33 protein-coding genes are annotated in these 42,824 nt (G+C 60.2%); 13 read left to right on the plus strand and 20 right to left on the minus strand.

The genetic code is table 11. The features are described 5' to 3' along the window. Window positions 1-244 precede the first annotated feature (244 nt). Window positions 245-1,183 (minus strand): GlxA family transcriptional regulator, encoded by a 939-nt coding sequence (locus tag E4P01_RS23415; protein WP_032880454.1) that lies wholly within the window; start codon window positions 1,181-1,183, stop codon window positions 245-247. Window positions 1,184-1,356: 173 nt separating this feature from the next. Here E4P01_RS23415 and E4P01_RS23420 point away from each other — a divergent pair, with 173 nt between their 5' ends. From E4P01_RS23420 to E4P01_RS23430, 3 genes are all read left to right on the plus strand, one after another. After that, complete coding sequence (locus E4P01_RS23420; protein ID WP_216091763.1) at window positions 1,357-1,986, plus strand: TetR/AcrR family transcriptional regulator; 630 nt, start codon at window positions 1,357-1,359, stop codon at window positions 1,984-1,986. After that, entirely contained in the window at window positions 1,983-2,660 is a 678-nt protein-coding gene (locus E4P01_RS23425; protein ID WP_078821754.1) for a type 1 glutamine amidotransferase domain-containing protein, read from the plus strand. The genes E4P01_RS23420 and E4P01_RS23425 overlap by 4 nt, the downstream gene beginning before the upstream one ends. Before the next feature lie 78 nt (window positions 2,661-2,738). After that, entirely contained in the window at window positions 2,739-3,869 is a 1,131-nt protein-coding gene (locus E4P01_RS23430; protein ID WP_216091762.1) for an alkene reductase, read from the plus strand. Window positions 3,870-3,940: 71 nt separating this feature from the next. On the opposite strand, the gene E4P01_RS23435 is transcribed toward E4P01_RS23430, so the two are convergent. The 4 genes from E4P01_RS23435 to E4P01_RS23450 form a co-directional block, all read right to left on the minus strand. Further along, window positions 3,941-4,939 (minus strand): NAD(P)H-quinone oxidoreductase, encoded by a 999-nt coding sequence (locus E4P01_RS23435; protein ID WP_248130144.1) that lies wholly within the window; start codon window positions 4,937-4,939, stop codon window positions 3,941-3,943. Window positions 4,940-5,162: 223 nt separating this feature from the next. Further along, entirely contained in the window at window positions 5,163-5,981 is an 819-nt protein-coding gene (locus tag E4P01_RS23440) for an alpha/beta hydrolase (protein WP_005789458.1), read from the minus strand. Window positions 5,982-6,078: 97 nt separating this feature from the next. After that, window positions 6,079-7,470, minus strand: coding sequence for an alginate export family protein (locus tag E4P01_RS23445; RefSeq protein ID WP_103735482.1), 1,392 nt, complete (start codon window positions 7,468-7,470; stop codon window positions 6,079-6,081). Next, on the minus strand, window positions 7,467-8,363 hold the full coding sequence (locus E4P01_RS23450) for a hypothetical protein (RefSeq protein ID WP_032880472.1): 897 nt from the start codon (window positions 8,361-8,363) through the stop codon (window positions 7,467-7,469). The genes E4P01_RS23445 and E4P01_RS23450 overlap by 4 nt, the downstream gene beginning before the upstream one ends. A 326-nt stretch (window positions 8,364-8,689) precedes the next feature. On the opposite strand from E4P01_RS23450, the gene E4P01_RS23455 reads away from it, so the two are divergent. Further along, the gene (locus E4P01_RS23455; RefSeq protein ID WP_078821750.1) at window positions 8,690-9,577 is read left to right on the plus strand and encodes a GNAT family acetyltransferase; all 888 of its coding nucleotides are present in this window, start codon (window positions 8,690-8,692) and stop codon (window positions 9,575-9,577) included. Between the two features lie 40 nt (window positions 9,578-9,617). On the opposite strand, the gene E4P01_RS23460 is transcribed toward E4P01_RS23455, so the two are convergent. The 6 genes from E4P01_RS23460 to E4P01_RS23485 form a co-directional block, all read right to left on the minus strand. Beyond that, on the minus strand, window positions 9,618-9,896 hold the full coding sequence (locus tag E4P01_RS23460) for a hypothetical protein (RefSeq protein WP_050549410.1): 279 nt from the start codon (window positions 9,894-9,896) through the stop codon (window positions 9,618-9,620). A gap of 172 nt (window positions 9,897-10,068) precedes the next feature. Next, window positions 10,069-11,088, minus strand: coding sequence for a branched-chain amino acid aminotransferase (locus E4P01_RS23465; protein ID WP_005789450.1), 1,020 nt, complete (start codon window positions 11,086-11,088; stop codon window positions 10,069-10,071). A gap of 204 nt (window positions 11,089-11,292) precedes the next feature. Next, complete coding sequence (gene lpdA, locus E4P01_RS23470; RefSeq protein WP_032880474.1) at window positions 11,293-12,672, minus strand: dihydrolipoyl dehydrogenase; 1,380 nt, start codon at window positions 12,670-12,672, stop codon at window positions 11,293-11,295. A 4-nt stretch (window positions 12,673-12,676) separates the two neighbouring features. After that, entirely contained in the window at window positions 12,677-13,939 is a 1,263-nt protein-coding gene (locus tag E4P01_RS23475) for a dihydrolipoamide acetyltransferase family protein (protein ID WP_216091761.1), read from the minus strand. Beyond that, window positions 13,940-14,998: an alpha-ketoacid dehydrogenase subunit beta gene (locus E4P01_RS23480; RefSeq protein WP_005789444.1), complete on the minus strand. Its 1,059-nt coding sequence runs from the start codon at window positions 14,996-14,998 to the stop codon at window positions 13,940-13,942. Window position 14,999: 1 nt separating this feature from the next. Next, on the minus strand, window positions 15,000-16,235 hold the full coding sequence (locus E4P01_RS23485; protein WP_005789442.1) for a 3-methyl-2-oxobutanoate dehydrogenase (2-methylpropanoyl-transferring) subunit alpha: 1,236 nt from the start codon (window positions 16,233-16,235) through the stop codon (window positions 15,000-15,002). Window positions 16,236-16,430: 195 nt separating this feature from the next. On the opposite strand from E4P01_RS23485, the gene bkdR reads away from it, so the two are divergent. Continuing rightward, a complete protein-coding gene (gene bkdR, locus E4P01_RS23490) occupies window positions 16,431-16,919 on the plus strand; it encodes a Bkd operon transcriptional regulator BkdR (protein ID WP_005789440.1) in 489 nt (162 codons plus the stop codon). A gap of 118 nt (window positions 16,920-17,037) precedes the next feature. On the opposite strand, the gene E4P01_RS23495 is transcribed toward bkdR, so the two are convergent. Continuing rightward, window positions 17,038-17,901 carry an MBL fold metallo-hydrolase gene (locus E4P01_RS23495; protein ID WP_032880479.1) on the minus strand — a complete coding sequence of 288 codons (864 nt, stop codon included), beginning with the start codon at window positions 17,899-17,901 and terminating at the stop codon, window positions 17,038-17,040. 94 nt (window positions 17,902-17,995) lie between these two features. On the opposite strand from E4P01_RS23495, the gene E4P01_RS23500 reads away from it, so the two are divergent. The 7 genes from E4P01_RS23500 (at window position 17,996) to E4P01_RS23530 (ending at window position 33,560) form a co-directional block, all read left to right on the plus strand. After that, complete coding sequence (locus tag E4P01_RS23500) at window positions 17,996-18,331, plus strand: metalloregulator ArsR/SmtB family transcription factor (protein WP_005789341.1); 336 nt, start codon at window positions 17,996-17,998, stop codon at window positions 18,329-18,331. Between the two features lie 51 nt (window positions 18,332-18,382). Further along, on the plus strand, window positions 18,383-19,627 hold the full coding sequence (locus tag E4P01_RS23505; RefSeq protein WP_216091760.1) for an FAD/NAD(P)-binding oxidoreductase: 1,245 nt from the start codon (window positions 18,383-18,385) through the stop codon (window positions 19,625-19,627). Then, the gene (locus E4P01_RS23510) at window positions 19,628-20,434 is read left to right on the plus strand and encodes a sulfite exporter TauE/SafE family protein (RefSeq protein ID WP_005789338.1); all 807 of its coding nucleotides are present in this window, start codon (window positions 19,628-19,630) and stop codon (window positions 20,432-20,434) included. Between the two features lie 309 nt (window positions 20,435-20,743). Then, window positions 20,744-25,843, plus strand: a complete 5,100-nt coding sequence (locus E4P01_RS23515) for an SET domain-containing protein-lysine N-methyltransferase (protein WP_248130145.1) — start codon at window positions 20,744-20,746, stop codon at window positions 25,841-25,843. A 96-nt stretch (window positions 25,844-25,939) separates the two neighbouring features. Further along, window positions 25,940-30,613, plus strand: a complete 4,674-nt coding sequence (locus tag E4P01_RS23520) for an SET domain-containing protein-lysine N-methyltransferase (RefSeq protein WP_216091758.1) — start codon at window positions 25,940-25,942, stop codon at window positions 30,611-30,613. Between the two features lie 161 nt (window positions 30,614-30,774). Continuing rightward, a complete protein-coding gene (locus E4P01_RS23525; RefSeq protein ID WP_005789335.1) occupies window positions 30,775-32,418 on the plus strand; it encodes an MFS transporter in 1,644 nt (547 codons plus the stop codon). Continuing rightward, window positions 32,415-33,560, plus strand: a complete 1,146-nt coding sequence (locus E4P01_RS23530; RefSeq protein ID WP_005789334.1) for an HlyD family secretion protein — start codon at window positions 32,415-32,417, stop codon at window positions 33,558-33,560. Before E4P01_RS23525 ends, E4P01_RS23530 begins: the two co-directional genes overlap by 4 nt. A gap of 614 nt (window positions 33,561-34,174) precedes the next feature. Here the strand turns inward: E4P01_RS23530 and E4P01_RS23535 are convergent. From E4P01_RS23535 to copC, 8 genes are all read right to left on the minus strand, one after another. Beyond that, complete coding sequence (locus E4P01_RS23535; protein WP_216091757.1) at window positions 34,175-35,455, minus strand: TRAP transporter large permease; 1,281 nt, start codon at window positions 35,453-35,455, stop codon at window positions 34,175-34,177. Between the two features lies 1 nt (window position 35,456). After that, window positions 35,457-35,984, minus strand: a complete 528-nt coding sequence (locus tag E4P01_RS23540; RefSeq protein WP_005789330.1) for a TRAP transporter small permease — start codon at window positions 35,982-35,984, stop codon at window positions 35,457-35,459. A gap of 63 nt (window positions 35,985-36,047) precedes the next feature. Beyond that, a complete protein-coding gene (locus E4P01_RS23545) occupies window positions 36,048-37,010 on the minus strand; it encodes a TRAP transporter substrate-binding protein (RefSeq protein WP_103735473.1) in 963 nt (320 codons plus the stop codon). A gap of 51 nt (window positions 37,011-37,061) precedes the next feature. Further along, window positions 37,062-37,937 (minus strand): SMP-30/gluconolactonase/LRE family protein, encoded by an 876-nt coding sequence (locus E4P01_RS23550; protein WP_216091756.1) that lies wholly within the window; start codon window positions 37,935-37,937, stop codon window positions 37,062-37,064. A 30-nt stretch (window positions 37,938-37,967) separates the two neighbouring features. Then, window positions 37,968-38,786, minus strand: coding sequence for an NAD(P)-dependent oxidoreductase (locus E4P01_RS23555; RefSeq protein ID WP_032880497.1), 819 nt, complete (start codon window positions 38,784-38,786; stop codon window positions 37,968-37,970). 170 nt (window positions 38,787-38,956) lie between these two features. Next, window positions 38,957-40,219: an OprD family porin gene (locus E4P01_RS23560; protein WP_216091755.1), complete on the minus strand. Its 1,263-nt coding sequence runs from the start codon at window positions 40,217-40,219 to the stop codon at window positions 38,957-38,959. 261 nt (window positions 40,220-40,480) lie between these two features. Next, a complete protein-coding gene (gene copD / locus E4P01_RS23565) occupies window positions 40,481-41,338 on the minus strand; it encodes a copper homeostasis membrane protein CopD (protein ID WP_078821740.1) in 858 nt (285 codons plus the stop codon). Between the two features lie 3 nt (window positions 41,339-41,341). Then, a complete protein-coding gene (gene copC / locus E4P01_RS23570) occupies window positions 41,342-41,707 on the minus strand; it encodes a copper homeostasis periplasmic binding protein CopC (protein WP_032880503.1) in 366 nt (121 codons plus the stop codon). 116 nt (window positions 41,708-41,823) lie between these two features. On the opposite strand from copC, the gene E4P01_RS23575 reads away from it, so the two are divergent. Then, window positions 41,824-42,444 (plus strand): TetR/AcrR family transcriptional regulator, encoded by a 621-nt coding sequence (locus E4P01_RS23575; RefSeq protein ID WP_005789320.1) that lies wholly within the window; start codon window positions 41,824-41,826, stop codon window positions 42,442-42,444. Window positions 42,445-42,824: the final 380 nt, after the last annotated feature.

Raw genomic sequence — 42,824 nt, forward strand, 5'->3', positions numbered from 1 at the left:
GGCGGCTAAACCGGCATCCCTGCCGGTTTACCCCCCAAATCCCTGTCGAATTACGGCCAGCGTGGTTTGACGGGGCGCCTCAGATCAAAAGCAGATCAAGATCAAGGTCAAGAGCGGCTCGCTTCGCATTGTGGTTACGGGGGCAAGATCAAGAGCGGCTCGCTTCGCATCGTGGTTACTGTTGGCGAATGCAAAGTTGTGTAGATACCTATGGTAATCGGGGGCAAGCCCCTCCCACACGGGCCTAGCCTGGATTGAACAGCACCTGCTGCATCGCCTGGGGCGGCTGCCCGAATGCACGGAGGAACGCCTGGCGCATGCGTTCGCGATCACCAAACCCGGTTTCGCGGGCCACTACTTCCACCGGGTGACGGCTGGTTTCCATCATCGCCCGCGCCGCTTCCACCCGCAGGGCTTCGATGGCCTTGGCCGGGGTTTGCCCGGTTTCTTCGCGAAACACTCGGCTGAACTGGCGCGGGCTGAGCCGGGCGACTTCGGCCAAGGCTTCTACCGATAAATCATGGGTTAGGTTTTCACGCGCATAGGCCAGGGCCAGTTGCACGCGGTCGGATTTGGGGTCCAGTTCCAGCAAGGTTGAGAGTTGCGATTGCTCGCTGCCGCGGCGCTGGGCTATCACCAGCTTGCGTGCGATGCGGCGCGCAAGGTCGCTGCCCAGGTCGTTCTCCACCATCGCCAGTGCCAGGTCGACCCCGGCGCTCATGCCGGCACCGGTCCACACCTGGCCGTCCACCACGAATAACTTGTCTTCTTCCAGGCGAATATCCGGGTAGCGCTTGCGAAACGCCGGCGCGTGGATCCAGTGGGTGGTGGTGCGTTTGCCGGCGAGCAGGCCCGCTTCTGCCAGCACAAAGATGCCCATGCATAACGAGGCCACCCGGCGCGACTGTGCTGATGCTGCCTTGACCAGTTCCAGCAGGTTGGCCTCCGGCAGGCGAAACTCCAGGTAGCCGCTGACGATCAGAGTGTCATAACCCTCTGGGCGGATGGCGTTGGTATTGACTGAAAAGCCCTGGGAGGTCATCACCGCGCCGCCGCTTTCCGATACCAGGTGAAACTCATAGGCCGGCTCGCCGCGCAGCAGGTTGGCGCACTCGAACACCGAGCCCAGGCTAAGGCTCAACGACTGGAAATTCGGGTAAACCATCAGCGCAACGCTGTGCATTGCATCTCTCCAAGGGGCAGGGGAGAGGGGATTGTCGGCGTGTACCAGGCAAACGGCAACCGACTTTGGCGCATGTCCGGAATCCTTGCGGATATGACATTGTGAGTGGTTGCCTCGCTGCCTAACATGGCCCCAACGAACTAGACGACTGGTCTAATCGCACGGAGGCAAGCATGAGCAACGCAAGCAGCAGTGCACGGCAAGCGATTCTTGAACGTGCGCAATCCATCGTCGGTGCCAAGGGATTTTCCGCGGTGGGCTTGAACGAAATCCTGCACGCCGCACAAGTGCCCAAGGGCTCGTTCTATCACTACTTCAACTCCAAGGATGCGTTTGGCGTGGTGTTGCTCGATACCTATTTCGATCAGTACGTCGAAGGTATGCAGCAGCTGTTGGATCAGCCGGGTTTAACCCATCACGCCAAGTTGATGCGCTATTGGCAAGGCTGGATCGACAACCACACTGGCTGCACCGATACCGGCAAGTGCCTGGCCGTCAAGTTGGGGGCTGAAGTCTCTGACCTGTCAGAGCCGATGCGATTGGCGTTGCAGCGCGGTACTTCGCGCACCATCGAGTTACTCGCGCTGGCCCTGGAGCGCGGGGTCGAAGACGGCTCGCTCAGGTTCGAGCACGCTCCGCACAGCCTTGCCAAGCGCTTGTATGCGCTGTGGCTGGGAACCAGCGTCATGGGCAAGATCACCCGTACCACTGCGCCGTTCTGCGAGGCGCTGCTGCTGACCCAACAGTTGTTGGGCGGCCCTGAAAACCCTGCTACTCACATCGATCGAGGCACTAGAAAATGAAAGTATTAATGGTACTGACCTCTCACGACCAGCTTGGCGATACCGGGCGCAAGACCGGCTTCTGGCTCGAAGAGTTTGCCGCCCCTTATTACGCGTTCAAGGACGCTGGCGCCGATGTGGTGCTGGCTTCCCCGGCCGGCGGCCAGCCGCCGTTGGACCCGAAGAGCGATGAACCGGATGCGCAAACCGAGCAGACAGCGCGCTTCGCCGCAGACCCGGCTGCGCAGCAGGCCCTGGCTACCACGGTGAAGCTGGAAACGGTCAACACCGCCGACTTCGACACCCTGTTCTACCCTGGCGGCCACGGCCCGCTGTGGGACCTGGCGGAGTCGCCGGTGTCCATCGCGTTGATCGAGGCGTTCGAACGGGCCGGCAAACCCATCGGATTTGTCTGCCATGCACCGGGTGCCTTGCGCCACGTCAAGGCAGTCAACGGTGAGCCGTTGATCAAGGGCCGCCGTGTGACCGGGTTCTCCAACTCTGAGGAAGCCGCGGTGCAATTGACCGATGTTGTGCCGTTCCTGATTGAAGATGAATTCAAAAAACTGGGCGGCAAGTATGAGAAGGGCGCCGACTGGCAATCCTTTGTGATTGTCGATGGCTTGCTGGTCACTGGGCAGAACCCGGGCAGCTCCAGCGAAGTGGCCAAGGCCCTGCTGACACTCAGCGCTTAAGTTAATAAACCGAGGTACGCGCTGGCGACTCCCAGGAGTCGCCAGGGTTTTCGTTCGTTCTGAATTTGGAATATCCCCATGCCTGACTGCATTTTGAACACCCCGATAAAGCTGGGGCATCATCGCTTGAACAATCGCGTTGTGCTGCCGCCGCTGACACGCCAGCGCAGCGCCCAGCCGGGCAATATCGCCACCGACCTGATGGCCGAATATTACCGCCAGCGTGCCAGTGCCGGCTTCATGGTCAGCGAGGGTACGCAGATCGAACCGCGCGGCCAGGGCTACGCATGGACGCCGGGCATCCATACACCGGCGCAGATCGAGGGTTGGCGCAAGGTCACCGCAGCGGTACATGCCGAGGGTGGGGTGATCTTTGCCCAGCTATGGCACGTGGGGCGGGTGTCCCATAACGCCTTGCAACCTGGCGGCGCCGCACCGGTGGGGCCGTCTGCACTGCCGGCGCTGCAAGCCAAAGCCTTTATTGAAACCGGTCCGGGTGTGGGTGAGCTGGTGCAGCCACCCGTGCCTCGTGCGTTGAGCGCGCTGGAAATCGACGAGTTGGTCGGGCACTACGCCCAGGCTGCTCGCAATGCCCTGGACGCCGGGTTCGATGGTGTGGAAATCCATGCGGCCAACGGCTATTTGGTCAACCAGTTCATCTCGGCCCACTCCAACATCCGTGAGGATGAGTACGGCGGTTCGCTGGACAATCGCCTGCGCTTGCTGCGCGAGATTGTCGAGGCGGTGTGCAAGGTGGTGGGGCCGCAGCGCCTGGGCGTGCGCTTTTCGCCGCTGTTCAGCGGTACCGATCAGGATCGGGTCTACATTGGCCTGGTGGAAGAGGACCCGCACCGTACCTATATCGAAGCGATCAAAGTGCTGGAGGCGTCGGGCATCGCCTATGTTTCCATCGCCGAAGCCGACTGGGATAACGCGCCGGACCTGCCTGAAACATTCCGCCAGGCCGTGCGCCGCACCTTCAGCGGCAGGATCATCTACGCCGGCCGCTACACCGCCGGGCGCGGTACACGGCTGGTAGAGGCAGGGCTGGCGGACCTGATCGCCTTCGGACGGCCGTTCATTGCCAACCCAGACCTGCCCCAGCGGATTTTCAATGGCTGGCCATTGAATGCGTTGAAGGCAGAGGGCTTGTATGGGGGGACTCAGGCGGGGTATGTGGATTATCCGGTGTATGCCGAACCGGAGTGACACACGCCCCTCCCACATTTGTGCCGAGTACCGTCAAACTTGGCCGGTCGCCAAGGATTGAGGAAAGCGCCTCACTCCACCCGCAACACAATCTTGCCAATGTGATCCCCACCTTCCATGCGCGCATGGGCCTGGGCGGCGTCGGTGTATGCATAGACCTTGTCGATGATCGGCAGGCAGCGCCCGGCGCTGAGCACCGGCCACACGTAGTCGCGTAGCTGTTCGGCAATCGCGGCCTTTTCTTCGCGGGTGCGGGCGCGCAGCAGGGAGCCGGTGATCACCGCGCGTTTGGCGAGGATGGTCAGCAGGTCGACGTCATGAGCCTTGCCGCCACCGAGGAAGCCGAGCATCACCAGGTGACCGTCCATGCCCAGGGCCTTGAGGTTGTTGTTCAGGTACGAGGCACCCATGATGTCGAGAATCACATCGACGCCTTTGCCGTCGGTCTGTTGGGCAATGACCTCGGCAAACTCCTGTTCGCGGTAGTTGATCGGTTCGGCGCCCAGCTTGGCAATCGCGGCACATTTGTCTGCGCTGCCGGCGGTGGCGAATGCCTGGATACCGAACTCCTGGCAGAGCATCAATGCGGTGGTGCCGATGCCGCTGGTGCCGCCGTGGATCAAGGCGCGCTGGCCTTTATGGGCACCGCCGAGGTCGAACAGGTTGGCCCAGACCGTGAAGAAGGTTTCCGGCACGGCGGCGGCCTGAATCCAGTCCATGCCCGCCGGGATCGGCAGCGCCTGGCTGGCCGGCACCGCACAAAACTGCGCATAGCCACCGCCATTGGTCAGGGCACACACCTTGTCGCCCAGGCTGTATTCAGTCACGCCAGTGCCCAGCGCCACCACTTCACCGGCCACTTCCAGCCCGGGAATCGGGCTCATGCCGGGTTTCATCGGGTATTTGCCGGCGCGTTGCAGCGCGTCTGGGCGGTTGACCCCGGCGGCGTGCACGCGAATCAGAATCTCGCCTGGCCCGGCCACTGGCACGTCGGCGCGCCGTGGCTGCAAGACGTCGGGGCCGCCAGGCGTGGTGATTTCGATCAGGGTCATTTCTTGGGGGAGCGTCATGGAAAAGTTCCTGTAGCGATGAGCGTATGGGTTGGGACCGTAGCGCGGGGTCGGCAGTTCAGCAAGATCATGCCGGGTTCTTTCGGCAATGCAACGGCCTGGGGCAACCGCAGGATTTCAGCACAAGCCTGCAAGTACGTTGGCGCGGTTTCGGACGCGCTTTGCCTGAGCAAAAAAAGGCCGGGCGAACCCGGCCAAACAAGGAGAGGAGGTTGCAAGCGGTTCAGCGGCTGAGGAACGCCAACAGGTCTTCATTGAGCTGCTGGGTGTGGGTCGCGGCAAACCCGTGGGGTGCATCCTTGTAGACCTTCAGTTGCGCGCCGTTGATCATTTCGGCAGCCACCTTGCCGGTGGTTTCGAACGGCACGATCTGGTCGCCGTCGCCATGGATCACCAGGGTCGGCACGTCGATTTTGGCCATGTCCGGGCGGAAGTCGGTTTCGGAGAAGGCGCTGACGCAATCCACGGTCGACTTGAGCGAGGCAAGCATCGCGATCTGCAGGGTCTGGCTGAGCACACCCTCCGAGACTTGCTGGCCCTTGTTGATACCGAAGAACGGCGTATTGAAATCGCTGATGAATTGGGCGCGATCCTTCAACAGGCCGGCCTTGATGCCATCGAACACCTCGGTGGGGACGCCTTGGGGATAGTCGGGTTGCTGGCCGAAGATCGGCGTCACGGCACCCAGCAACACCAGGCCGGCGACACGAGCGCTGCCATGGCGGGCGATGTAGCGCGCCACATCACCGCCACCCATGGAAAAGCCCACCAGGGTCACGTCCTTCAGGTCCAGGTGTTCGATCAACTGCGCGATATCGTCAGCGAAGGTGTCGTAGTCGTTACCGGTCCAGGGTTGGTCCGAGCGGCCAAAGCCACGGCGGTCGAACGCGATAGTGCGAAAGCCGCGGCTGCTCAGGTACTCCATCTGGTATTCCCACATGTCGGCATCCAGCGGCCAGCCGTGGCTGAACAGCACGGGCTTGCCGCTGCCCCAGTCCTTGAAGTAGATCTGGGTACCGTCTTTGGCAACGAAGGTGCTCATCTGAATCTCCTTGCTTGAGTTAAAAAAGCGCTGAAAAAACCGTATCACTATTGCCGTTAACCTGAGCCCAGGCTTGTATGGGTGTGCTCGCCTGAGGTTACCAACTGAACTTGAGTTCCATGCCCAGGTAGTTGCTGTCGTGCCCACCGGCATCACGCAGGGTCTGGCCAGCCGCGTAGTGCACGGCCTCGATTGCACCGCTGATGTTGGAGGTAAACGCGTAGTCGGTGCGCACTTGGCCATAGGCGCCGGTCCAGCGTTGACCCTGGCCAGCCGTTCCGGCGACGGCGAGGTTGGGTTGGGTATAAACCGCGTCCGCGGTGGTCTGCCGCCACAACAGGCCGACAGCGGTTTGCACGCTCAGCTTGGCGATGGGTTTGACGGTGATTGATGGTTTGACGTGGATCAGGTTGCTGTAGCCCGTATAACCGGCCAGGGAAAAGTAGTAGCCGTTGGGGAACAGCGGGTTGAAGGTGCCGACGCGGCCATCACCGCGCTTGCGGTCACCGGAGGCGACATCCACTTGCAGGCCGAGGCGCGGTGTCCAGGCCAGCGTGTCGAAGGTGTAGCCGGTACGGCTGCCGCCGGCCCAGGCGCGGATCGCCTGGCTGCCCACCGACCCCTTTTGCAGCATGGCTTCGATATCCCAGTCGAAGCCCCGGGCCGCGCCGCCCAGGCGTACGTCGAGCAACTGGCGGGTCTCGTTGCCGTCGGCATCCAGGTAGTGGGCGGCACGGCGCTCGTAGACGCCGTAATAGGCCGACAACTCATTGCTGCCGCCCACCAGCCGCTCGACCCGCAGCATGTGGAAGCGCGCGTCACGATTGGATTTGTCGTCAAAGTGCCGGCCATCCTGGTATTGCACCGGTTGGCTGGCGATCCCGATAAAACGCCACTGGGGCGTTTCCCAATCGGCCCACAGCGCGTCGAAGGACTGGCGCACATTCGGGCCATCGCGCGACGAAATAAAGCGCTGCAAATCGAAGGCAAAGTCCTGGCGACCCGCCCGAGCCTTAAAGGTGCCGGCGCTGAAGGTCTTCACGTATTCGGCAAAGGCCAGGCGCAGGTCTACGCGGTTCTGGTCGGCGCCGCCGATGGTGGTTTTGTCATAGGCCCGTACATCTTCCAGCTGGGTGAACAGCCGCCAGTGTTCGTTGAGGTGCAAGTCGGCGTGCACCTGAAAACGCTGGATCAGGTAGCGATCACGCGCTACATCGCGCACGCCGAAGCCGCTGGCGTCGTTCATCTCGAAGCGTTCGCGCAACGTCGCACCCATGGACAGGTAGGTGAACGGGTTGGCGGCGGACAGCGGGATGTACTTGAGGTTGTCCAACGGTTGCGTGCGCAATGCCGGATCCTTGAGCACAGACCAGTCTTCCTGCCAGCGATTGGCCTTGATGGCCGGGCGGGTCGGTTGATTGTCGGCATGTACGCTGCCCACCACCAGCGGCCACAGCACGGCCAGGCCCCAGCCTGTACGACGGATCATTTCGCCGCGATGAGTTGGTGAATTTCCGCGACGTAACCGCCCGGGAATTGCACCAATGCGCTGCGACGGCCTTTGCTGGCGAAGCTCGGCACCAGTACGGTAGCGCCCGAGCCCGTGGCTTTGGCCAGGGTGGCCGTCAGGTCGGCTACCTCATAGCCGGTGGTTTCATGGCCAAAGGGGTAGGGCAGTTGGCCGTTGGTCACCAGTACCGCCATACGCCCAAAGGGCGACGTGATTTCGACGCGTCGGTAAGTGCCGCCAGCCTGGCCCACCTCCACAGCAGGTGCGTGCTTGTCATCGGCTACCACTTTGCCGTGGGAGAAGCCAAGGAACGCCTTGATAAAGCGGTCGGCGCGATCGGCGCTGAGGTACACGCGGTTTTCCGGCACCGTCTGGAAGGCGGCGTAGTCGGGAGCCTTGGTGTGCCAATACAGCTGCATGTTCACGCCGCCCGGCCACTGCACCACCGCATCGCGGCCGATGGGATCGGGAAAATCGCTGACGATGACCGCAGCGCCGTTGTCCCGAGCTGCCTTCAGGGCCACGTCCATGTCCTTGACCAGATAACCATTGCGCTCCTGGCCGAAAGGATGGGGGATGGGCGTGGTGAAGCCGAACAGTGACACCGTGCCGGCCGGGGTCTGCAACAGTTGCGAAGTGGTGCTGCTCGGCACCGGCAGCACATTGACCACCACCTGGGGCGTGCTCTTGCCCCCGAACGTGGCCAGGAAACTCTGGGCAAAACCCTCTACATCAGCGGGTGCTACATACACATGGCTGGTGTCGTATTGCGGCGCCACAGCCACTACCGGCGTGGCCGCCCATGCGCTGCCCGCCATGGCCCCGGCCAGCAATGTCACGGCCAGGGTTACCGCCCTCACTTTTCTGTACATGCCTACTCTCCAGCGCTTTTAAGAAAGTCAAAAGCTTAGGGGGCGGGCGGTGACGCCGATTGTATGGGCGTGCTTGGTTGAACGGTTCAGCGTCAATGGCATTGCCCGCACCTGTTGCGGTTCGCTGATCGGCCGTATCCAGAAAGCCCGGGAGATGCTGGGTTCTGCGCCGAACAGAGGATTGTCCGGGATGTGGAAATGATCGATATGCAGGGCATCAACGAGGCGTATAGCTTATCTTTAGCTGACCCACCGCTATCGGGATCAAGCTCCCTTCCACATGCACAGTGGGGTGTTCATTACAGTCGCGCCAGCCAGGAGGAGTCATGTCGACCGTTGTTCGTCTCGCCCAAGCAGCCGATGCCCAGGGCATCAGCCAGGTCATTCTGGCGGCCTTGCACAGCAGCAATGCACGGGATTATCCAGCAGATGTGATTGCTCGCGTCGCCACTCACTTCACGCCCGATGCGGTTCTGGAACTGCTCAACCGCCGTATTGTGCTGGTGGCTACCCAGGACCATTCAATCGTCGCCACCGCTGCCCTTGATGCCAACGTGGTGCGTTCGGTCTTCGTCAATCCCGAGCTGCAAGGGCAGGGTATCGGCCGTTTGTTGATGATCGAGATCGAACTGCGTGCCCGCGAAGCCGGGGTGACGGTGTTGAGTGTGCCGTCATCACTGACCGCCGAGCCGTTCTACAGCAAGCTGGGTTTTCACACCGTGCGCGATGTCTACCATGGCAACGAGCGCACGCTGGTCATGGAAAAGACCTTGCTGTCACGGCATCCCATCGGCCCCTACCGCGACCGGCAGCATCGCGCCCAAGTGATTGAGTTATGGCAGCAGGCGTTTGGCTATGACACCGCACACAACCTGCCGAGCCTGGCGATTGACAAGAAGCTGGCGGTCAACGATGGGCTGTTCTTCGTGGCCACCGACAAGAAAGCCGTGATTGGTACGATTCTCGCGGGCTATGACGGCCATCGTGGCTGGTTGTACTCGGTGGCGGTGCATGACGACTATCGTCGCCATGGTTTGGGATCGTCGCTGGTGCGCCATGCCGAGCAGGCGTTGACGGCCTTGGGCTGCATGAAGATCAACCTGCAGATCACCGGCGGCAATGACGTCGTGGTGGGGTTTTATGAGGCGTTGGGGTATGGGGTGGAGCCGAGGATCAGTATGGGTAAGAGGATTGCAGAAAATATCAACGGTTGACGCGCATGACCGACGGCAACCTGGTCATGGCTGGTGAGCTTTATTTCTTCGCTTTTTTTCGTTTTTTTATGGCATAGGCTGTCATTTTGGCGAAAGCGTTGGCTACGTTCAGGTAAAGCGCCTTGTCATCGTTATCGTAGTCTCCATCGCCGTCGACGTCATCGGGTGCCGAGGCGGTATCGTAAATCCCGTCGTGCTTGCTGGATGACGCGTAAACGGCCCAATCAAGGTCGTTGTTAATGTAAGTTTCCATCACGATTTCTTTACTACCGTCATTCTCGAAATCTTCTGCGGACACACGTAATTCATAGATCGCCATGATGGGCTCCTGCTGGGTTTAGAAGGAGAGTTAACTTAGGTGTGCCGATTTTTACTGTCTACTGTCAATCTTCACAGGTGATTGCACATCCAGTAACCCACCGCATAAAAAAGGCCCATTCACCGACAGCGGTGAATGGGCCTTTTTCTGAAGTGGCAGGTTCAGATCATTTTCAAACCTTGACGATCCAACCCGCGGGCGCTTCAACGTCACCGGTCTGCACACCGGTCAGTTCTTTGTAGAGCTTCTGGGTAACCGGGCCGACTTCGGTTTCGCTGTGGAACACGTGCATCTTACCGTTGTGCTGGATGCCGCCGATCGGTGAAATCACCGCAGCAGTACCGCAGGCGCCGGCTTCCTTGAACTGGTCCAGTTTGTCGATGAACACTTCGCCTTCGACCACGTCCAGGCCCAGGCGGGTCTGGGCCAGTTCCATCAGCGACAGGCGGGTGATGCCTGGCAGCACCGAAGGCGACTTCGGCGTGATGAACTGGTTGTCGTGGGTGATCCCGAAGAAGTTGGCCGAGCCGACTTCTTCGATTTTCGAGTGAGTCATCGGGTCCAGGTAGATCGCGTCGGCGAAGCCGGATTTCTTCGCTTCAGAGCCCGGCATCAGGCTGGCGGCGTAGTTGCCACCGACCTTGGCGGCACCGGTGCCTTGCGGCGCAGCGCGGTCGAAGGTGGAGATCTGGAAGTTATGTGGCACCAGGCCGCCTTTGAAGTAGGCCCCGACCGGGATAGCGAACACCGAGAAGATGAACTCCGGCGCAGAGCGTACGCCGATATTGTCACCGGTGCCGATCACGAACGGGCGCAGGTACAGCGCGCCGCCACTGCCATACGGCGGGATGAAGCGCTCGTTGGCCTTGACCACTTGTTTGCAGGCGTCGATGAAGTCTTCGGTCGACACATGCGGCATCAACAGGCGGGCACAGCTGCGTTGCATACGTGCAGCGTTCTGGTCCGGGCGGAACAGGTTGATCGAACCGTCCTTGCAGCGATAGGCCTTCAGGCCCTCGAAGCATTGCTGGCCATAGTGCAGGGCGGTGGAGCCCTCGCTGATGTGCAGCACGTTGTCGTCGGTCAGGGTGCCTTCCTGCCATTCGCCGTTTTTCCAGACCTGGAGAAACCGCTTGTCGGTCTTGATGTAGTCAAAACCCAGCTTGTCCCAATTGATGCTTTCGTTACCCATGACACCCTCTATCTCTGGTCAAGTCGGATTTTTTTCTGGATGGGAGCAACAATACTGCATTCTTGGCTTGTGTGGGAGCGGGTGGGTGGACCATTGAGCCTTTGTATTGGCTGGTCCACCGTCATCGCGGGCAAGCCCGGCTCCCACATTTGACTGCATTCCAAATGTGGGAGCTGGCTTGCCTGCGATAGCGTCACCGCAGTTTCACAGATGCAAGGCGTGCCCCAGTGCCCGCAATGCCGCTTCCTGCACCGCCTCGCCAAGGGTCGGATGGGCGTGAATGGTGCCGGCCACATCCTCAAGGCGCGAGCCCATTTCCAGGCTCAGGCCGAACGCGGTAGACAGCTCGGACACCCCAGCCCCCACGGCTTGCCAACCGACAATCAGATGATTGTCACGCCGCGCCACCACCCGCACGAAACCGGCTTTGGACTCAAGCGTCATGGCCCGACCATTGGCGGCGAACGGGAAGCTCGACACGATGCAGTCCAGCCCGGCAGCCTTGGCCTCGTCCGGGGTCTTGCCGACCACCACCAGTTCCGGGTCGGTAAAGCACACCGCTGGAATCGCGGCCGGGTTGAATTCGCGGGTCTTGCCGCTGATCAGTTCGGCCACCATCTCGCCCTGGGCCATGGCCCGGTGCGCCAGCATCGGTTCGCCGCTGAGGTCGCCGATGGCGTACACATTGCGCATGCTCGTCTGGCAGCGGCTGTCGATCTTGACCGCCGCGCCGTTCATGTCCAGGTTCAGCGCTTCGAGGTTCCAGCCTTGGGTGTTGGGTTTGCGCCCAACGGCTACCAGCACCTGGTCGGTGTCCAGCGCCAAGGTGTCGCCATTGGGCGCACGCACTTGCAGCTTGTTGTCGGCAAAGCCGGTGACACTGTGCCCAAGGTACAGCTTCACCCCGAGTTTCTTCAGGGACTCAGCCACCGGTAAGGTCAGCTCGGCATCGTAGGCGGGCAGGATATGTTCCTGGGCCTCGACCACACTGACCTCGGCACCGAGCTTGCGATAGGCGATACCCAGTTCCAGGCCGATATAACCGCCGCCCACCACAATCAGGCGCTTGGGCACGCGGGTCGGTGCCAAGGCTTCGGTGGACGAGATGATCGGCCCACCAATCGGCAGCATCGGCAGGTTGACACTTTTCGAACCGGTGGCCAGCAGCAGGTGTTCGCACTGGATGCGCTGGTCGCCCACCTCGACAGTCTTGCCGTCGATAACCTTGGCCCAACCGTGAACGACCTGCACCTTGTGTTTTTTCAGCAGCGCGGCGACACCCGTGGTCAGGCGATCGACGATGCCGTCTTTCCATTCCACGCTTTTGCGGATGTCCAGGGTCGGCACATCCACTTCAATGCCCAGTTGTGAGCCCTGGCTGTGATGCACGGTCTGCTGGAACTGCTCGGCTACATGGATCAGCGCCTTGGACGGAATGCAGCCGATGTTCAGGCAGGTACCGCCCAGTGCCTGGCCTTCCACCAGTATGGTGGGAATGCCCAGCTGGCCGGCGCGAATCGCCGCCACATAGCCGCCGGGGCCGCCGCCGATAATCAGCAGCGTGGTGTGCAATGTCTGAGTCATGCCCTTACTCCAGGAACAGGCTGGCGGGTTGTTCGAGCAGGCCGCGAATGGCCTGGATGAATTGCGCCGCGTCCATGCCGTCGACCACGCGGTGATCGAAGGAGCTGGAGAGGTTCATCATCCTGCGCACCACGATCTGGCCCTTGATCACCATGGGCCGTTCGACGATGCGGTTGACGCCGACGATGGCCACTTCCGGCAGGTTCAGCACCGGCGTGCTGACGATGCCGCCCAGGGCGCCCAGGCTGGTCAGGGTGATGGTCGAGCCGGACAGCTCTTCACGGCTGGCCTTGCCTGTGCGTGCGGCGTTGGCCAGGCGCACGATTTCTTCGGCAGTGCCCCACAGGCTGCGGGCTTCGGCGTGACGCACCACCGGCACCATCAGGCCCACGTCGCTTTGCGTGGCGACGCCCACATGTACCGCGCCGAGGCGGGTAATGACCTGGGCTTCGTCGTCGTAGCGAGCGTTGATCTGCGGGAAGTCGCGCAGCGCCACCACCATGGCCCGTACGATAAACGGCAGCAGGGTCAGCTTGCCGCGTGTCGCACCGTGCTTTTCGTTGAGATGCACGCGCAACTCGTCGAGGGCGGTGACGTCGATTTCTTCCACGTAGCTGAAATGCGCGGCGCGCCGGGTGGCGTCCTGCATACGCTGGGCGATCTTGCGGCGCATACCGATCACCGGGATCTGGTGTTCATCATTGCGCTCGGCGTAAGGGTTGGCGGCGCTGGCGCTGGTGGCCGGCCCCTGGTGCAGGTACGCCTCCAGGTCTTCGTGCAGAATCCGGCCCGCAGGCCCTGTGCCATGGACCAGACGCAGTTGAATCCCGGCATCCAGCGCGTGCTTGCGCACGGCCGGGGAGGCCAAGGGGCGCTCACTGGCGTCGCGGGCCACGGGTGCTTGCGGCGCCTTCACGGCAGGCGCGGGTTTGCTTTCTACCGGTGCGGGTGCCGGTTTGGCTTCGGCCACGGGCGTGGTCTTCATCGGTTCGGCAGCCACCGGCACATCCTTGGTGTTGCCTGCGCCTTCCACTTCAATGCTGATCAAAATACTGCCCACCGCCATGACTTCACCCGGCTCGCCGCCCAGGGAAATCACCTTGCCGTGGACGGGGGAGGGAATATCCACCATCGCCTTGTCGGTCATCACATCCGCCAGCACCTGGTCTTCAACCACCAGGTCGCCGACCTTCACATGCCACACCGACAATTCAACTTCCGCGATGCCTTCGCCAATGTCCGGCATCTTGATAACGTGCGTGCCCATTCAGACCTCCATGACCCGTTTCAACGCCGCACCCACTCGGGACGGCCCTGGGAAATACGCCCACTCCTGCGCGTGCGGGTAGGGCGTGTCCCAACCGGTGACGCGCTCGATCGGCGCTTCCAGGTGGTGGAAGCAGTGCTCTTGCACCAGCGATACCAGTTCGGCGCCAAAGCCGCAGGTGCGCGTGGCTTCATGCACCACCACGCAACGTCCGGTCTTTTTCACCGACTTGACGATGGTTTCCAAATCCAGCGGCCACAGGCTGCGCAGATCGATGACTTCGGCGTCGATGCCGGTTTCTTCGGCGGCAACTTGCGACACATACACGGTGGTGCCATAGGTCAGCACCGTCACAGCCGAACCTGGGCGCACGATGGCGGCCACGTCCAGGGGCACGGTGTAGTAACCGTCCGGAACCTGCGCTTGCGGGTGTTTTGACCACGGCGTTACCGGGCGATCGTGGTGGCCGTCGAACGGGCCGTTATACAGGCGCTTGGGTTCCAGGAAGATCACCGGGTCATCGTTCTCGATGGAGGCAATCAGCAGGCCCTTGGCGTCGTAGGGGTTGGATGGCATCACCGTGCGCAGGCCGCAGACCTGGGTGAACACCGCTTCGATACTCTGGCTGTGGGTCTGGCCGCCGTAGATGCCGCCGCCGCAGGGCATACGCATGGTCAAGGGCGCGGTGAACTGGCCGGCCGAGCGATAACGCAGGCGCGCCGCTTCGGAAATGATCTGGTCGGTGGCGGGGTAGACGTAGTCGGCGAACTGGATTTCCGCCACCGGGCGCAGGCCATACGCACCCATGCCCACGGCTACGCCGACGATGCCGCTTTCCGAGATCGGTGCGTCAAACACCCGTGAGCTGCCGTATTTGGTCTGCAAACCTTCGGTGCAACGGAATACGCCGCCGAAGTAGCCGACGTCCTGGCCGAACACCACCACGTTGTCGTCACGTTCGAGCATCACATCCATGGCCGAGCGCAGGGCCTGGATCATGGTCATGGTGGTGGTGGTCATGGCGGTTTCCAGTTCGATGCTGTTGTTGTGGTCGTTCATGTCACACCCCCAACTCTTGACGCTGGCGCTTCAAGTGCTCCGGCATCTCTTTATAGACGTCCTCGAACATGGTCGCGGCGCTTGGAATCTGGCCGCCGGCGAGGGTGCCGTACTGTTCGGCTTCCTTCTGCGCCTTGACCACTTCGGCTTCAAGTTCGGCACTGACCGCCGCATGTTCCTCTTCGGACCACTGGCCAATCTTGATCAGGTGCTGCTTGAGACGGGCAATCGGGTCGCCCAGGGGGAAGTGGCTCCAGTCGTCGGCTGGGCGGTATTTGGACGGATCATCGGAGGTGGAGTGCGGGCCGGCGCGGTAGGTGACCCACTCGATCAATGTTGGCCCCAGGTTGCGCCGTGCGCGTTCGGCAGCCCAGGCCGAGGCGGCATACACCGCGATAAAGTCATTGCCGTCTACCCGCAGGGAGGCGATGCCGCAGCCCACGCCGCGTCCGGCGAAAGTGGTGGCTTCACCGCCGGCGATGGCCTGGAAGGTGGAGATGGCCCATTGATTATTGACCACGTTGAGTATCACCGGCGCGCGGTAGACGTGGGCGAAGGTGAGGGCGGTGTGGAAGTCCGATTCAGCGGTGGCGCCGTCGCCGATCCAGGCCGAGGCGATCTTGGTATCGCCCTTGATCGCCGAAGCCATGCCCCAACCCACGCCCTGCACGAATTGGGTGGCGAGGTTGCCGGAAATGGTGAAGAAGCCCGCCTCTTTGACCGAGTACATGATCGGCAACTGGCGACCCTTGAGCGGGTCGCGCTCGTTGGACAGCAGTTGGCAGATCAGGTCTACCAGCGGCACGTCGCGGGCCATCAGAATGCTTTGCTGGCGATAGGTGGGGAAGCACATGTCGTCGATGTTCAAGGCCAGGGCCTGGGCGCTGCCGATGGCTTCTTCGCCAAGGCTTTGCATGTAGAACGACATTTTTTTCTGGCGCTGGGCGACCACCATGCGGTTGTCGAAGATGCGCGTCTTGAGCATGGCGCGCATGCCTTTGCGCATGATCTCGGTCGAAACACCCTCGGCCCACGGCCCGAGCGCCTGGCCCTGGTCGTCGAGCACGCGGATCAGGCCCTTGGCCAGGTCGGCGGTGTCGGCGGGTTCTACGTCGATGGCGGGTTTGCGTACCAGGCCGGCGTCGGTCAGACGCAGGTAGGTGAAATCGGTCTTGCAGCCTGGACGGCCCGAAGGTTCGGGAACGTGCAGGCGCAGCGGTGCATACGGCTGGGTCATGGCTTTCTACGCTCTATCTTGTGAATTTCTTGTAGTGGGCGCGCTAGCTGACAGTCAGTCTTCGGGTAGAAGAAATCTTGTCCTACAACAATCATAGGCGTGGCGTAGAAGAATATTTATCTGTGTTTCATTGCGCTCACCGTCATTTGCGGATAAAAAAACTGCATAAACATAATAAACAGGTGATTTTGTCTCATGCGCAAACTGGACCGTACCGATATCGGCATTCTCAACGCCCTGCAGGAGAATGCCCGCATCACCAACGCCGACCTGGCCCGCTCGGTCAACCTGTCGCCCACGCCGTGTTTCAACCGGGTCAAGGCGATGGAAGAACTGGGCCTGATTCGTGAGCAGGTCACGTTGCTGGATGCTGACCTGCTGGGGCTGCACGTCAATGTGTTCATCCATGTAAGCCTGGAAAAGCAGAATGAGTTGGCGTTGCAGCAGTTCGAAGGGGCGATCTCGGACCGTCCCGAGGTGATGGAGTGCTACCTGATGGCGGGTGATCCGGATTATTTGATCCGCGTGCTGGTGCCGACGATCCAGTCGCTGGAGCGTTTCATGATGGACTTTTTGACCAAGGTGCCGGGGGTGGCAAACATTCGCTCCAGCTTTGCCTTGAAGCAGGTGCGCTACAAGACGGCGCTGCCGCTGCCAGCCAACGGCATCAGCCTGGGCAACTGACTCAACGCGGTAAAAATGTGGGAGGGGGCTTGCCCCGATGGCGGTGTGACAGTCAACTTATGTGTAGCTGATCCACTGCTATCGGGAGCAAGCCCCCTCCCACATTTTTTACTGTATTTCAAAGTTGGTTGAGGGGGATCTTCAGGTAGGTCACGCCGTTTTCTTCCGCCGGCGGCATATGCCCCGCCCGCACATTCACCTGGATCGCCGGCAGCAACAAGGTCGGCATTCCCAGCCCGGCATCACGCTGGGTACGCATCTCTACAAACGCCGCTTCATCCACGCCATCGTGCACATGAATATTCCCCGCCCTTTGTTCCGCCACAGTGGTTTGGCACTTGGCCTCACGCCCCTCAGGCGGATAGTCATGGCACACATACAGCTTGGTATCCGAGGGGAACGCCAACAGCTTGCGCATCGATGCGTACAACTGCCGCGCATCGCCGCCGGGGAAATCGCAGCGGGCGGTGCCGACGTCGGGCATGAACAGCGTGTCGCCCACCAGGATCAAGCGGCCGTCGATCAAGTAGGCCATGTCGGCAGGGGTGTGTCCCGGCACATGCAGGGCTTGGGCTTTCAAACCGCCGATATGAAAGACCTCATCCGGCGCAAACAGGTGATCGAACTGCGAACCGTCGACGCGAAATTCCGGCTCCAGGTTGAACAGGTTTTTGAACACACCCTGCACCTTGCTGATCGATTCGCCTATCGCGATCTTGCCGCCCAGGGTGCGACGCAGGTAGGGCGCGGCAGACAGATGATCGGCATGAGCGTGGGTTTCCAGCAACCACTGCACCTGCAAGCCATGCTCGCGCACGAACGCGATCACCTTGTCAGCCTGGGCGGTATCGGTACGCCCCGACGCCGGGTCGTAGTTGAGTACCGAGTCGACAATGGCACAGGGGCCGCCATCCGCTTCATAGACGATGTAGGTATAGGTCGACGATGCGTCATCCAGAAAGGCTTGAATCAACGCTGGCATGGCGGCTGTCCCCAATGAAGAAAAAAGTGGTTACAATCAGTTTACGTTTACACATAATGTTTTGAGCTTAAGTGACATAAAGGACCCGAAGCAAATGGAATCTACCTTGAGTGAGGGCGAAGTCGCCCAGTTGCGTGCGTCGGCGTCCAAGGCTTGTTCCTTGCTCAAGGCCCTGGCCAATGAAGACCGACTGTTGATCCTGTGCCAGTTGACCCAAGGCGAGCGCAACGTCGGCGAGCTGGAAGCCCTGACTGGCGTGCGCCAGCCCACGCTGTCACAACAGTTGGGCATCCTGCGCGATGAAGGGCTGGTCGCCACCCGCCGAGAAGGCAAATACATTTTCTACGGGCTGGCCAGCCATGAAGTGATTCAAGTGATGAAGACCCTGTCCGGGCTGTATTGCGGCGCGGTCATAAAAAGCTGGGCGTGACGCCATCCGGCAGCGACCCTTGTGTGCATTGACTCAAAAAGGCAGTAGACAATGACCGAACAACACTGGGGACCCACCATCAGTGGCGATATCGTAGTCATCGGCGGCGGCTCGGCAGGCATCGGCCTGCTGGCCAGCCTGCTCAAGCGCGACCCGCAGCTGAACATCATCCTGATCGAGCCCAACGATTACCACTGCTACCAACCGGCCTGGACCCTGGTCGGCGGTGGTGCCTACGACCTGCAAAAGACCCGCCGCCCCCTGGCCGAAGTGCTGCCCAACGGCGTCAGTTGGGTACAGGCCGCCGTCAGCGAAGTGCTGCCCGACGAGCAAACCCTGGTGCTCGACAGCGGTCAGCGCGTCACCTGGCAAAACCTCATCGTCTGCCCCGGTCTGCGCCTGGCCTGGGAGAAGATCGAGGGCCTGCCAGACACCCTCGGCCAGCACGGCGTCACCTCCAACTACAGCTATGAGCACGCCGCCTACACCTGGCAACTGGTGCAGCAACTCAAGGGCGGCAAGGCGCTGTTCACCCAGCCTGCCATGCCGATCAAATGCGCCGGAGCGCCGCAAAAAGCCATGTACCTGTCCTGTGATCACTGGCTCAAGCAGGGCGCACTGAAAAACATCGAGGTGGAGTTCAACCTGGCCGGCGCTGCGTTGTTCGGCGTGGCGACCTTTGTGCCGCCGTTGATGAAATACGTCGAAAAATACAAGGCGCGCCTGGCGTTCAACTCCAACCTGGTAAAAGTCGACGGCCCGGCGCGCAAAGCCTGGTTCGAAGTCAAGGACGCCGAAGGCAACGTGAGCGTCGAAGAGAAAACCTTCGATATGTTGCACGTCGTGCCGCCGCAGCTGGCCCCGGACTTTATCCGCGAAAGCGAGCTTGCCGACGCCGCCGGCTGGTGCGAAGTAAACCCCCACAGCCTGCAACACCTGCGCTACCCGCATATCTTCGGCCTTGGCGATGTGTGCGGTACCACCAACGCCAAGACGGCGGCCGCGGTGCGCAAGCAAATCGTGGTGGTGGCCGAGAACCTGCTGGCCCTGCGCAAACAGGCGCCATTGCCGCTCAAATACGACGGCTACGGCTCCTGCCCGCTGACGGTGGAGAAGGGCAAGGTGGTACTGGCCGAGTTCGGCTACGGCGGCAAGCTGCTGCCGACCTTTCCCCTGGACCCGACTCGGGCGCGCCGTTCGATGTGGTTCCTCAAGGCCACGCTGCTGCCGTGGTTCTACTGGAACGGTATGCTCAAGGGCCGCGAGTGGCTGACCCGTCTGAGCAAGGTGGACTGAATGCTGCTGGCCAGTCTGTTGGGTGTATTGATGGGCCTGGTCATGGGCCTGACCGGCGCGGGCGGCGGCATCCTTGGGGTGCCGGCGTTGGTGCTGGGGCTGGGGTTGACGATGACCCAGGCCGCGCCGGTGTCGTTGCTCGCAGTGGGTGCGGCAGCGGCGGTGGGGGCCATCGATGGCTTGCGCCATGGCCTGGTGCGTTACCGTGCGGCGTTGTTGATCGCCTTGCTCGGCGCGCTGTTTTCGCCGTTGGGCGTGTTCGTCGCCCACCAACTGTCGGAGCCGGTGCTGATGGGGTTGTTCAGCGCGCTGATGGTGCTGGTGGCCTGGCGCATGCTGCAACGGGAAAAGCGCGAGGCGGGGCCGAGTGACCATGGCGCCGCTTCATGGGGCCAGAAGAATTGCATGCTGGATCAACAAACCGGGCGCTTCTCCTGGACCGCCAAGTGCAGCGCCACCCTGGCTGCGCTGGGAGCTGTGACGGGTGCTGTATCGGGCTTGCTGGGCGTGGGCGGCGGCTTCCTGATCGTGCCGGCGTTCAAACAACTGACCGACGTGCAGATGCGTGGGATCGTCGCCACGTCGTTGATGGTGGTCAGCCTGCTATCGCTGATCGGCGTGGCCGGTGCGTTTCATGCGGGCGTGAGCATCGAGCCGGTGGGCTGGGTGTTTATCGGCGCGAGTGTCGTCGGCATGTTGGCGGGAAGGCGGTTGTGTTCGGTCATCCCCGCGCGGGTGTTGCAAGTGGGGTTCGCCAGCCTGTGTGGGGTGGTGGCGATTGGCATGTTTGTCAGCGCGTTGCTCTGACGCGGTACCGGTGCACGGTCACGAAGTCTTGCAGTTGGTCGGGAACCTCCTCATTGGGTGCTGACACTCAGTGAACGGCCGCAAGCGCCGGACTCCTCGACTACGCATAGGCGTTTTATGACAAGCATTACCGCTGCAAGTACGCATTTTTCGCTTCCCCTGCCGACAGATGAACATCCGTCATCACCTGTGACCGATGGCGTCGACACCTCAATGACGTCCCCTCGTCTCAGCCAGGATAGACCGATACCCAGCAGCCCGGCGCCCTCGCTGGGTAATCTGGGAGGCGCATTATCCTGGTCGGTTCCCTTGAGCGCAGACGAACAGCGGCGCTTGCGTCTTGTCACGATGAATCACCAACACGCCCTTGGCGATCAGCCGCTGGTGATGCAAACCCAGGGCGGGGTGCTGGAGTTTCTGCGGTATCGGCAGCCGCTGCCGGCAGAGGCGGGCGACGACCCGGCTAAAATACTCCAGGCACTGGTCAACTCCCCGCAAGGGCAGCGGATGGGCAAAGCGCTACAGCAAACCATGCAAGGCGTTGACAGCGAAAGCAGCGCAAGCGATTACCTGCTGGCCGCTATCGCCCTGCAGATGGACCCTGAGTCGATCACTGCGCCCGGTCGCAACAGCGTTGCCGGTTTCGACCTGGGCAGTGACACACGTGGGGGGCACCACGCCTCCAAGGTTGTGGCCGGCTTGGCCGAACATTTGAGCAGTACTGGCAAAACCAGCGCTGCACTGGCGAGTGTCGGTGCGTACCTGTTGCTGGCCAAGGCGGCACCGCAGTTTCTGATCAAAGACATTCCCCCGACCGTAAAGGTTGGCAGTCAGGCGTGGGCCAGCCTGACGATGGCTGCGATGACGATTGAGGCGCACACACCCGGCAAAGTCCCTGGTATGACGTTTGCCCAAGTCATGAGTGAGGCGCAAGAAGCGCAGCGGGTCGACCCTGCAGTTACCCAAGCGGCACAAACCCTGGCATTGCTGGACTGGGCCGTGGCGAGCGGCGTGCTCACAAAAAGACAGGATGGCGACTATCTCCCCGCGCAACTTGAATCGGCAAGGGTCGCATTCAACGCGCAACAGGACGCCCGGCTCGTTGCTTCCCAGGCACTGGACACAGCACTGCCCACTCGAAAAGAGATCGCACTGGCCAAGCTCAAAGAGCGTTTTGGCGACCTTGGCGCATTTTTCGAAGAGAAAGCATTCGCGATTGATCAGCACTACGTGGCGATTGAAGGGGGAGGGATTTCGCTATTGGATATCGCCATGATCGACTGGCTGGAACCCCGGCCCTTCAGGGCGTATGAACCGAGCAGTTCACTCAAGGGCAATGACCTGCAAAGGGTGCTGACGCGTTTGAACGCCAACCGGCAGTTTGGCGTGCCGGCTGAATTCGAACGGCAGTTCAGCCGTGCGATCGAGGAAAAAAAGGCCGCCGTCAATACAGTGGTCAGGCACATGATTTCGCAACTGCCGTTGGAAGATCGCCAGCGCCTGGAGTTTGGGAAAATCAGCTTTTTCCAGGAAGGCTCATACGTCATGGATGGTCATTTCAATAATACGTATGGTCAAAATAAACCGGGGCTGCTGGTTAAAACTGAACTGCAAGGCGTGTCGCACGCCTACGTCATCGACTTCAATAAAGGCACGATTGAAACAGCGAGCCTTTACGATACGAAGATCAGGGCGGACAGGGTTGGCAACAAGGTAACGACGACCAAAACGTTCACGCCCAGCCACAAAGCAGATGGTCTTGGGCGTGAGCGCCCGTTAGATAACGGGCCATGGGAGAGCTTTACCAGTGCTCGATCCCATGGGATTGCCACGGCCTTTGTCGAGCACTTGGATCTCGACGATCCGGCTATCAAGTTGCAAGCCCGTGGGCAGACGGCCTTGGACACGGCGAACGCGCAGTTGAGCGAGTTTTTGTTGAACTTGATCCCCTTCAGGTCCGCCATTGTCAATTTTCAAAACGGCAAGTACGGGGACGGGGCTTTCGATCTCTTGCTGGATGTTTTCGGCTTTCTTACCGCCGGCACCGCCACCGCCGGAAAATTGCTCAAGGTCGGCCGCTCGGCGCTTTCCACCGGCGCCAAGGCATTGCGGGCGGCCAAGGTCATCGGTGTGGCGGCCATTGACGTGCTCAACCCTGTGGGAGGGGTGGGCGATCTGCCCAGGTTGGTGGGTACCGCTGGCCTCTATGTACTGTCCAAAGGCATCAAGGCCGTCAACAAACTCAGAGGCGCCACTGGCAGCTACGACGTGTTGAAAACTATCAGCAAACAGTACGACGTCGCGGCAACAGGCACCTTGAAGGTGGGAGGCCAGACAGTGGAAGGGGCTGCTGTGCTCAAAGGCGGCAAGTGGTATTCATTTGACGCTGACACCATGCGACCTTATGGCAGCCCGCTTGAGCAGTTCAAAGTATCGACCCAGGCTGTCGACGGTGAGGTGGACACGGCGAACATCGATGGGCTGAGTGAATTGAGCCATGAGCTGTTCGGGCACTTCAAAGTGCCAGACCGCAAAATCGTGGGGCTGTCACGCAATAGTCAGGGGGTGTATGTGGCGGCCGATGGGCACATGTCGCATATACGCCATACCGACAGCAACGGTGATACAGCGGTATATGAGGTGCGCCAGGTTTCGCGCACGGACGACGGTGTTGTGCAGGCGCGGGTTTATCACAACAACCGGCAAACCGAGTTGCTGGTCCAGCATGTACAAGGGGACGAATGGCAGCGCCTGGGGGCGCCAGGTGGCGGGCAGATCACCGCTGAACATTTGCGGGCCTGGGAGGCGTTGTCGCCGGATGAACAGGCCAGTCTTACCCGAAAGGGCTTTGCCAAAAAGAATCACCTCCCCCAGAAAACCTTTGAGTACTACGTGAAACCTGACGGCCAGTTGAGCGATACCGGTGTGATCGTGCGTGACCGCCCCGCCAACGCATTCACCGATAAGGTGACCGAAACGCATGTGCGTGATTGGCAAAACATGACACAAGCGGCGCGTGACGAAATGACCTTGGACGGATTTATCGGCCTTCATAACCTTCGACCAGGAACATTCAAAAGTTATGTGCGCCGGGATGGCACCCCGATGATCAGGGGCGAAGCGTTGCTCAAGTCGTCCGTCGCCCCCAGAAGCAACCAAATTACCGATGATCATTTACGCCAGTGGGATGAGCTTTTCAGGAGCCCGGACAACACATTGACGTCTGCGCAGTTTGTTAGCCAACACGGGCTCAGCCAACGTAGCTGGGAGATGTACGTCAAGGCGGATGGTTCTTTAAAGGAAATGGGCGCGCAGCGCCTGGAACAGGCACGGCAAAATGCCGCACTGGCGTCCGCAGGCCAGGCCCCGCCCTCCATGGCTGATCATTTGCGCGCTTGGCAGGCGCTGTCTTTGGAGCAACAACAAAGCCTTACCCGTGAGGGGTTCGCCCGGCAAAAACACCTCCACCCGAGAGTTTTTGAGCGCTACGTGCAACCCAATGGTCAACTGACCGCTACCGGTGTGGCAGTGCGCGACCGCCTGCCCGGCACGCCCTTCTATACGGTGACTGAAACCCATATCAGTGACTGGCAAGACATGACACAGGCGCAGCGTGACGTAATGACCCTCGAAGGGTTTGCCGAGCTTTATCACGTCAATCCGGGCTCGTTCAAAACGCATGTGCGGCGAGATGGGACCTTGGGGCCAGTCGGCAGGGAGCTGATGGACAGGGTAGCCGGGGTCGTCCCTAACAGAATTACCGATGAGCATCTTCGCCAATGGAAAGCGCACTTCGAGAGCCCGGATAACGCGGTCACGCAAGCGCAGTTCACCCGCGAGAACGGGCTCCATCCTGCTACGTGGAGGGACTGGGTCAACCCTGACGGCTCCTTGAAAAAGACCGCCAGGGAACGTCTTGAGCGCGCTGCACTGGGGCCCGCGGCCCATGCTCCGAGGGCGCCGATGCTATTGATCACCGCCGAGCATTTGCGCGACTGGGAGGCGCTGCCGCTTGCGCAACAGCAAGGCTCTGCCCGTAAGAACTTTGTCCGACATAGACACATCTCCCCGAGAACCTTTGATCACTACGTGCAGCCTGACGGCAAACTGAGCCCTGCCGGCGAGCTTGTGCGCGACCGCGCGGCCAACACACCGGTTGACAAGGTGACCGAAACGCACATCCTGGCGTGGCAAAACATGACACAGCAGGCGCGGGACGCCATGACCAGGGAAGGTTTTGCCGGTCACCATAACCTCAGTGCGCACTCATTCAGATCACATGTACGGGCAGACGGCAGCCTGTCGGCCACCGGCGAAGCACTGGTGAGCAGCGCAACCGATGGCACCTATAGGCGGATCACCAGTGACCTTTTGCGCCAGTGGCAAGTGCTTGCCACCAATGCGGACAACTCAATGACGCAAGCGCAGTTCTTGCACCAGCACAGGCTTAATCCAAGCGTCTGGACGAAGTACGTTAAAAGTGACGGCTCCTTTACAGCGATTGCTGTCCAACGTCTCGAACGGTTACAGCAAAACACTGGACCGCGTCTCACGCCCGAGCAACCGGCTGTGGATACGGCACGAAAACGACCGGCATCAGACCCTCTGGACCCGCCGCAAGCGAAGGTTGCGGATCTGACCTTGCACGCCGATACGCCTCAGGGCGTAGAGGCCCCGGGGCCAGCGTTGGCAGTCCCGCCTGTCGTTATCAAGGTTGAGCCCAGTGATTTCCAGACACTGCCCCGCCATCAGATCGACAACACACTGCCGATCCTGCAGGACCCGGCGAACCCCAGGCTCAGCTTGACTCAAGCACTTGAAGGTCCTATCGATGACATCCGTATCGCCTACTGGAATGGTGTGCTTGACGGGCTGGATAGCGCAACAAAGGCGCGCGTTTCAGCCCAAATCAAGGAATCGATCAAAGACTGGCTGCGAACCGAAGGTCAACACCAGTCTCGGTTTGAGGAGGCTATGGAAGTGGTCACGCCGCTGGACGATGGTGGGCCGGCTCGCGGCGCTTCGGTGTGGGCGCGGCGCGATATTCCTCAATATGAAGTGCTTGGTCCGTATGCAGGCAAATATCACCCAGACGAGGCGTCGTTGTTCGAGGAGCAACGCAAGCAAGGCTCGCGGGCTGTAATGACCTACCTGTTTGGTACCCGTTCGGGTATGCGGACGGTGAGTGGGCTGCACACGGGCAACACCCTGAGCCTGATCAACACCTCGCAACTGGGCGATGGGCCAGCGTGGAGGTCCAACAATGTCGTGTCCATCTCGGTCGGGAAAAACCTGACGTTCTACGTGGCGCTGAAGGACATCAAGAAAGGGGAAGAGTTATTGCTGGACTATGGACCGTTCTATAAACCGGTACCTGATATTGCGATCAAACCGGATCCTGATCGCTGAGTTCAGTGCTCGGCGCGTCAGCCTCCGCCCCCGAGCGAAAGCGCCAGCAGGCGCTTTCGTCAGGACGCTTCCTCGACAATGGACAGGTCGTTTTTTATGACAAGCATTAGCGCTGCACACACGCATTTTTCGCTTTCACCGCCTGCTGCTGAAAATCAGTCGGCGCCCGTGACCGACACCTCGTTGACTCCCCAGCCTCCCAACCAGGATGTGCCGTTGCCCGGCAACCCCGCCCCCTCGCTGGGGCATCTGGGCGGGGCATTGTCCTGGCCGGTTCCCTTGAGCGCAGACGAACAACGACGCTTGCGTCTTATCACGATGAATCACGCACATCATCTGGGCGATCAGCCGCTGGTGATGCAAACCAAAGGCGGCGTGCTGGAGTTCTTGCGGTATCGCCAGCCTCTCCCGGCGTCTGTGCAGGACGACCCTGCCAAGATGCTCGAAGCGCTGATCCGTTCCCCCCAGGGACAACGGATGGGCAAAGCGCTGCAACAAAGAATGCAGGGCATTGACAGCGCGAGCAGCGTGACGGATTACCTGCTGGCAGGCATCGCGTTGCAGATGGATCATGAGTCGATCAGCGCCCCGGCGCGCAACAAAATAGCTGGGTTCGACCTGGCCAGTGACCATTATTGGGGCCACCCCCCATCGGCAGTCGTGGAAGGCTTGGCCGAACACTTAAGTCGCACCGGCAAAACCAGCGTTGCGCTGGCAAAAGTCGGTGCGTACCTGTTGCTGGCCAAGTCGGCTCCGCAGTTTCTGATCAAAGACATTCCCCCGACGGTGAAAGTCGGCAGCCAGGCCTGGGCCAACCTGACGATTGCCGCCATGACGAGCGAAGCGCAGGCACCGGGCAAAGTTCCCGGCATGACGTTTGCGCAGGTCATGAGCGAGGCTGAAAACGCCCGACGGGTTGACCCTGTGGCCACTCAGCATGCCCAGACTGCTGCGTTACTCGATTGGGGCGTTGCGAATGAAATCATCCCCAAAAGAAAGGCTGACACCTACACCGCTGCACAACTTGAAACCGTCAGAACCGAGTTCAACCAACAGCTTGATGAGCGGATGTCTGCTTCAAAAATACTGGACAAGGCAATACCGACGCGAACAGAAATCGCACAGATCAAGTTGCAGGAGCGGTTTGGAGACTTGGGCGCGCTGTTTGAAGTCAAAGCACTCAGCACTGATGCGTCTCGCGTGGAGCACGGGCAAAACGGGATAAGCGGCACTCATTCACTCTTGGACTACGCCAAGATGGACTTGCCGAATCCGAGGCCGCTGAAGTCGAGCGACTCCCGCATCCCCGTAGAGGCGCTGAACAATAATCCTACGTTCGGCGTTCGGGAGGCTTTCGAACAGCAGTTCACCAGCGCCATCCAAGCAAAAAAGGCTGCGATCAATACAACCGTCAGGCACCTGATCTCGCAGCTACCATCTGCGGATAGGAAAAACTTCGAGTTTGGAAAAATCAGCTTTTTCCAAGAAGGCTCATACGTCATGGATGGTCATTTCAATAATACGCAGGCTCAAAATAAACCTGGACTGTTGGTCAAAACTGAATGGCATGGCACAACAAAAGCCTACGTCATCGACTTCAATAAAGGCTCGATTGAAAGGGCGAGCGTGTACGCAGCGCAGGTTCAGGAGTCCAGGGCAGGCAAAAATGTTTCTACGACCAAAGCGTTCACGCCCCGTCATAACGCAGATGATCTGGGTCGTGAACGCCCGTTGAGTGACGCACTTGTGAATAGTTTCACCAGCGCTCGATCCCGTTCGATTGCCGACGCCTTTGTCCAACACCTTGATCTCGATGATCCCGCTATAAAAGAACAGGCGCGCGGGCAGACACCCCTCGACGAGTATTACAGCCCCAAGCCGTTGAACGATTTTTTGTTGAACCTGATCCCCTTCAGATCGGCCATCGTCAATATTCAGAATGGTAAATATGGTGAGGCAGCATTTGATCTCATGCTGGACATCTTCGGCTTTGTTACTGCGGGGGCCGCCACGGCTGGAAAACTGCTCAAGATCGGCAGCGCTGTTCTCTCCAGCGGTGCAAAGGTGCTAAAGGCTGCCAAAGTCATTGGCGTCGCCACGATTGACTTGCTCAATCCGGTGGGTGGTTTGGGGGATTTGGCAAGGCTAGTGGGCAGCGGCGGCTTGTATGTACTGTCCAAAACCGTCAATAAACTCAGAGGTGCCACCGGCAGTTACGACGTATTGAAGGCGATCAGCAAGCAGTATGACGCAGCGGCGACAGGCGTGGTGAAGGTGGCCGAACAGACGGTGGAGGGAGCCGCCGTGCTCAAGAACGGCCATTGGTATGCTTTTGATGCCGACGCGATGCGACCCTATGGCAGCCCGCTCGAAGAGTTCGTGGTCGCAACCCAGGCTGTCGCCGGTAAGGTGGGCGCTCCGCACCTCGAAGAAGTGAGCGAACTGAGCCATGAATGGTTTGGTCAGTTCAACGTGCCTGAGTCGCGTATTGCTGGCCTTTCACGTAATGGCCAGGGCGTGTATGTGGCCGCCGATGGGCACCTGTCTCATATACGTCATATCGACAGCCACGGTAAGGCGGCGGTGTACGAAGTCCGCCAGGTGTCGCGCACGGAGGACGGCGTTGTGCAGGCCCGGGTTTATCACAACAACCGGCAGACCGAGTTGTTGGTCCAGCATATACAGGGTGACCAATGGCACCGCCTGGGGGCAACCGGTGGTGCAAAGCAAATCACCGCTGAACATTTGCAGGCGTGGGAAGCATTGCCGCGCCAGGAGCAAATAAGGCTTACCCCCAAGGGCTTTGCCCGCCAGCACCAACTGCCCTGGAAAACGTTTGAGTACTGTGTGAAAGCTGACGGTCGACTGAGCGAAACCGGCTTGATCGTGCGTAACCGCCCCGCCAACACGCCGTTCAACAAGGTGGACGAAGCGCATATCCAGAGTTGGCGAAGCATGACTCAGCATGAGCGTGGCGCCATGACCATAGACGGTTTTGCCGTTCATCATCACCTGAATTCGCATACGCTCAAAAATTATGTGCGGGTCGATGGCAGCCTTGGGCCAGAGGGTGAAGAGCTATTGGGCAGGGCTGCCGGTACTGCCTATGAGGTAATTACCGATGAGCATCTACACCAGTGGCGCACGCTCTTGGCACAACCGAACAACGTAGTGACGTCAGCGCAGTTCATGAGCCAACACAGGCTCAGCCCAGGCAGTTGGAGTCGCTTCGTTAAAAAGGATGGTTCCTTGAAAGAGGCGGCCGTGCGACGTCTCAATCAGGCCGAGCAAAACACCGCGCTCGCCCCCACCTTCCAGACTTCGGCACGCAAACAGATCATTACGGGTGAACATCTACAGGAGTGGGAGGCGTTGTCGCCCGCGCAACCGCGAAGCATTACCCGTGAAGACTTTGCCCAACAGAGGAACCTCTCGCCGAAAACCTTTGCCTACTATGTGCAGCCTGACGGCCAGTTGAGTGATACCGGCAAGATTGTGCGCGACCGCGCGGCCAATACACCCTTCAATACACTGACCGAAACGCATATACGTGATTGGCAAAGCAAGACGCAGCAGGCGCGTGACGCAATGACCATGAACGGATTTGCCGGCCATCATCACCTTAATCCGAGTACGTTCAAAAATGGTGTGCGGCAAGATGGTGGCCTTGGGCCGGCCGGTGAAGCGTTGTTGAACAGGGCGGCCGGTCTCACCTATACCGCGCTTACTGATGACCATCTACGCCAGTGGCGGGCGCTCTTCGCTCAATCGAACAGGTCAGTCACGCAGTCGCAGTTTTTGAGCCAACATGGGCTCAACCCAAACACTTGGCATCAGTCCGTTAACGCCGATGGCTCTTTAAAAGCGGCGACCGTGCAACGCCTCAATCGGGCAGAGCAAGATATCCCGCAGCTCCCCGTGCCCGAGCAACCGGCTGCGAGTGCAACACGAAAACGGCCTGCGCAAGACCCTCTGGATCCGCCGCCGTCGAAATCTTCGGATCTGAACACGCCCACCGACACGCCACACAGCGAACAGATCCCAGGTTCGTCTTCGGACATCGTCGTTATCAAGGTTGAACCCGACGTTTCCCCTGTACTACCTCGTCATCAGATCGACAATACTCTGCCGATTCTGCAGGACCCGACGAACCCCAGGCTCAGCTTGACCCAATCACTTGAAGGCCCTATCGAGGACATCCGTATCGCCCACTGGAATGGTGTGCTTGACGGTCTGGATAGCGCAACCAAGGCACGCGTTTCAGCCCGGATCAAGGCGTCGATCAAAGACTGGCTGCGGACCGAATGCCAGCACCAGTCCCGGTTTGATGAAGTCCTGGAAGTGGTCACGCCGCTGGATGATGGTGGGCCGGCGCGCGGCGCATCGGTGTGGGCGCGGCGCGATATCCCCCAATTTGAAGTGCTTGGCCCGTATGCCGGCAAGTACCATGCAGACGAGGCGTCGTTGTTCAAGGAGCAACGTAAGCAAGGCTCCCGGGCTGTACTGACTTACCTGTTCGGTACACGTTCGGGTGTGCGTACGGTGAGTGGGCTGCACACGGGTAACACTCTGAGCCTGATCAATACCTCGCAGCTGCGCAATGGGCCAGTGTGGAAGTCGAACAATGTCGTTTCCGTGGCGGTCGGGAAAAACCTGACGTTCTATGTGGCGCTCAAAGACATCAAGAAAGGTGATGAATTGCTGCTCGACTATGGGCCGTTCTATAACCCTGTGCCTGAGATAGCGATCAAGCCGGACCCCGATCGTTGAGGTGAGCCGCTCGGCGCAGGCAGTGGGCCAGCCGATGCCGCCTTTCGGCCGTTTGAAGATCAATTGTGCGTTCGCCATGGAAAGATGAGCGCTGCTCAGGTTTACTACTACCTGAGTAAGCGCTTCACCGACCTTGCACGTCGGCTCACCAAGGTCACCGAATGGATAAATACACCCCCCACACCTGGCAGCCCCACGAGCGGCCGAGCCTGCCCGGCTCGCCGTCGACGCCGCTGCACCCCACCCACAAGCGCTGGCTGTTTGCGCTGGTAGGCGTGCTGGTAGCAATCACCGGTGGCCTGGGCAATGCCCTGGTTATCGCCAACCTGCAATACCTGCAAGGCGCACTGGGCGCGACCACCGCGGAAATGGCCTGGCTGCCCGCCGCGTATGTCATGACCAACGTGTGCATGAACCTGCTGCTGGTGAAGTTTCGTCAGCAGTTCGGCCTGCGTGCGTTTACCGAAGTGTTCCTGGTGTTGTATGCGCTGGTGACTTTCGGCCACTTGTTTGTCAACGACCTCAACTCGGCCATTGCGGTGAGGGCGGCTCACGGCATGGTCGGCGCGGCGCTGAGTTCGTTGGGTTTGTACTACATGATCCAGGCGTTCCCGGCCAAGTGGCGCTTGAAAGCTCTGGTGCTGGGGCTGGGCACCGCGCAATTGGCGCTGCCCCTGGCGCGGCTGTTTTCCGAAGACTTGCTGCAGATCGCCGAATGGCGCGGGTTGTACCTGTTTGAACTGGGCCTGGCGCTGATCTGCCTGGGTTGCGTGTTCCTGCTCAAGCTGCCGCCCGGTGACCGCTTCAAGACCTTTGAAAAACTCGACTTCCTCACCTTCGCCATCCTTGCCACTGGCGTTGCTTTACTGTGTGCGGTGCTGTCCCTGGGACGTATCGACTGGTGGCTGGAAGCGCCGTGGATCGGTGTGGCCTCGGCCTGCTCGCTGGTACTGATCATGGCGGGGCTGGCCATCGAGCATAACCGCAGCAACCCGATGCTGATGACGCGCTGGCTGGGCAGCGGCGTGATGATTCGCCTGGCCTTGGCGGTAGTGCTGATTCGCATGGTGCTGTCCGAGCAATCCACCGGTGCGGTGGGGTTCATGCAAATGCTGAACATGAGCTACCAGCAAATGCATACCTTATATGTGGTGATGCTGGCCGGGGCGATTGCCGGGCTGGTGGTCAGCGCGTTGACGATCAACCCGGCGCACCTGTTGATGCCATTGGTGATTTCCCTGGCACTGATGGCGACAGGTTCGGTGATGGACAGTTTTTCCAGCAACCTGACGCGCCCGCAAAACCTCTACATCAGCCAGTTCCTGCTAGGCTTTGGCGGCACGTTCTTCCTCGGGCCGACCATGGTGCTGGGCACGAAAAACGTGCTGACCAACCCGCGTAACCTGGTGAGCTTCTCGGTGATGTTCGGGATTTGCCAGAACCTCGGCGGCCTGATCGGCGCGGCGTTGCTGGGCACCTTCCAGACCGTGCGCGAGAAGTATCACTCAAGCATGATCGTCGAGCACCTGACCTTGATCGACCCCCGTGTAGCTGCGCGAGTGCAGAGCGGCGGGTCGGCCTACGGTGGCATCGTCGCCGACCCGGAACTGCGCAACCTGATGGGCATCCGCAGCCTGGCCACGGCGGCCACCCGTGAAGCGAATGTAATGGCTTACAACGATGTGTTCATGCTGATCGCGATTATTGCGATCCTGACCATGCTGTGGATCTTCACCCGCAGCCTATGGTTGATGAGCACCACCAAGGCAATCCCTCCTGTTCAACCCAGCGGCGCGACTTCATGACCGAACCTTCAACCACCACCACAACCGCCATCGCTGCCACACCGGAAGGCAGCACGCCACCGGGCGCCGTGCCCACCCAATTGAGGCCTTTGCGCGTGCGCATCATCTCGTCCCTGGGTTTTGCCGCCATCGCCATCATCGGTGTGCTGATCGTGCTGTACGCCTGGCAGTTGCCGCCGTTCAGCAGTGCGGTGGAAACCACCGAAAACGCTCTGGTGCGCGGGCAGGTGACGATTATCGGCCCGCAACTTGGCGGCTATGTGTTCGAAGTACCGGTGCAGGATTTCCAGTATGTAAAAGCGGGCGACCTGCTGGTACGCCTGGATGACCGCATCTACAAACAGCGCCTGGACCAGGCCCTGGCGCAACTGGCGGTGCAGAAAGCGTCGCTGGCCAATGTGGTGCAGCAACGCAACAGCGCCGAAGCGACCATCAAGCTGCGTCAGGCCGCGCTGGTCGACAGCCAGGCCCAGGCGCGCAAGAGTACCGCTGACTTGCGTCGCAACGAAGAATTGATCAGCGATGGCTCGGTGTCCAAGCGCGAACTGGACGTGACCCGCGCCGCCAATGCCCAGACCATTGCCGCCGTAGCCCAGGCCCAGGCCAGCCTGGAAATTGCCCGGCAAGACCTGCAAACAGTGATCGTCAATCGCGGCTCCCTGGAAGCGGCAGTCGCCAGTGCCGAGGCGGCGGTGGAACTGGCGCGGATCGATTTGTCCAACACCCGCATCACCGCGCCACGCGATGGTCAGTTGGGGCAGATCGGCGTGCGCCTGGGTGCCTACGTTAACTCCGGCGCGCAATTGATGGCCCTGGTGCCCAAGCAGCTGTGGGTGATCGCCAACATGAAGGAAACCCAGATGGACAATGTGCAGGTCGGCCAGCCGGTAACCTTCACCGTTGACGCGCTGAACCATCGCAAATTCCATGGCACGGTGCAGCATATCTCGCCGGCAACCGGCTCGGAGTTCAGCCTGTTGCAGGCGGATAACGCCACCGGCAACTTCGTCAAGATCGCCCAGCGCGTGCCAGTGAGGATTACCGTGGACCCGGACCAGGCCGAGAGCGAGCGGTTGCGACCTGGGTTGTCGGTGGTGGTGAGTATCGATACGGCAGGGCGCCTGAAAAACAGCCCACCCTGACACTGATACTGACACAGTGCAGAGCAAAATGTGGGAGGGGGCTTGCTCCCGATTAGCACAGGTATCTACACAACTTTGCATTCGCCAACAGTAACCACGATGCGCAGCGAGCCGCTCTTGCTCTTGATCTTGATCTTGATCTTGATCTTGATCTTGATCTTGATCTTGATCTGCTTTTGATCTCAGGCGCCCCGTTAAACCACGCTGGCCGGAATTCGACAGGGATTTGGGGGGTAAACCGGCAGGGATGCCGGTTTAGCCGCCCCGCGCCATGGATGGCGCGTGGCGGCGGCCCCCCAAATCCATGGCGGATTACGGGCACACCGAGCCTAAGCGAGGTGCCGAGTGGTGGGGCAAGAGCCTTTTTGGTTACTTTTGGGGCTCTTTTCCAAAAGTGACCCGCTGTAAAAGCGGAACCAATAGCGGCCGTTACCCAAACACCGGATATGTACTCGGTCTGATCCAGCACCCTGGTCGGCCCGGAGGCCGCCATCGGGAGCAAGCCCCCTCCCACATTTGACCAAGGTGTGTCACGTAGGCGCCTGTCGATTGTGAGGCCGTCAGGTGAGCAACCCCCCTCTCACATTTGCTCACCTGTATTCTGACGATTGGGTTTACAGCACCACGCTCGGCAACCACAACGACAGCGCCGGAATGTAGGTCACGGCGATCAGCACCAGAAACAGCACCGCATAAAACGGCAGCAGCGCCTTCACGGTTTTCTCGATGCTTACCTTGCCCACCGCCGCGCCGACGAACAACACCGCGCCCACCGGAGGCGTGATCAAGCCGATGCCGAGGTTGACCAGCATGATCATGCCAAAGTGCACCGGGTCGACGCCGATACCGAGGATCACCGGCAACAGGATCGGCGTAAGGATCAGGATCAGCGGTGCCATGTCCATCACCGTGCCGAGCAACAGCAGCATGACGTTGATGCACATCAGGATCACGTAGCGGTTGTCCGACAGGGTCAGGAACAGCGTGGTGATCTTCGCCGGGATCTGCATCAGGGTCATGATGTAGCCGAAGCTGGCGGCGAAGGCGATGAGGATCATCACGATGGAAATGGTGCGTACCGTGCGATGCATCAGCTTGGGCAGCTCGCGCCATTTGTAGTCGCGGTAGATGAACATGGTCACGAAAAACGCCCACAGCACCGCGATGGCCGCCGACTCGGTGGCGGTGAAGATGCCCGACAAGATGCCGCCGAGAATGATCACCATGGCCATCAGGCCCCAGAGTGCATCAGCGGCGATCTTCAAGGCCTGCTTCAAGGGGATGACTTCGCCCTTGGGGTAGTTGCGCTTTTTCGCGAAGATCAGGCACAGCACCATCAGGCACGCGCTCATTAAAAGGCCCGGCACCACGCCGGCCATGAACAGCGAGGCGATTGATACCGTGCCGCCGGCGGCCAGGGAGTAGAGCACCGAGTTGTGGCTGGGCGGGGTCAGCAGCGCTTGTACCGAGCCACTCACGGTCACCGCCGTGGCGAACTCCCGTGGGTAGCCACGGCGTTCCATCTCCGGGATCAGCACCGAACCGACCGACGCGGTATCGGCCACCGACGAGCCTGAGATCGCACCGAAAAACGTCGACGCCATGATGTTGACCAGCGACAGCCCGCCGCGCACAAAGCCCACCAGCACCCCGGCAAACGCCACCAGCCGCCGCGACATGCCGCCCTCGGCCATGATCGCTCCGGCCAATACGAAGAATGGAATCGCCATCAGTGAAAACTTGTTCACCCCGCCCGCCACCTGGATCATCAGGGCCTGGAACGGAATGTCGATCCACCACGCGCCGATCAGCGCCGACAAGCCCAGGGCGTAGGCCACCGGCATACCGATCAGGATCAAGGCGATAAAGCTGCCCAGCAGAATCAATGCGTCCATATCAGGCAGCCCCTTCGCTTTCTTCAACCAGGTCGAAACGCACTACGCGCCGGTGGCTCTGGTCGCCCAGTAGAAGTTTTTCCAGCACGAATATCAGGGTCAGCAAGCCGCCAATCGGGATCGGCATATAGGTGATACCCACACGCAGGGTAGGGATGGCGCTCATGAACTGGTTCCAGGTGGACAGGCACAGCTTGGCGCCCCAAATGGTCATGAACAGGCAGATGGTCGCCATCAACAGTTGCGAGACGATGCCGACAACGCGGCGCTGAGCATCAGGCAGGCGATCAGTGATCATCGCCACCGACATATGCGCCCCGGCGCGGTAGCTGGCAGCCGCGCCGATAAAGGTGAACACCAGCATCAGCAGGATCGCAGAGGGTTCCGGCCAACTGGAGCCGGTGCCGAGAATATAGCGGGCGAAGATGCCCCAGGGAATGATCAGCGCGACCCCCAGGACCGAGAGGCCGGCGACCCAGATGCAGGTCATGTAGATACGGTCGTTGATGCGCAGCAGTAGATTCTTCATGGCGTTCACCGTGACCGGGCGCGTCGATACCGACCGCGCCGGGCCTTGTCAGGGAGGAGGGCGTTACTGAACGGCGTCGATACGCTTGATGATGTCGGCGTAAGGCGCACCGTACTTCGCGCGAACCTGCGCGGTGGCGTCATAGAAGGGCTTTTTGTCGACGGTGATGAACTCGACCCCGGCCTTTTTGAGTTTCTCTTCACTGCTGGCCGACTTGGCATCCCACAACACACGCTCGTCAGCCTGGGCGGCCTTGGCGGCTTCCTTGACCATGTCCTGCTGTGCGGCGGTGAGCTTGTTCCAGGTGATTTTCGACATCACGATGGGCTCGGGCAGGATCAGGTGTTCGGTGAGGGTGTAGTACTTGGCGTTCTGGAAGTGGTTGTGTTCCAGAAGCGTCGGCGGGTTGTTTTCTGCGCCGTCGATCACCCCGGTCTGCAAGGCGCTGAAGATCTCGCCGGTGTCCATGGCGATACCGTTGGCGCCCATTGCATTGAAGGCTTCGATGAAAATCGGGTTGCCTTGCACGCGAATCTTCATGCCCTTGAGGTCTTCGATCTTGCGCACTGGTTTCTTGGTGTAGAGGTTGCGCGTGCCGCCGTCCATCCAGGCGAGGGCGACCAGGCCGAACTCGGAATCGGTGATCTTGGCGAGGATCTCATCGCCGATTTCGCCGTCAATCACTTTGCGCATATGCGCCTGGTCGCGGAACACGAACGGCAGGTTGAACACATTCACGTCCGGCACCACCGGGCCGACGATGCCAAGGCTGACGCGGGTCATTTGCACGGCGCCGACCTGGGCCTGTTCGACGACTTCCTTCTCGGAGCCGAGCACACCGCCCGGGAAGTACTTGAAGGTCAATTCGCCCTTGCTTTGCTGGGTCAGGGCCTTGCCCATGTTTTCTTCGGCGACCACGGTGGGGTAGCCAGCGGGGTGGATATCGGCAAACTTGATTTCCAGCGCGTGGGCGGCGCTGCTGAGGGCCACGAGTGTGGCAGCGAGCAAGGTGCGTTTGAAGTCCATGGGCGGTGATTCCTGTCTTGTTATTGTTGTATTCAAGGCACAGCGATGCAGCTAGAGGATGAACTGGGGTTCGGGCAATCCCTTGACGCCGGGGTTGAGGGCAAACACGCCGCCGGACAGCGAACTGTCACGCTGATCGTCACGAATGGAGGTGACGTACAGGGTGTCCAGGCGACTGCCGCCGAAGGCGCACATGGTGGGTTTTTTTACCGGTACGGTGAGGGACTGGTCGAGGCGACCGTCGGGGGTGAAACGGTGGACCAGGCCGGCATCGTTGGCGCAGATCCAGTAGCAGCCATCCGCGTCGACAGCTGCACCATCGGGCCTGCCGAGAAAGTCATGCATGTCCACAAACACCCGGCGGTTGGACGGCGTGCCGGTGTCGATGTCGTAGTCGAATGCCCAGATCTGCTGCACTAGCGGGTGTGAATCAGAGGCATACATTGTGCGGCCATCGGGGCTGAAGGCCAGACCGTTGAGGGTGATGAAACCATCGAGCTGCGCATGGGGCGCCGTGCCAGACGCATAGCGATAAAGGCTGCCCTCAGCGGCGTTCAACTCCATGTTCAGCACCATGCTGCCGGCCCAGAAGCGGCCTTGGCGATCACAGCGGCCGTCGTTCAAGCGCATGTCCGGGCGCGGGTGTTCGACACCGGCCAAGAGCGTAGTGTCGAGGCTGCCGTCGTTGTGCGGAGTCAGTTCAAAGAAGCCGGTTTCCATGCCTGCCACCCAGTTGCCCGCTTGGGTACGGGCGATGCAGGCGAGCATCTGCGGGGCCTTCCAGGCACGCAGGTGCCCGGTAGAGGCGTCCCAACGGTGCAAGCCACCGTTGGGGATGTCCACCCAATAGAGGGCGTTTTCTTCAGGCACCCATATCGGGCATTCCCCCACGGCGTTGCGGGCATCGACAATCAATTCTGCAGTCATGGCCACTCATTCCTTTGGGTTGCTGTGCACTCAGTCACCGAACGGGCCTGCCGCGCAGAACGCGCCGCCCTGATAAATCCTTGCCGGGTCATCATCTGCGACCGGCGGCTGGGCCTCGACCTGGGCGCGGAACACTTCGGAGCTGTCCTTGGGCGCAAAGCCCAGGTGTGCGGCGTAGCGGTTGTCCCACCAGGTGTCGAGGTTGGCCGACATGCCGTAGACCACGGTATGGCCGACATCGGGCGTGTACAGCGCGCGTTCGAGTAGTTGGGTCAGGTCGTCGAAGCTCAGCCACGTGTGCATCATCCGGCGGTTCTGCGGCTGCGGGAACGAGGAGCCGATGCGGATGCTCACCGTCTGGATGCCATAACGGTCAAAGTAGAAACTGGCCATGTCTTCGCCGTAGGACTTGGACAGGCCGTAGTAGCTGTCCGGGCGGCGTGGGGAGTGGGCGTCGAGTTGTTCACCCTGTTTATAGAAACCGATCACATGGTTGGAGCTGGCGAAGATCACACGCTTTACGCCATGGCGACGTGCGGCCTCGTAGATATGGAAGATGCCGCTGATATTGGCGCCGAGCACTTCTTCGAACGAGCGCTCTACCGATACGCCACCAAAATGCAGGATGGCGTCGACGCCTTCTACCAATTGGTGCACGGCTTGCTTGTCGGACAGGTCGCAGGTTTGCACTTCTTCGCGGGCATCGATGGCGGGAGCCATGTCGGCGATATCCGACAGGCGCAGGACCTTGGCGTAAGGGCGCATACGTTCGCGCAAAACTTTACCGAGGCCACCGGCGGCGCCGGTGAGCAGCAGGCGGTTAAACGGAGCAGGGGTTGTGGTGGTCATGGGCGTTCCAGATTTTTGTTGTAGGTTGTCGTATGACTATATGGAAATAGTGTTAGGGATTCTTGGTGTTGTCAACGTCCTTCCAGGCGCATGAGATCAAAGGTGGGAGCTGGCAAGCCAGCTTCCACATGGATGTGTTGCACCTTTGAGATCGAGTTCGACCCTGGAACTTACAACAACGAAATCGGATAGCTGATGAAAATCCGGTTCTCATCAAACTCGTTATTGCTGAAGTCGCGCCGCATTGTCGAATTGCGCCACTTCACATTGAGGTTTTTCAGTGCACCACTTTGCACCGTATACGCCAGTTCCGACTCACGTCCCCATTCCTTGCCATCGGTGATCGCTGCGGTGTGCACGTTACTGCCGCTGATGTAGCGGTTCATCAGGGTCAGCCCTGGCACGCCGAGTACGACAAAGTTGAAGTCATGGCGCACCTGCCAGGATTTTTCCCTGGCATTGTCATAGCTGGAGTTGTAGCTGTCGTTGGCCAGCGTGCCGCCGCTGGTGCCGTTGATACGCATCCATACGCTGTCGCCGGTGAGTTTTTGCAGGCCGACGTAGAGGGTGTGGCCGTTGTATTTGGCCGAGAGCAGGGCGAACACGGTCTTGTTGTCGAGGTCGCCGGCCAAGGCGCTGCCGTCTTCCTTGCCGTTGAAGAAGCCAAGGTTGGCGCCCAGGGTCCAGTCGCCCACCGGCTGGCTGTGGGTGAGGTTCAGATACTGTTGCTGGTAGATATCAGTGAGTTCGGCGTACCACAGGCCGACCTGGGTGCGCTTGTCGTTGAAGGTATATTCGCCCCCGCCGAAGTTGAAGCGGTCCGAGGTGAACGCAGCTTTGCCGTTCATGAACATGTCTTCCATGCTCGCGTCGTTGCGTGGGCTGTTGCCGCGAAACTGGCCGCCGTAGAGGCTCAGACCGGCGATCTCATTGGACGTGACCTGGCCGCCGCGAAAGGTCTGGGGCAGAGAGCGGCCATCATCGGAACGCAGGATCGGCAGCACTGGCATCCACTCGCCAAGTTTGAGCTCGGTCTTGGACAGCCTGGTTTTCAGCGCGACCCCAAGGCGTCCGAAATTGTCGGCAGGGCGGCCATCGTCATGCACCGGCAGCAGTTGAGTACCGGCAGTGCCTTTGCCGCCATCGAGCTTTTGCGAATACAGGCCCAATACATCAATCCCGAACCCGACAGTGCCTTGGGTAAAGCCGGATTTGGCGTCGAGAATGAAGTTTTGCGTCCACTCTTCGGCCTTGCCCTGAGGGTTGCCGGGGTTGGTGAAGTTGCGGTTGAAGTAGGCGTTGCGCAGGTTGAGCGTGGCCTTGGCGTCGTCGATAAAACCTTCGGCTTGAACGCACAGGGGCAGGGTGACGGCCAGGCTAGCGAGGCTGATAAGGCCCAGGCGTGCAGAGCAATTGCGGGCGAATTGACTCACAGTGAGGCTCCCTTTCTTTTGTTGTTTTTATTATTTGTTATACGTCGTCGTACAACATTGAGCGGGATATTTGCGGGGTTTTCGGGGTGTGTCAAGCAGAAGTTATACGATGACTGTGTATGACCTGATCTAAAGCGGGCAGGGTCAATGTGGGAGGGGGCTTGCTCCCGATAGCAGTGTGTCAGTCACAGATGATCTGACTGATACACCGCTATCGGGAGCAAGCCCCCTCCCACATTTGATTGAGTTAAACCTGGTTTTTTATACCGCTAAAACCATCGGAGGCAGGGTGCCAAGGAGTGAAACGGCGGCTACTGCGCAGACCCCCAGCAGCCATTCCGTCATCACGCTGGCTTTCAAACTGCCCAAGCGCTGTTCGCAGCGTTCGATACGCAACCGGTTCAGCAGCGCCAACCCCAACATCCCCGCCACCAACCCCACCTTGATCAGCAGGATCAAGGCAAACCCATTGAACAGTGGCGTGGGCCACAGTTGCCCGGTGAGCACGCGCACATTGATCAAACCGGTTACCAGCAAGCCGGCGACGAGGCCGTAACCCACGCCGCTGAAGCGCCGCAAAATCGGCTCCAGCCGGTACTCTTGCGCGTGCCTGAGGATCAGCACCAGCACCAGCAACCCACCCAGCCAGGCCCCCACGCACAGCAGATGAACCACTTGGTTGAGGATCAGCAATTGCCCACTCAGCCCGTCGAGCATGGCGCCATGGCCCACCGGCGCGAGGGTCGCCAGCAGCAGGGTGATCAATGGCAAACGCAAGGCTGGCCAGGGTTTGATCAGCACGATCACCAGCAGAACATTCAGCAGCAGATGCCAGGTCCATACCTGGCCGAAAAAGGTCTTGCCCAGCACCAATTGCACGGTGGCCGGTTGCAGTGCCGCGTCCCAACTGCCGGCCATGCTGGCGGTGATCAGCAGTAGCCACGCCACGCCGGAGCCAAGCCCCAGCCAGGCCAGGCCACGGGTGATGCATAGCAGTTGCCGGTCCAGAGTCGGCTGTACCTGGGTGCCGAGCAGCCAGGGCCGGAGCACGCAAGCCCCGAACATCAGCAGCACGACCATAAAATGCAGGAAACGGCACAGCACCAGCAGGGTTGCCATGGGTTACTGGCCGACCTTGAAGCTGTATTTACCGCTGCTCTTGTGGGTGTCGACCGACACTGCATTCCACACCACTTTGTAATTGCCGCTCGCGAGCGGGGCGGCAGGGGTCACGACCAGGACTTTCTTGTCCGCGTCCGGGGTTTCCAGGCCCTTGATGGCGATTTCAGTGCCGTCCTTGCTCAGGGAGACCTTGGTGAAGGTGGCTTCGACGCCTTCGGTGAAGGTCAGGCGCAGGTCTTTCGGCGCGGCGACGCTGCTGTTGGCCGCAGGTTCTGCGCTCTTGAGGTGGGCATGGGCAAATGCCGCCGAGGCGCCCAGCAGGGAGGTGAGCAGGGCGAGGGTGGTCAGGGCTTTCTTGATCAACATTGTTCAATACCAATCAATGGGTAGGAGCGGGCAGTGTACGAAGTTTCGGCTTGGCCTGTCGCCCCGATCTAGAGCTGGTGGTAGTCTTTAACCCGTGTTGTTGTCAGGGAGCCCTTATGGGCAATCACAAGATCGGAATCCGTCGGGTCAACGTCGAGAAAATCCTGCTGGCGGCGGAAAAAGTCTTCGCTGAAAAAGGCTACGGCAGCACCGCCATGGCCGACATCGCCGAAGAGGTGCAACTGCCGCGTTCCAACCTGCATTATTACTTCACCACCAAGAGCGAGCTGTACAGCGCGGTGCTGTTCGACCTGCTGGAGCTGTGGAAGCAGGATGCCCTGAGCTTCGAAACCTTCGATGATCCGCGGGTGGTGCTCAGCAGCTACATCCGCGCCAAGATGCAGCGCTCGCGTACGCGGCCGTATGGCTCCAAGGTCTGGGCCAATGAAATCATCCACGGTGCGCCCACGCTCGGTGAGGCCCTGGATGAAAGCCTGTACGACTGGGCCAAGATGAAGGAAGCGAAGATTCGCCAGTGGGTGCAAGACAAACGCATCCTGCCGGTGGAACCGTCGAGCCTGCTCTACATGATCTGGGCCTCGACCCAGCACTATGCCGACTTTGATCACCAGGTGAAGATTTTGAATGATCACCAGCCGTTGTCGGATATGCAGTTCGAAAAGGCGATTCAGACGGTGACCAGTGTGATCTTGCGGGGGATCGGATTGGAGCCTTGAGCCTTGTGGTGAGGCTGAGGGCCCCATCGCAGCATGGGTATCTACACAACTTCGTAGCAGTCACCAGTAACCACGATGCGAAGCGAGCCGCTCTTGATCTGCTTTTGATCTTAGGCGCCCCGTTAAACCACGCTGGCCGGAATTCGACAGGGATTTGGGGGGTAAACCGGCAGGGATGCCGGTTTAGCTGCCCCGCGCCATGGATGGCGCGTGGCGGCGGCCCCCCAAGTCCATGGCGGATTACGGGCACACCGAGCCTGGGCGAGGTGCCGAGTGGTGGGGCAAGAGCGTTTTGGTTACTTTTGCGCTTTTTTCAAAAGTGACCCGCTGTAAGAGCGGAACCAATAGTGGCCGTTACCTAAATAACGGATATGTACTCG

It is taken from the genome of Pseudomonas sp. NCIMB 10586 (genome assembly GCF_023127895.1).
Taxonomy (GTDB): Bacteria; Pseudomonadota; Gammaproteobacteria; order Pseudomonadales; family Pseudomonadaceae; genus Aquipseudomonas; species Aquipseudomonas synxantha_A.

What these genes read in the sequence shown, in the direction of transcription:
- E4P01_RS23575 (WP_005789320.1), top strand. Translation starts at nt 41,824, where the DNA reads ATGGGCAATCACAAGATCGGAATCCGTCGGGTCAACGTCGAGAAAATC.
- E4P01_RS23415 (WP_032880454.1), bottom strand. Translation starts at nt 1,183, where the DNA reads ATGCACAGCGTTGCGCTGATGGTTTACCCGAATTTCCAGTCGTTGAGC.
- copC (WP_032880503.1), bottom strand. Translation starts at nt 41,707, where the DNA reads ATGTTGATCAAGAAAGCCCTGACCACCCTCGCCCTGCTCACCTCCCTG.
- E4P01_RS23430 (WP_216091762.1), top strand. Translation starts at nt 2,739, where the DNA reads ATGCCTGACTGCATTTTGAACACCCCGATAAAGCTGGGGCATCATCGC.
- bkdR (WP_005789440.1), top strand. Translation starts at nt 16,431, where the DNA reads ATGCGCAAACTGGACCGTACCGATATCGGCATTCTCAACGCCCTGCAG.
- E4P01_RS23445 (WP_103735482.1), bottom strand. Translation starts at nt 7,470, where the DNA reads ATGATCCGTCGTACAGGCTGGGGCCTGGCCGTGCTGTGGCCGCTGGTG.
- E4P01_RS23475 (WP_216091761.1), bottom strand. Translation starts at nt 13,939, where the DNA reads ATGGGCACGCACGTTATCAAGATGCCGGACATTGGCGAAGGCATCGCG.
- E4P01_RS23480 (WP_005789444.1), bottom strand. Translation starts at nt 14,998, where the DNA reads ATGAACGACCACAACAACAGCATCGAACTGGAAACCGCCATGACCACC.
- E4P01_RS23450 (WP_032880472.1), bottom strand. Translation starts at nt 8,363, where the DNA reads ATGTACAGAAAAGTGAGGGCGGTAACCCTGGCCGTGACATTGCTGGCC.
- E4P01_RS23420 (WP_216091763.1), top strand. Translation starts at nt 1,357, where the DNA reads ATGAGCAACGCAAGCAGCAGTGCACGGCAAGCGATTCTTGAACGTGCG.
- E4P01_RS23425 (WP_078821754.1), top strand. Translation starts at nt 1,983, where the DNA reads ATGAAAGTATTAATGGTACTGACCTCTCACGACCAGCTTGGCGATACC.
- E4P01_RS23545 (WP_103735473.1), bottom strand. Translation starts at nt 37,010, where the DNA reads ATGGACTTCAAACGCACCTTGCTCGCTGCCACACTCGTGGCCCTCAGC.
- E4P01_RS23525 (WP_005789335.1), top strand. Translation starts at nt 30,775, where the DNA reads ATGGATAAATACACCCCCCACACCTGGCAGCCCCACGAGCGGCCGAGC.
- lpdA (WP_032880474.1), bottom strand. Translation starts at nt 12,672, where the DNA reads ATGACTCAGACATTGCACACCACGCTGCTGATTATCGGCGGCGGCCCC.
- copD (WP_078821740.1), bottom strand. Translation starts at nt 41,338, where the DNA reads ATGGCAACCCTGCTGGTGCTGTGCCGTTTCCTGCATTTTATGGTCGTG.
- E4P01_RS23535 (WP_216091757.1), bottom strand. Translation starts at nt 35,455, where the DNA reads ATGGACGCATTGATTCTGCTGGGCAGCTTTATCGCCTTGATCCTGATC.
- E4P01_RS23510 (WP_005789338.1), top strand. Translation starts at nt 19,628, where the DNA reads ATGCTGCTGGCCAGTCTGTTGGGTGTATTGATGGGCCTGGTCATGGGC.
- E4P01_RS23520 (WP_216091758.1), top strand. Translation starts at nt 25,940, where the DNA reads ATGACAAGCATTAGCGCTGCACACACGCATTTTTCGCTTTCACCGCCT.
- E4P01_RS23435 (WP_248130144.1), bottom strand. Translation starts at nt 4,939, where the DNA reads ATGACGCTCCCCCAAGAAATGACCCTGATCGAAATCACCACGCCTGGC.
- E4P01_RS23485 (WP_005789442.1), bottom strand. Translation starts at nt 16,235, where the DNA reads ATGACCCAGCCGTATGCACCGCTGCGCCTGCACGTTCCCGAACCTTCG.
- E4P01_RS23495 (WP_032880479.1), bottom strand. Translation starts at nt 17,901, where the DNA reads ATGCCAGCGTTGATTCAAGCCTTTCTGGATGACGCATCGTCGACCTAT.
- E4P01_RS23555 (WP_032880497.1), bottom strand. Translation starts at nt 38,786, where the DNA reads ATGACCACCACAACCCCTGCTCCGTTTAACCGCCTGCTGCTCACCGGC.
- E4P01_RS23530 (WP_005789334.1), top strand. Translation starts at nt 32,415, where the DNA reads ATGACCGAACCTTCAACCACCACCACAACCGCCATCGCTGCCACACCG.
- E4P01_RS23440 (WP_005789458.1), bottom strand. Translation starts at nt 5,981, where the DNA reads ATGAGCACCTTCGTTGCCAAAGACGGTACCCAGATCTACTTCAAGGAC.
- E4P01_RS23460 (WP_050549410.1), bottom strand. Translation starts at nt 9,896, where the DNA reads ATGGCGATCTATGAATTACGTGTGTCCGCAGAAGATTTCGAGAATGAC.
- E4P01_RS23455 (WP_078821750.1), top strand. Translation starts at nt 8,690, where the DNA reads ATGTCGACCGTTGTTCGTCTCGCCCAAGCAGCCGATGCCCAGGGCATC.
- E4P01_RS23505 (WP_216091760.1), top strand. Translation starts at nt 18,383, where the DNA reads ATGACCGAACAACACTGGGGACCCACCATCAGTGGCGATATCGTAGTC.
- E4P01_RS23550 (WP_216091756.1), bottom strand. Translation starts at nt 37,937, where the DNA reads ATGACTGCAGAATTGATTGTCGATGCCCGCAACGCCGTGGGGGAATGC.
- E4P01_RS23500 (WP_005789341.1), top strand. Translation starts at nt 17,996, where the DNA reads ATGGAATCTACCTTGAGTGAGGGCGAAGTCGCCCAGTTGCGTGCGTCG.
- E4P01_RS23465 (WP_005789450.1), bottom strand. Translation starts at nt 11,088, where the DNA reads ATGGGTAACGAAAGCATCAATTGGGACAAGCTGGGTTTTGACTACATC.
- E4P01_RS23540 (WP_005789330.1), bottom strand. Translation starts at nt 35,984, where the DNA reads ATGAAGAATCTACTGCTGCGCATCAACGACCGTATCTACATGACCTGC.